The organism is Aureimonas sp. Leaf324 (assembly GCF_001423245.1).
GTDB lineage: Bacteria > Pseudomonadota > Alphaproteobacteria > Rhizobiales > Rhizobiaceae > Aureimonas.
Map to the genome: position 1 here is coordinate 391,056 of NZ_LMOH01000001.1, position 56,729 is coordinate 447,784.

A 56,729-nucleotide genomic window follows, 5' to 3' on the forward strand; every position below is an offset into this window, starting at 1 on the left:
GGAACCCGCCGCCCGTGATGTGGGCCAGCGCCTTGATGCCGTCGCCCTCGCGGATCGCAGCCAGCAGCGGCTTCACGTAGATACGCGTCGGAGCGATCAGGACCTCGGCGAGGCTGCGGCCCTCAGCTTCGAAGGGAGCCGGGGCGTCGTAGCGCGCGCCGGCCTTCTCCACCACGCGGCGGACGAGCGAATAGCCGTTGGAATGCACGCCGGACGATACGAGCCCGAGGATCACGTCGCCGGACGCGAGTTCGCCGCTCGGCAAGAGGCGTCCGCGCTCGGCGGCGCCCACCGCGAAGCCTGCCAGATCATAGTCCTTCTCGGCGTAGAGACCCGGCATTTCGGCCGTCTCGCCGCCGATCAACGCGCAGCCCGCCTGGCGGCAGCCCTCGGCAATGCCGGCGACGATCGCCTCGCCCTGCGCCGGGTCGAGCTTCCCGGTCGCGAAATAGTCGAGGAAGAACAGCGGTTCGGCGCCCTGAACCACGAGATCGTTGACGCACATCGCCACGAGGTCGATGCCGATCGTGTCGTGCAGGCCGGTGTCGATCGCGATCTTGAGCTTGGTGCCGACCCCGTCGTTGGCGGCCACCAGTACCGGATCGGTGAAGCCCGCAGCCTTCAGGTCGAACAGCCCGCCAAAACCGCCGATCTCGCCGTCGGCGCCGGGCCGGCGGGTCGATCGCACCAACGGCTTGATGCGTTGCACCAGTTCGTTGCCCGCGTCGATGTCGACGCCGGCTGCGGCATAGGTCAAACCGGTCTTGGGATCAGCGGTCATGGCAGGGCCCTCTTTGGGTCGCGAGTTCGCATGATCGGACTATGCGGGCAAGACGCGTGGGTCCTCGAATGTCGAGTTTTGAGCCGCCTAAGCCGCAAGAATCGATGGAAAGTCGTCGGGCTCGGGAAACGTCTCGAAACTGAACGCCGCCGGCGTGCGAACCCACGGCAGCTTTTCGGCGGTGCAGGTTTCCATGAACGGCTCGAGTGGCACCGAGGCGTCGAGCATCGGCGCGCGGACGTTGATAAAATCGTCCATGCCCTCGGGGCGGGTGAAGGCCCATGTGAGGCAGTACGCGCAGAAATCGTGCTTCGGCCCGCCGTGCAGGCCCCCAATGGCCGTCTCGCCGGCCAGGACGGCGAAGCTTACGGCCGGGAACAGGGCCGAGAGCGAGAAGGCGCTCGCCGTCATTTTCTGGCACCCAGTGCAGTGGCAGGCCATCGTTACGAGCGGCTTTCCTCGCACGGCGATCCGCAACCGGCCGCACCGGCAAACCCCGTTGGTTTCCATCCCGTCCGCGACTCCCTACTGCCTCATCGACCCTTGACCGGTTTCGGCGGGCCTGCCTATCTCGATTTCGTTCGCGCGCGCCCGAAATATCCCGCACGTGCGAACGGAGGAATGACATGGTCCGCGATCGTAGCCGACTTCTCAAGCGTCAGGTCCTGTTCTGGAGCCTCGCCGCGGTCGGGGTGGTCCTGTTTCTCTGGCTGTTCCGCGGCATCCTTCTGCCCTTCGTGCTGGGCATGGTGATGGCCTATTTCCTCGATCCGATCGCCGACTGGCTAGTGCGGCGGGGCATGTCGCGGCTGGCCGCCAGCATCGTCATTCTCGTCACGTTCGTGATCCTGATCGCCTTGGTCCTCCTCGTGCTCGTCCCGGTCATCGGCGGCCAGATCGCAGGCTTCGTCGCCCGACTGCCGCAGTATCTCGGTCGCCTCCAGGAACTGGCCGACGATCTACGGCAAGGGCCGCTCTCGCGTTTCATCGAGAACGACCAGCAGTCGGTGCAGCAGGATTTCCAGGCGCTGGTCCGTCAGCTCTCGGGCTTCGTGACGTCCTTCGTCTCGTCGCTGTGGACGTCCAGCCTTGCGGTCGTGAACTTCCTGTCGCTCTTCGTCGTCACGCCGGTCGTCGCCTTCTACCTCCTGCTCGACTGGGACCGGATGATCGACAAGACCGACGCGCTGGTGCCGCGCCAGCACGTCGCGACCGTGCGGCGCCTGGCGCGTGAGATCGATCGGTCGGTCGCGGGCTTCGTGCGCGGGCAGGGCAGCGTCTGCCTGATTCTCGGCACCTATTACGCGGTCGGCCTGACGCTCGTCGGGCTCAATTTCGGCCTTCTCATCGGCTTCTTCGCCGGCGTGATCTCGTTCGTCCCCTATGTCGGCTCGGCGGTCGGCCTTGTGATCGCGCTCGGCGTCGCACTGGTCCAGTTCTCGCCGGACTGGGTCTGGGTGGCGGCGGCCGCCGGCGTCTTCTTTTCCGGCCAGTTCATCGAGGGCAACATCCTCCAGCCGAAGCTCGTCGGCGCGTCCGTCGGGCTCCATCCGGTGTGGCTGATGTTCGCGCTGTTTGCCTTCGGCGCGATCTTCGGCTTCGTCGGGCTTCTGATCGCCGTGCCGGCGGCGGCGGCGGTCGGCGTGCTCGTCCGCTTCGCCCTGCAGAAGTATCTGGAAAGCGAGATGTATTTCGGCCGTGAGATCGTCGCGACGCCGCAGCCGATCCAGATCGAAGGCGACGGGCTCAACGCCGCCCTTCGCAGCCAGTTCGACCCGCGCGGCGGCAAGGCTGACTGAGCGGATGCGCAGGCCCCAGCAACTGCCGCTGGACCTTCCGGCGCGCTCGTCCATGGCGCGCGACGACCTGATGGTCGGGTCGGCCAACGCACTCGCAGTGGAGGCGATCGACCGCTGGCCCGACTGGCCGCATCCGGTCGTCTTGATCTCGGGACCGCCCGGTTCCGGCAAGACGCATCTTGCCTCGGCCTGGCGCGAGATGTCCGGCGCCACCGTCTGGCCGGATGACGCGTTCGATCCGGCGGCTTCGCGCCCTCCGTTCGCAGCCTTGGTCGAGGACATCGATCGCAAGAACCACGACGAACCGGCGCTGTTCGCCCTTTTGAATGCCGCGCGGCTCGGCGGCGGCACTGTCCTCCTGACCTCGCGTCTGCCGGCAGGCGCGCTCGACGTGAAGCTTCCCGATCTCCGCTCGCGTCTGCGGGCCGCGACTGCGGTCGAGTTGCGCGCGCCGGACGAATCTCTTCTCGTCGGGGTCATCATGAAAGTCGCCGCCGATCGTCAAATCGAGCTCGATCCGCGCGTCGTCGAATTCGCGCTGCCACGCATGGAGCGCTCATTCGAGGCGGCCTCCGACTTCGTGCGGCGGCTCGATCAGGCCTCGCTCGCCGGCAAGCTTCGGATCGGGCGCTCGCTGGCGCAGCGAATCCTCGAAGAAATGGCATTGGAAACGAATCGAGCGTCATGAAACAGTCGCGCGGCCCCGCTAAGCGACCGTGACCCCCGTGCGTTCCGAACCGACAGAGCATCCGATGAGCGAGACCAGCGCGACCGACCAGCCCAAGCCCAGCCGTCCGGCGACCCGCCGCAGGGGCCCGTCGCGCGATGCGGTTCGCGCCAAAGGCGGGGCGGAGGCTGTTGCGGATGCGGACATGGACGTCGAGGTCGAAAGCGACGAGCCGGAGCCGGATCAGCCCCTGATGGAGGCTGTCGGCATCCTGCCGGCCCCCGTGCCTCCGGTGCAGGTGCCGACGGTCGAGGAGCTTCCGGCCGACCGCTACGTGAACCGCGAGGTGTCCTGGCTGCAGTTCAATCGCCGGGTGCTGGAAGAGTCGCAGAACCTCAACCATCCGCTGCTGGAGCGCGTGCGCTTCCTGTCGATCTCGGCCGGCAACCTCGACGAGTTCTTCATGGTGCGCGTCGCCGGTCTCGCGGGGCAGGTGCGCGCGAGCCTTTCGGTCCGCAGCGACGACGGCCTCCTGCCGCAGGAGCAGCTGGACCGGGTTCTGACGGAGGTCGGTCAGCTGCAGGAGGAGCAGCAGGCCTCGCTCGCGGAGTTGGTGAAGGCGCTGCGCGCCGAGAACATCCTGATCGTCGGCGCGGGCGAGCTGAAGAAGGACGACCGCGTCTGGCTGGAGCGCCACTTCGACGAGGCGATCTTCCCGGTGCTGACGCCGCTGTCGGTTGATCCGGCGCACCCGTTCCCGTTCATCCCGAACCTCGGGTTCTCGATGGCGCTGTCGCTGATCCGCGAGCGCGATTCGCAGACCATGAACGCGCTTCTTCGCCTGCCGACGGCGCTTCAGCGCTTCGTCGAGATGCCACTGACGGAGGCCGGCGTTGCGCGATTCGTGCCGCTGGAAAGCGTCGTCGCGCTGTTCATTTCCAAGCTCTTCCCGGGATACCGGGTGCGCGGGCAGGGCACGTTCCGCATCATCCGCGACTCGGACATCGAGGTCGAGGAAGAGGCCGAAGACCTCGTCCGCACCTTCGAGAGCGCCCTCAAGCGCCGTCGCCGCGGATCGGTGATCCGGATCGAGTTCGACCACGTGATGCCGGAAGGGCTGCGCAACTTCGTCGCCAGCGAACTCAACGTATCCGAGTCGCGCGTCTCGATCATGGACGGCATGCTGGCGCTCGACGCGGTGTCCCAGATCGTCAAGCTGCCGCGGGACGACCTGAAGTTCTCGCCTTATATCCCGCGCTTCCCCGAACGGATTCGCGAACACAACGGCGATTGCTTCGCGGCCATCCGCGAGAAGGACATCGTCGTCCACCACCCCTACGAATCGTTCGACGTGGTCGTGCAGTTCCTGCGGCAGGCCGCGTTCGACCCGAACGTCGTCGCCATCAAACAGACGCTCTACCGGACCTCGAACGACTCACCGATCGTGCGCGCGCTGATCGACGCGGCGGAAGCCGGAAAGTCGGTCACGGCGCTGGTCGAGCTCAAGGCGCGCTTCGACGAGGAAGCCAACATCAAATGGGCGCGCGATCTCGAGCGTGCCGGCGTTCAGGTCGTCTTCGGCTTCATCGAGAAGAAGACCCACTCCAAGCTTTCGCTCGTCGTGCGCCGCGAGGAGGGGAAGATCGTGTCCTTCTGCCATATCGGCACGGGCAACTATCACCCGATCACGGCCAAGATCTATACGGACCTGTCCTACTTCACGGCCGATCCGGACATCGCGCACGACGTCTCGCTGATCTTCAACTACATCACCGGCTATGCCGAGCCGACGGATCTGCGCAAGATTGCCATCTCGCCGCTCACCTTGCGCAAGCGCATCCTGCAGATGATCGACGAGGAGATCGCGCACGAGAAGGCGGGGCGTCAGGGCCAGATCTGGTTCAAGATGAACTCGCTGGTCGATCCGCAGATCATCGACGCGCTCTACCGGGCAAGCCAGGCGGGGGTCGAGATCGATCTCGTGGTGCGCGGTATCTGCTGCCTGAAGCCCCGCGTGCCCGGCCTGTCGGACAATATCCGCGTGAAGTCGATCGTCGGCCGCTTCCTGGAGCACAGCCGCATCTTCTGCTTCGGCGCCGGCCATGGCTTGCCTTCGGAAAAGGCGATCGTCTACATGGGTTCCGCCGACATGATGCCCCGAAATCTGGATCGGCGGGTCGAAACGCTGGTGCCCATCACGACGCCCACCGTCCACAGCCAGGTCCTCTCGCAGATCATGCTGGCCAACATCCTGGACAACCAGCAGAGTTGGTCGGTTCTCTCCGATGGAACCTCGCGGCGGATCGCGCCGTCGGAGGGTGAGCAGCCGTTCAACGCCCAGCGCTATTTCATGACCAATCCAAGCCTGTCGGGACGCGGAAAGGCCCTGAAGACGAATGCTCCCAAGCTCATCGCGAGACAACGTGCGGAGCATTCCCGCTTCGACTGACGAAGCGGCCCACGGCCGGATGCCCGGGCGGGTGCCGGTCGCCGTGGTGGATATCGGCTCGAACTCGGTGCGCCTCGTGGTTTACGAGGGCAACAGCCGGGCGCCCACCATGCTCTTCAACGAGAAGGTGCTGAGCGGCCTCGGTCGCGGTCTCGCCGCGACCAACCGTCTCGACGACAAGGCCGTCGCCAGCGCCATCGCGGCGCTGACGCGCTTCCGGGCCCTATGCGACCAGTTCCGTGTCGGCGAGATCCATCCGATCGCGACCGCGGCGGCCCGCGAGGCGACCAACGGTCCCGACTTCGTGCGGGCGGCGGAAGCCGCGATCGGCTGCCCGATCACCATTCTTTCCGGCGCCGACGAGGCGAAGTACGCGGCCGAGGGCGTGATCGCCGGCTTCCACGCGCCGAACGGCATCACAGGCGACCTCGGCGGCGGCAGTCTCGAGATCGTCGATGTCGCGGACGGGCGGATCGGAAACGGCGTCACCATGCCGCTCGGCGGCCTTCGCCTGCAGGACATGTCGAGCGGCGACCTCGCGAAGGCCCGTCAGATCGCCGACAGCCACATGATCGCGACGGGCTTTGCGCCGATCGCCGCCGGCCGGCCGTTCTATGCCGTCGGCGGCACGTGGCGAAACCTGATGAAGCTCCACATGGAGCAGACCGGCTATCCGATCCACGTCATGCACGGCTACGCCGTGAAGGCGGCCGACCTCGGCGAGTTTCTGACCGCCGTCGTCAAGAACGACCCGGAGAAGCTGCCCGGCATTGCCGCGATCTCGCGCAACCGTCGCTCGCTGCTGGCCTTCGGCGCCGTTGCGTTGCAAGCGGTCATCCAGACGCTGAAGCCCTCCGAGATCATCATGTCCGCCTACGGCGTGCGCGAGGGCTACCTCCACGAGCGGTTGAGCGACGAGGAGAAAGCCAAGGATCCGCTGCTCGAAGCCGCCCATGAACTCTCGTTCCTGCGTTCGCGCTCGGCGCGCCACAACGAGGAACTGATCGACTGGTCGACCCGCACGTTCACCGCGCTCGGCATCGCCGAGTCCGTGGCGGAGCAGCGGCTTCGGAAAGCGGCCTGCCTCCTGACCGACATCGCCTGGCGCGCCCATCCGGATTATCGCGGGACGCAGGCTTACTCGCTCGTGCTCAATGCCGCGTTTCCAGCAGTCGACCACCCCGGTCGCGCCTACCTGAGCCTCGCCAACTACTATCGCTACGAGGGCGAGTTCGATCCCGTCGACGTTGAGCGCATGAGCAGCATCGTCGATGCCCGAATGATCCATCTGGCAAGGGTCTTCGCGGCGCTGGTTCGCGTCACCTATCTTCTCACCGCCGCCATGCCGGGCGTGATCGAGCGCCTGCGCTGGGCGCAGGATCCCCGCGGCGGTTTCACGCTGGTCGTTCCGAAAGACCTCGCCGGGCTGATCGGGGAGCGGCCGGAAGCGCGGCTGCAGGCTTTCGCTCGCGTCGTGGAGCGCACGTTGCGCATGGAGGCGCGCTGACGGATGCGGGAGCCGCTGGAGAGACGGCGGCCGGGTAGGGCGCCCGGCCGATCCCGTCAGAGCTTCACGACCTCTACCCGGCGGTTGCGGTAGACCAGCGCGGACTGGCCATCGAGAAGTTCCAGCGCGCGATCTCCGAACAGCTCGCGTCGCCAGCCTTCCAGAGCCGGCACATCAGCGTCGGCGCCGTTGACGGCCAGCTTTTCTAGATCGTCTCCTGAGGCGATCAAACGACCGGCGACGCCTCGTTCGTCCACAACGATCTTCAGGAGCACGCGCAGGAACTCGACCGCCGAGGCCGTACCTTCCGGCTGGTTCGGCGGGCGCGGGATCGCCGGAAGCTCGTTTTTCGGGATCGCCAGCGCCCGGCCGACAGCGGCGAGAATTTCACGGCCTGCGTTCGACCGCTCGAAACCCTTCGAAACGGTGCGCAGGCGGGACAAGGCCGTCTCGTCGCGCGGCTGCTGCTGGGCGATCTCGTAGACCGCGTCGTCCTTGAGGATGCGGGAACGCGGCTGGTCGCGCTGACGCGCCTCGCGTTCGCGCCACGCCGCCACCTCTTTCAAGACAGCCAGTTCGATCGGCTTCCTCACACGAAGCTTCAACCGCTTCCACGCGTCGTCCGGATGGATGTCGTAGGTCTTGGGATCCGTGAGAACCGACATCTCATCCGCCAGCCATGACTCGCGCTCCTCGACCGCCAACGCCGACTTGAGGAAGCGATAGGCGTCGCGCAGATAGGTCACGTCGGCCAGCGCGTATTCCAGCTGATCCTGCGACAGGGGCCGCCGGCGCCAGTCCGTGAACCGCGAGGTCTTGTCGATCCGCCCCTTCGACGTCCGGGCGACCAGCTGGTCGTAGGCGATCGACTCGCCGAAGCCGCAGACCATGGCGGCGACCTGCGTATCGAAGAGCGGGACGGGGATGAGGCCGCCGAGCTTGTGGATGATTTCGACGTCCTGCCTTGCGGCGTGAAAGACCTTGATCACCTTGTCGTCGGCCATCAGCGCGAAGAAGGGCGCGAGGTCGATGCCATCGGCCAGCGGATCGACAAGCACCGCAAGGTCGTCCGACGCCATCTGAATCAGGCAGAGTTCCGGCCAGAAGGTCGTCTCGCGGATGAATTCCGTATCGACCGTGACGAACTCAGCGCGGGACAGGGTGTTGCACGCGTCTTGCAGCGCGGCGGTCGTGGTGATCGGCTCCATCCCTCCCTTATAGGACGAGTTTCGGCTGCATGGCACGGGCCCCCGTCCGCCTGACCAGCTTTCCACCATTTTCGTTCAGCCGGAGCGCCCCGAAGGGAGCGGCGTCCCCAAGATTCTTGACAGGATGGCACCTGCATGCGCTTGTCCGCGCGAATTTCGGGTGGGGCGAGGCGTCCCGTTTCCAACCCAGACCCGCCGGATCAGCCGAGAGAAGACTGCCATGCATCGCTACCGTTCCCATACCTGCGCTCAGCTTCGCCCCGAGCATGTCGGGAACTCGGTACGCCTGTCGGGCTGGGCGCATCGCATTCGCGACCACGGCGGCCTGCTCTTCATCGACCTTCGCGATCACTACGGCCTGACGCAGATCGTGGTGGACCCCGAGTCGCCCGCATTCAAGACCGCCGAAACCGTGCGCGGCGAGTGGGTCATCCGCATCGACGGCGAGGTGAAGGCGCGTACGCCCGAAACCGTCAATGCCAAACTGCCGACGGGCGAGATCGAGGTCTTCGCGCGCGAGATCGAGGTGCTCGGCCCCGCCAAGGAACTGCCGCTGCCGGTCTTCGGCGAGCCGGAATACCCGGAGGACGTGCGGCTCCGCTACCGCTTCCTGGATCTGCGCCGCGAGACGCTTCACCGCAACATCATGCGCCGCACGCAGGTCGTCGCGTCGATGCGCCGGCGGATGAACGAGATCGGCTTCAACGAATTTCAGACGCCGATCCTGACGGCATCGAGCCCGGAGGGCGCGCGAGACTTCCTGGTGCCGTCGCGCCTCCACAACGGCATGTTCTACGCGTTGCCGCAGGCGCCGCAGCAGTACAAGCAGCTGCTGATGATGTCGGGCTTCGACCGCTATTTCCAGATCGCGCCGTGCTTCCGCGACGAGGACCCCCGCGCCGACCGGTTCTACGGCGAATTCTACCAGCTCGATCTGGAAATGAGCTTCGTCGAACAGGAAGACATCTTCCAGACGATGGAGCCGGTGATCCGCGGCATCTTCGAGGAGTTCGCGGACGGCAAGCCGGTCAGCCAGACGTTCCGCCGCATTCCCTATGCCGAGTCCATCCGTCGCTACGGCTCCGACAAGCCCGACCTGCGCAACCCGATCGAGATGCAGGCGGTGACCGAGCACTTCGCGGGCTCGGGCTTCAAGGTCTTCGCGGGCATGATCGCGTCCGACCCGGCCGTCGAGGTCTGGGCGATCCCGGCGAAGACTGGCGGCTCCAGAGCCTTCTGCGACCGCATGAACGCTTGGGCACAGGGCGAGGGGCAGCCCGGCCTCGGCTACATCTTCTGGCGCGAGGAAGACGGCAAGCTCGGCGGCGCCGGGCCGCTCGCCAAGAACATCGGCGAGGAGCGCACAGAGGCCGTTCGCACCCAGCTTGGTCTCGAGGCGGGCGACGCCTGCTTCTTCGTCGCCGGGCGCCCGGAGAAGTTCTACGCATTCGCGGGCTCGGCGCGCACGCGCGTCGGCGAGGAGCTGAACCTCGTCGATCGCGACCGGTTCGAGCTTGCCTGGATCATCGACTTTCCGTTCTACGAGTGGGACGAGGACAACAAGAAGGTCGACTTCGCCCACAACCCGTTCTCGATGCCGCAGGGCGGCATGGAGGCGTTGCAGGGCGGCGAGCCGCTGGCCATCAAGGCGTTCCAGTACGACATCGTCTGCAACGGGTTCGAGATCGCGTCCGGCGGCATCCGCAACCAGCTGCCCGAGGTGATGGTGAAGGCCTTCGAGATCGCGGGCTATAGCCAGGCCGACGTCGAGGAGCGCTTCGGCGGGCTCTACCGCGCGTTCCAGTACGGCGCGCCGCCGCATGGCGGCATGGCGGCGGGCGTCGACCGCATCGTCATGCTGCTCTGCGGCGCCAAGAACCTGCGCGAGATCGCGCTGTTCCCGATGAACCAGCAGGCGCACGACCTCCTGATGGGCGCGCCCGCGGAGGCGACCCCGGCGCAGCTGCGCGACCTCGGCATCCGCACGATCCCGCAGCCGCCGAAGGGCTGAGGTCGACTGGCTTTGCAGAAAACGAAAGGGCGCTGCGGCGCCCTTTTTTATAACCGCCCCACGAAGCCGTATTCGCCCGCAAGCTCCCACGGCCCGCCGCGATAGTGCCATAGAAGGAGCCCCGTGCCCTCCGCTTCGAACGGCGAGAATGCGGCTTTCAGGTCGGCACAGAGCGCCTTGGCGTCTCTCGCCGGAGCCTTGTTCTGGATCGTGACGTGCGGCGCGAAGCCCGCAGCATCCTGGCGTGTCAGGTCGCCCGCCCAGCGTTCGGCAAGCCGTGCACGCAGCGATTTCAGAGCGTCGCAGCGGATCTCGTAGGCCGATCCGTAGCCGAGGAAGCGGATGCCCTGCGCGATCAACTGCAACGGCGGCGTTTCTCCGGCCAGCGCGGCAAGATCGCGATGGATCGCCGGCAGCCGCTCGCCGGGAAGCTTGTGAAAGAGCGTCAGGTGTGCCGGCAGCATGTTGCGCGCCGGCGGGAAGTACCGCCGACGCATGGCGTCGAAACGCTCGAAGCTCGCCGCGTCGAAGCGCAGCGTCAGGATCAGCGGGTCGATGTCCACGCCGATCCCGCCGCGATCAATTGCCGGAGCGAACCGAGAGGTTAAGCACCTGCGGCAGCGTCTGCGGCGCTCCCATCGCGGCCCCGAGGATCTGCGTCGCCGGTACCGGTGCGGGCGGGGCGATCGAAATGCGGAGCGCCTTCGGGTTCTCGAGGAAGTCCTTCACCGCGCCGGTAACCTGCGCCTGGAAATCCGGGTTCTGGATGTAGGCCAACGCCAGCGGCAGAGAGCCGACGAGGCCGGACACCATCTGCTCGCGCGTCTGGTTGTTCTGCTTGGCGTAATAGTCGAGGAGGCGGTTGGTCAGCGAGTTGTCGGCGAAGGAGAGTTCGGCGGACTGCAGGTAGAGCTGCGAGATCAGCCCGATCACCGCCATCCCGCTGGCATCGTTCTGCCCGCCGCTTGCCTGCATCTGCTGGCTGAGCTGGCTCAGCGACTGGATGAAGCTCGGGGTGTAACCCGTGATCGTGTAGGCGAAATTCAGCGTCCCGGCATTGTCGACGACAATCTGCAGCGGGTCGAGAGTCAAGGCACCGGACTGCGGGTTCCACGAGCCGTTGCCCGTCACCGTTCCTGCGAGCTGCTGATACCCGAGGTCGGCCATCACGGCCGGGCCACCTTCTCCACCCGACGCCTGCGTATCGACGGTGAATCGCTGGACCCCGAACGTGCCGCTGTAGGCGGTGCCGTTGCCCCCGCCGGTGCGCAGTTCGACGCCGTCGATCCCGAGCACCTGACGGCCTTCATGCTCGGCCGTGACGTTCGCAACCGCCATGCGATCGAAGAACACCGGCGAGGCGGCGGCCGCGCCAGTCGCCGGGGGAATCTGCATGCCCTCGATCACGATGCCGGACGCGCGCGTCCGAGTCGGTCCCTCCGTGCGGTCGACGTCCGAGGGCGTGACGCGCTCGACCCGCCAGCCTTCGGGCGTCGAACCGGTGACGCCCTGGAAACGGAGATCGCCGAGCGGAAGCGGGCTGTCGCCGGGAGCGCCGCCGTGGACCTTCGCGCCCGACAGAACGACGTCGTTCCCATCGCTGGTGGCGCCCGTGTAATCCAGCACCACCTGCTGGCTGGCCATCACAGCCTTCAACCGATCCCCGAAAGCCTGAGCGTCCGCCGCCAGCGACGACGTCGTGCCCGCAAGGACGAAAGCGAGGCCCGCGAGAACACGGCGGGACGGGAGGACGCGCATGAAGACACCTTTCTGACGGTTGCGATACCGGTGGCCGCGTTGGCCGCACCGGACGAACCCGCGGGGAACGCCGCTAATATGGCTGCTCCAACCGTTTAGGAAAGAGACCGGAGCGCGGCGACTGGGTCACGATCGCGTTTTGTTCTTCTCTTGTTCCTTGTCATGCTTTCGGCTAAGGCCGGGATCATGGGCAAGCCAGTGGATACTCCGCCGAACGGCGGCGACATCGAACCGATCGATCTGAAGGCGGCGCTGGAAGAGCGATACCTCGCCTATGCCCTGTCCACCATCATGGGGCGAGCGCTGCCGGACGTGCGCGACGGGCTGAAGCCGGTGCATCGACGCATCGTGCACGCGATGCGCGTGCTGCGGCTCGATCCGGGTCAGGGCTACAAGAAATGTGCGCGCATCGTCGGCGACGTGATGGGCAAGTTCCATCCGCATGGCGATGCCTCGATCTACGATGCCCTCGTGCGTCTCGCCCAGGATTTCTCGATTCGCTACCCGCTGATCGACGGTCAGGGCAACTTCGGCAACGTCGACGGCGATAGCGCGGCGGCTATGCGCTACACCGAAGCGCGGATGACCGATGTCGCGACGCTGATCCTGCGCGGCATCGACGAGAACGCCGTCGATTTTCGTCCGACCTACAACGAGGAGGACCAGGAGCCGGTCGTCCTGCCGGGGGCGTTCCCCAATCTCCTGGCCAACGGTTCCTCGGGGATCGCCGTCGGCATGGCGACCTCGATCCCGCCCCACAATGCGGCGGAGATCTGCGACGCGGCGCTGAAGCTGATCGAGCAGCCGGATGCCGACGTCGATACGCTCCTGAAATTCGTGCAGGGTCCCGATTTCCCGACCGGTGGCATAGTGGTCGACGGTCGCGAGACGATCCGCGAGGCCTACGCCACGGGGCGCGGATCGTTTCGCGTTCGCGCGCGCTGGGAGAGGGAGGAGCAGGGGCGCGGCGGCTATGTCGTGGTCGTGACCGAGATCCCCTACCAGGTTCAGAAGTCGCGGCTGATCGAGAAGATCGCGGACCTCCTGACCGCCAAACGCCTGCCGCTGCTCGCCGATATCCGCGACGAATCGGCCGAGGACGTGCGCATCGTCCTGGAGCCGAAGGCCCGGACCGTGGATCCGGTGCTCCTGATGGAGTCGCTGTTCCGCCTGACCGATCTCGAATCGCGCATCCCGCTGAACATGAACGTCCTGTCGGGCGGCAAGGTCCCGAAGGTCCTGTCGCTCCGCGAGGTGCTGGTCGAGTGGCTGGCGCATCAGCGCGAGGTGCTGATCCGGCGCTCGCAGTATCGGCTCGACCAGATCGAGCGGCGGCTCGAGATCCTCGGCGGTTACATCATCGCCTTCCTCAACCTCGACGAGGTGATCCGCATCATCCGCGAGGAGGACGAGCCGAAGGCCGTCCTGATGTCGACGTTCCAGCTGTCGGACGTTCAGGCTGAGGCGATCCTCAACATGCGGCTGCGCTCGCTGCGCAAGCTCGAGGAATTCGAGCTGAAGCGCGAGTTCGATTCGCTGAGCGAAGAGCGCGACGCCAAGCAGGCGCTGCTTGGCTCGACCGAGCAGCAATGGTCGACGGTCGCGGGCGAGGTTCGCGAGGTTCGCGAGGCTTTCTCGAAGAAGACGAAACTCGGCAAGCGCCGCACGACCTTTGCCGACGCGCCCGAGCATTCGTCGGACGATATCGCCGTCGCCCTGATCGAGAAGGAGCCGGTGACGATCGTCCTGTCGCAGAAGGGCTTCCTTCGCGCGATGCGGGGGCATCTGACCGATCTCTCCGGTCTGACGTTCCGCGAAGGCGACGGCCTGAAATTCGCCTTTCCCGCTCTCACCACCGATAAGCTGGTGTTCCTGTCGACCAACGGCCGGGCGTTCACGCTGGGTGCAGACAAACTGCCGGGCGGCCGGGGGCATGGCGACCCCATTCGGTTGGCGATCGAACTCGAGGACGATCAGGATATCGCGATGGGCTTCGTGCCCGATCCGACGGCCAAGCGCCTCGTCGCGTCGAGCGATGGCAACGGCTTCATCGTGTCGGAAGCCGAACTCCTGTCGTCGACCCGCAAGGGCAAGCAGATCCTGAACGTCGCGGGTGCGGTGCGCCTCCTTCGTGCCGAGCGGATCAACGGCGGCGATGCCGTGGCAGCGGTCGGCGACAATCGCAAGATGCTCGTCTTCCCGCTCGCGCAGGTGCCGGAGATGGTCCGCGGCAAGGGCGTCCGGCTGCAGCGCTTCAAGGACGGCGGGCTGCTCGACATCAAGGTCTTCAAGCTGGCCGAGGGGCTGACCTGGACTGATCCGGCCGGCCGCGTCTTCACGCGGTCGGACGCGGAACTGATGGAGTGGCGCGGCGATCGGGCGCAGGCCGGTCGGCTGGTGCCGAAGGGCTTCCCGAAGAGCGGGCGGTTCGGCTAGGCGATCGTCGCACGGCTGGATCGAAAGGCGGCGAAGGGCCGCAAGACAAGTCTCATGCCTCGGTAGGGGCGTAGCGCTCCCAGCCCTTGGCCATCAGGTGTTCCTGGGGCTGGTAACGGATCTTGTATTGCATCTTTCGGGAACCTTCGACCCAGTAGCCCAAGTAGAGGTAGGGTAGGCCGAGTTCCTTGGTGCGGCGGATGTGATCGAGGATCATGAACGTGCCGAGGCTGCGGTCGACCTCGTCGGGCCGGTAGAACGAGTAGACCATCGACATGCCGTCGGCCATGACGTCGCTCAATGCGACCGCCATGAGGCCCTCGTCCGAACGCCCCGTGATCCGGTAGTCCGGCCCCTTGCGACGATACTGGATCAGCCGCGTGTCGACCTGGCTGTCCTCGATCATCATCGCGTAGTCCATCGCACTCATCTCGGCCATGCCGCCACTGGCGTGGCGAGCCTCGAGATAGCGACGAAACAGGGCGAACTGCTCGGACGTCGGCTCCGCCGTGGCCATGTGGCCGAAGAGGTCGGCGTTCGTCTGAAGCACGCGGCGCATCGACCGCGTCGGCTCGAACTCGTCGACGAGGATCCGGACCGAGATGCAGCCTCGGCACCGCTCGCAGGCCGGCCGGTAGGCGATGTTCTGGCTTCGACGGAACCCCCCTTGCGTCAGGAGGTCGAGAAGAGCGGGTGCCCGCGCGCCGGCGAGATGCGTGAACACCTTCCGCTCGAACTGCCCGTCGAGATAGGGGCAGGGTGACGGTGCCGTCAGGAAGAATTGCGGGCTCTGCGGATGAGCGGTCATGCGGTCGGCGCCTCGGGTTGCGCGCGAGCACCTTCCGCGCACACCAGTTCAATTTGATGGCCACGAGGCCGATTGGAAAGCTCTCCTGACGATCCCGGCCGAAAAAATCACGGTCGGTCGCTCTCGATCAGCGGCGTCGCACCACCACTGTCCCGAGGAGAAGATCCTGCACCAGCTGCTTGCGCGCGGTGAACAGGCCGACGAGGACGATGAAGCCCGAGGTCAGCGCTCCGGCGACCCAGAACAGCACCGAATGCGCGACGCCGAGACCCGGGTCGGTCGGGCGCCCGTCGAGACGCTCCAGCCGGATGCCGAAGAGGCGCATTCCGGGCGTCGCCTGCGATCGTCCGCCCAGGGTGAACGCGACGTAGGGGAGCGCCACCAGCGGAAAGAGCGCGCCGTACAGCATCCAGCCAAGGCCGAAGGTCAGCACGCCGAGAACGCCGATGATCAGCATGACCGGGATGCAGAGCAGAAGGACGATCGTATAGTCGACCAGAAAAGCCAGGATGCGGCGCGAACGCACGCCCTCGTAAGCGCGTGGCTCGTCGAGCCAGGTCGTCTGGGCGCCATTGAGAACCGTTGCATCGACCATCGCGTCGTCATCTCCTGTGCGGCCGGAAAACCCGGCTCGTCAGGACATGGTATCGCGGTCACGGCTCCGCAATCCCGGCTCAGCCCTTGTGGATCGCTTCCGCCACACGAGGCGCAAAGTAGGTGAGGATTCCGGAAGCCCCGGCGCGCTTGAACGAGCGCAGCGATTCGAACATCGCCTTGTCGCCGTCGATCCAGCCGTTCTGGGCCGCCGCCATGATCGTCGCGTACTCGCCGGACGTCTGATAGGCGAAGGTCGGCATGCGGAACTCGTCGACGAGACGGGCGAGGATGTCGAGATAGGGCAGGCCCGGCTTGACCATGATCATGTCCGCCCCTTCGGCGATGTCCTGCGCGGCCTCGCGAAGGGCTTCCAGCGCGTTGCCCATGTCCATCTGGTACGTGCGCTTGTCGCCCCGCAGGGCGCCCGCCGAGCCGACGGCATCGCGGAAGGGCCCGTAGAAGGCGGAGGCGTATTTCGCGGCATAGGACATGATCATCGTGTCGCCGAAGCCGTCGGCGTCGAGCGCTTCGCGGATGCAGGCGACGCGGCCATCCATCATGTCGGAGGGGCCGATGATGTCGCATCCCGCGCGCGCCTGCACCAGCGCCTGCCGACAGAGAAGATCCACCGTCTCGTCGTTGACGATCACGCCGTCGCGCACGATCCCGTCGTGCCCGTGGCTGGTATAGGGATCGAGCGCGACATCGCAGAGGATGCCGATCTCCGGCACGGCGTCCTTGATCGCTCGGGTGGCCCGGCACACGAGATTGCCCTCGTTCAGCGCTTCCGTGCCCATCTCGTCGCGCAGCGACGGGTCGGTGAAGGGGAACAGAGCGACGACCGGAATGCCGAGGTCGGCAGCCTGGCGCGCGGCCTCGACGCACCCGGCGACGGAGCGGCGTGACACGCCCGGCATCGAGGCCACGGGGTGAGCCTCGCCGTCGCCTTCCCGCACGAAGATCGGCCAGATCAGGTCGTCGACGCGCACGTCCGTCTCGCGGACGAGGCGCCGTGTCCAGTCGCTCTGGCGCAGGCGCCGCAGGCGCATGCCGCCGGTGGCCCGGTCGATCCGGTTGCTCGTCGCGGTGCGCTCGCCCATGATACGGTTCCCTGGTCTCGAATTGCGCAGAGCTATGCCCCCGGCGCCGGCCCTTGTTCAACCCCCGTCCATGCCGGCGCGCGACGGGCGCGATTGACGGCGGGGAGCTAGGTGCATAGCCTTTGTCCCTCGCGCGGCATCCTTTGAAGGTCCTGCGCGAGCTTCAGTCAGGACCCCGCATGACCCCTTCGATTACCGCGTTCGCGCCTTGCCGCACCGGCGCCCCGTTGCGGCATTCATGACGCTGGAGATTTTCGACCGGGACCGCGACGAGACAATCAACCGCACGCTGATCGTCTGGCTCTGCCGGATCGCGGGTCTCGCCATGTTCGGCATGGGCCTTGTCTACTGGATCCGTCTGATCGGCGTCTTCGACGGGCCGCTTTGGCGGTTCGATCTCATGCCGGTCTGGTGGCGCATCGCCTGTCCGTCTCTGGCGGTGCTCTATCCCGTGGCTGGCACCGGGCTCTGGCTGGCGGCTTCGTGGGGCGGCGTGATCTGGATTCTCGTCGCCGCCTGCGAGGGCGTGATGCGGCTGGGGTTCCCGCACCTTTTCGGAACCGACCCGCTGCTGCTGGGCGGCCACGCCTTCGGGCTGGCGCTCCTTGCGGCGCTTCGGATCGTCGGCGCGGTCGAGCGTCACCGGCGCCTGCGCGGCGACCGCTGAGACTGAAACGCGTTGCATTCGGTGCGCGATGTTCACCTCGCGTTCAGCACGAAAGCGCTCTGAATGTTTAAACCTCGCGTTAAGCCTGCGTTTTAAAACGAATTTTAGACGCAGCCCCTAAGTTGCAGGACAAGACGAGGTCATGAAGAACCTCGGGAAGCAACAGTGGGATCGATCATGAAGAATACGGTCGCCAAGCGCCCTGCAGAGCTTGTGAAGGAAGACAAGCCCGAGCTGAAGATGCTTTACCTGGAGACGCTGCAACTGGTGGAGCGTCTGCACCGCCGCCTGCTCGACGTCATCAAGGACGAATTCGACCGCGCCGGCCGGACCGACATCAACGCGGTTCAAGCGCTGCTCCTCTTTAACATCGGCGACTCGGTGCTGACGGCTGGCGAGCTGCGGACCCGCGGCTTCTATCTCGGCTCCAACGTCTCCTACAACCTGAAGAAGCTTGTCGAGCTCGGCTTCATCGATCACCAGCGCTCCCGCGTCGACCGCCGCGCCGTTCGCGTGTCGCTGACGAAGTCGGGCATCGAGGTCGCCGAGATCGTCGCCGAACTCTACGACCGCCATATCGGATCGATCGACAAGGTCGGCGGGCTCGACGAGGGCGAGTTCCAGAAGCTCAACAAGTCTTTGCAGCGCCTCGACCGGTTCTGGAACGATTCGATCATGTATCGCCTCTAGACCCATCCTTATCGGCTGATCGCGCGTCCTCCAGTGCGCGGTCCTCCCAAGCCCCGCGAGCGTCGTTCCGCTCGTGGGGCTTTTTGCAACACAGCATCCGAAAGTCGCGACGCGACCGGAACTTGGGGGCGTCCAGTCCCCCTTTTCGCCGCATTCCGATGGCCTTTCGACCCCTCACGCGACGGGCGCACGCGTCCACTCGCTTCCGTGATTGCCCGTTACGCTTTGGTTTACCAAGCCGCCCCTATGTTGCGGCGCAAGTGGGCAAGACTTGCCAAGGGGTTCGAGAATGACTGAGGGCGCAGACAACCGATCCATCCGCATGAGCCGCCGGCGTTTCGTGGCGGGTGCCGCGACCGTGCTGGGGGCAGGGGCCTTTGCCGGCGCCGCGCGCGCGCAATCGGCGCTGGAAGGCGTTCTGGCGGCACCGAACCGGGGCGGCTGGAACGATCAGTTCGACACGCGCCAGGCGAGCGTTCGCAACGTCGCGTCCAACCAGCCGGTCTTTTCGCAGAACACGCTGCAGGCGATGCAGCAGGCCGTCGGCCAGTATCAGCAGATCGCCATGGCCGGCGGCTGGCAGCGGGTGCCCGACAGCAGCAAGCTGGAACTCGGCGTCCAGAACGCGGCCGTTCCCTACCTGCGCGAGCGTCTCGTCGCCTCGGGTGATCTCGACCGTTCGGCGGGGGCTTCGCAGGCCTTCGATACCTATGTCGATGCCGCGGTGAAGCGCTTCCAGGCCCGCCACGGTCTGCCTGCGGACGGGTCGGTCGGCGAATACACGTTCAAGGCGCTCAACGTGCCAGCGGACGTGCGCCATGCGCAGCTGAACACCAACATCCAGCGGCTTTCGGCCATTCAGCTCGATCCCGGTCGCTTCGTGATGGTCAACATCCCCGCGGCCTCGATCGAGGCGGTGGAGAACGGCCGTGTCGTGCAGCGCCACACGGCGGTGGTCGGCAAGATCGACCGTCAGACGCCGATCCTCGATTCGAAGATCACCAATCTCAACCTCAACCCGTACTGGCACGCGCCGGCGTCGATCGTCCGCAAGGACATCATCCCGCTGATGCAGAAGGATCCGACCTATCTGCAGCGCAACGACATCATCATCTACGCGGCGGACGGCAGCGTCGTCCCGCCGGAGACGATCAACTGGCAGACGGACGAGGCGGTGAAGTACCTCTTTCGCCAGAACCCCGGCAAGATGAACGCGATGTCGTCGGTGAAGATCAACTTCCCGAACCCGTATTCGGTCTACATGCACGACACGCCGCAGCAGAGCGTCTTCTCGCAGCTGATGCGCTTCGAGTCGTCGGGCTGCGTGCGCGTTCAGAACGTCCGCGACCTGATCGTCTGGCTGGCTCGCGATACGCCCGGCTGGGACCGCGCCGCGATCGAGAAGACGATCGCCGCCCGCACGCGCCAGGACGTGAACTTCACGAACCCGGTGCCGCTGCACTTCACCTACCTGACGGCCTGGGCGACGGACCCGAACGTGGTTCAGTTCCGCGACGACATCTACGCCCGCGACGGAGCGGACCAGCTCGTCATGACCGACGCGCGTCCGACGGCCTATGCGCAGGGCGAGCAGGCCTACGCCGACCTGCCGTACTGATCGGCGCGAAGTGATGTCGAAAGGGCCCGGCGGCGACGCCGGGCCCTTTCCCGTTTCGTTCCCTTCGGTGGCGCCCCGGGCGGGAACGTGTTAAGGCGCCGCCCAATCGCGGCCCCGAGCGCCGCCGACGCGAGGAGAAACCGGTCATGTCGCATGCTCACGTTCTCGACACGACGACCGCTCACAGTGGCTTCTTCACCGATGGCATCGCCGCCGTCGACGCCGACCTCTTCGGCGCGATGCGCGACGAGCTGCACCGCCAGCAGCACGAGATCGAGCTGATCGCCTCCGAGAACATCGTCTCGCGCGCGGTTCTCGAAGCGCAGGGTTCGGTCCTCACCAACAAGTACGCCGAAGGCTATCCGGGCCGTCGCTACTACGGCGGCTGCGAGTTCGTGGACGTCGTCGAGCAGCTGGCGATCGACCGCGCCAAGGCGCTGTTCGGCTGCGGCTTCGCGAACGTCCAGCCCAACTCCGGCAGCCAGGCGAACCAGGGCGTTCTTCTCGCGCTGACGAAGCCCGGCGCGACGATCCTCGGCATGAGCCTCGATGCGGGCGGCCATCTGACGCATGGCGCCAAGCCCAACCTGTCGGGCCGCTGGTTCAACGCCGTGCAGTACGGCCTCGACCTGTCGACGGGCCTCATCGACTACGACGCCGTGGAGCGTCTGGCGCACGAGCACAAGCCGGAGATCATCGTCGCGGGCGGCTCGGCCTACTCGCGCATCATCGACTTCGCGCGCTTCCGTGCGATCGCCGATGCGGTCGGCGCCTATCTCTGGGTCGACATGGCGCACTTCGCCGGTCTCGTGGCCGGTGGTCAGCATCCGAGCCCGTTTCCGCACGCGCACGTCGCGACCTCGACGACGCACAAGACCCTGCGCGGCCCGCGCGGCGGCCTGATCCTCACCAACGACGAGGACATCGCCAAGAAGATCAACTCGGCGATCTTCCCGGGCCTGCAGGGCGGCCCGCTGATGCATGTCATCGCCGGCAAGGCCGTGGCCTTCGGCGAGGCGCTCCAGCCGGGCTACCGCTCCTACATCAAAGCGGTCGCCGACAACGCCAAGGTGCTGGCCGAGACGCTTCGCGAAGGCGGCCTCGACATCGTCTCGGATGGCACCGACACGCACCTGATGCTGGTGGACCTGCGCCCGAAGATGCTGACCGGCAAGGCGACGGAGATCGCACTCGGCCGCGCCGGCATCACCTGCAACAAGAACGGCGTGCCGAACGATCCGGAGAAGCCGGCGATCACCTCGGGCATCCGCGTCGGCACTCCGGCTGCGACGACCCGCGGTTTCGGCACGGAAGAGTTCCGTCAGGTCGGACGCCTGATCGTCGAAGTTCTCGACGGTCTGAAGTCCTCGAACTCCGACGAGGGCAACGCGGCCACCGAGGCGCGTGTCAAGGAGAAGGTGCTGGAACTCACCGGTCGCTTCCCGATCTACGCCAATCTCGGCTGATCCAGCTGCATGCGTTGCCCCTACTGCGGGTCGCCGGACAGCCAGGTGAAGGATTCGCGCCCCGCCGAGGACGGCGGGGCCATCCGCCGGCGCCGGATCTGCCCCGACTGCAGCGGGCGATTCACGACCTTCGAACGCGTGCAGCTTCGCGACCTCATGGTGGTCAAGAAGTCGGGACGCCGCGTTCCCTTCGAGCGCGACAAGCTCGCCCGATCCATCCACACCGCGCTGCGCAAGCGGCCGGTTGAGGAGGAGAGGGTGGAGCGGATGATCTCCGGCATCGTGCGCCAGCTGGAATCGACCGGCGAGTCCGACATTCCCTCCGAGGCCATCGGCCGTCTCGTGATGGAAGCCCTGCGCGGCTTCGACGACGTCGCCTTCGTTCGCTTCGCCTCGGTGTATCGCGACTTCCGCGAAGCGCGCGATTTCGAGTCGATCATCAGCGAACTGACTGCCGCGCCGGGAACCCAGACGGAAGACCGTGGCTGATCGAACTGACCGGCAGAGGACCGACGACGAGCGCTTCATGGCCGCCGCTCGGCGGCTCTCGCTGCGCCACTTCGGGCTGACGGCCGAGAACCCGTCGGTCGGCGCTTTGCTCGTGCAAGGGCACGGTGCCGATGCCCGCATCGTCGGCCGCGGCGTCACCGCATGGGGCGGACGTCCGCATGCAGAGCGTATGGCGCTGGCCGACGCGGGAGCGGAGGCGCGCGGATCGACCGCTTACGTGACGCTGGAGCCCTGCGCTCATCACGGGCGCACGAGTCCCTGCGCCGACGCCTTGGTCGAAGCCGGTGTCGCCCGCGTCGTGATCGGGGCGCCCGATCCCGATCCGCGGGTGAACGGGCGCGGCGTCGAGATCCTGCGCGCGGCGGGCATCGAGGTGCGATGCCTGAGCGGCGCGGGGATCGTGACCCGTCCGTTCGAGGGTTTCCTCCAGCGCCTGCGCTTCGGCCGTCCGTTCGTGACGCTGAAGATGGCGGTCTCGCGCGATGGGTTCGTTGGTCGGCTGGGGGCCGAGCGGATCGGCATCAGCGGGCGGATCGCCAACCGTCAGGTTCACCTTCTGCGGGCGAGGTCCGACGCGATCATGGTCGGCGTCGGCACGGCCGTGGCCGACGATCCGCTCCTCACCTGTCGTCTGCCGGGCCTTTCCGGGCGATCGCCCATCCGGATCGTCGTCGATCCCCAGCTTCGTCTGCCGCTCGACGCCCGATTGGTGCAGACGGCCCGATCCGTCCCGACGCTCATCGCGTCGACCCGAAACCCCGATGGTCCGGAAGCGGTGCCCTATCGTCGCGCCGGTTGCCGTCTGCTTCGTCTGTCCGGATACGATCGGGACGACCTGCGTCGTCTTCTCCACGCTATGCCGTCTGCGGGCGTGCAGACGCTGATGGTCGAAGGCGGTCCGGTGCTGGCCGCGGCGTTCCTTGATGCCGAACTCGTGGACCGGATCGTCGTCATCCGCTCGCCGCTCGAGATCGGTGCCGGCGGGGTGGCGGCGCCGGACGGCGTCCTCGACCCGAAGAATTTCCGTCTTGCCCGCCGCGAGCGGTTCGGCGACGACGACTGGAGCGAATGGGAAAGGATCGAGCCATGTTCACCGGAATCGTCTCCGACGTCGGACGCGTCGCCAGCGTCCAACCCTTGAGCGCCGGTCGTCGGTTTCGGATCGAGACCGTCTACGATCCGGCGACGATCCTGATCGGCGCCTCCATCGCCTGTTCCGGCGTCTGCCTGACCGTGACGCGACTGCCGGAGCCGAGCGCCGACGCGGCGTGGTTCGAGGTCGAGGCCTGGGAGGAGGCGTTGCGCCTGACCACCGCCGGGCAGTGGACGGACGGAAGCCGCATCAATCTCGAGCGGGCGCTGAAGCTCGGCGACGAACTCGGCGGGCATCTCGTGTCCGGCCATGTCGACGGACAGGCGCGCATCGTGTCGCGCAAGGACGAGGGCGAGGCCGTCCGCTTCACCCTCGAAGCGCCGCCGGAACTGTCGCGCTACATCGCCCCGAAGGGGTCGGTCTGCCTCGACGGGACCTCGCTCACCGTGAACGGCGTTTCGGGTCACCGCTTCGACGTTCTCCTGATCCGCCACTCGCTGGAGGTGACGACATGGGGCGAAAAGGGCGAGGGGGACCATGTGAACCTTGAGGTCGATCAGATTGCACGCTATGCGGAGCGTCTGTTCGGGCCCGGACAGGCCGAGTAATTCGGAAGGCCGACCGCGCCCACTTGTTCCCGTTCGTTGGCTTCGCATGACCCGGCGCTTCGCGCGTCGTTGAATCGCGTGCCGTCCCGTTTTGGAAAGCTGCCATGTCCGCTCCGCATCTGCTCATCATCGAGGCCCGGTTCTACGATCACATCGCGGACCATCAGCTGGCGGGGGCCAAGGCCCATCTCGATGCGGCAGGCGCCACCTACGACGTCGTCACCGTTCCCGGCGCGTTGGAAATCCCGGCGGTGGTGGGCTTCGCGCTGAGCGGCGCGGACGAGGGCGCGACCGAATACGACGGCTTCATCGCACTGGGTTGCGTGATCCGCGGCGAGACCTATCATTTCGACATCGTCGCCAACGAGTCCTGCCGGGCGCTGATGGACCTCTCGGTTCACGAAGGTCTGGCGATCGGCAACGGGATTCTGACGGTCGAGAACGAGGAACAGGCGCTGGAGCGGGCGATGCCGGATCGCAAGAACAAGGGCGGCGACGCCGCCGCGGCCGCGCTCGCCATGATCGCCATCCGCAAGCGTCTCGGAGCCTGACATGGCCGACGCAGCGCTCCGCAATTTCCGTCCCGCCAACAAGCGCGGTGCCGCCCGCCTCGCGGCTGTCCAGGCCCTCTATCAGATGGATGTCGGCGGGACCGGCCTTCTCGAGACGGTCGCCGAATACGAGGCGTTCCGGCTGGGCCAGGAGGTCGACGGCGACACCTATCGCGAGGCCGACGCCGCGTGGTTCCGCGACATCGTCTCGGGCGTCGTGCGCGGACAGACGTTCATCGACCCGCTCATCCACTCGTCGCTTACGACGGACTGGCCGCTGGCGCGGCTCGACACCACGCTTCGGGCGATCCTGCGCGCCGGCACCTACGAGGTCACAGCCCGCAAGGACGTGCCGGTCGCGGTGATCGTGAGCGAGTATGTCGATATCGCGAAGGCTTTCTACGAGGAAGACGAGTCGCGTCTCGTCAACGCGGTGCTCGATCGTGTCGCCCGGCGTTCGCGCGGCGAGGGCCGGGGACAGGATCCGAAGGAAGGGGACTGAGGTCCCTGTCTTCGACGAAGCGACACGCAAAGAAAAGGCCGGCTTCGCCGGCCTTTTTCGTGAGATCGATCAGCGTCCGGCCGAAACGCCGCCGGAGCGGCCCATCCCGCCCATCGTGTCGAGGATGTTGCCGGCGCCCGGACCGTCGTCGGACAGGATCGAGCCGAGGAAGCTGGAGTCGCGACCGCCGGTCGGCGTCGTGCGCGAGATGAAGTCGAACACCCTGCCGTCCTGCAGCCCGTAGTTCGCGATCTTACGCACGGTATTGTCGGGTCCGAAATAGACCGCCAGGATGCGCTGCTCGACGAGGCGCGGCTTCATGAAGGCTACGGGGCGCACGCGCTTCTGCGAGATGTAGTAGAACACCTCGTTGTCGAACGTCGCGGTGGTGGAGGGGGAGCCCAGCGCCAGCAGGACCTGGTCGCGGCTCGAGCCGACGGGAACCTGCGCCAGCGCCTGCTCGTCGACGATGTAACCCTGATTGTAGACTTCCGCCGTCTGGCAGCCTGCCAGAACGATCATGGCGCCGACGCTGGTCGCCAAGACCACGCGGCGCAACGGACGATGGATCTCGATCACGCGGATGCTACTCCTCCCGAGGGAATCGGTTTTGCGTTCCGTAGGTGCGGATTGGTCGGAAAGTGAGGCACCGACGCCGCCCTGAAGGTTGCGACTTGGTAAAGCAACCTGCCAACCGTTGCAATCCAGCCGCATGCGTGCGAACCGGGCATCCGAAACAGGGGAAAACGACGTGGGAATTCTGGCCCGTTTCCGACGGGATCGCCTCAACCGGCGGATCGTCGATCAGCTATGGGAACAGGTCGTCGCCGCCGCGCGCGATCCCGTCCGCTTCACCGAGGGGGGGCTGCCCGATACGCTGGAAGGGCGGTTCGAAGCCTTGTCGCTGGAGATGATCGCCGTCCTCAACCGGATATCGATCGAGCCGGACCTGAAGGCCCTGTCGCAGGATCTGGTCGACCGGTTCATGACCGACATCGACCACTCCATGCGCGAGATCGGCATCAGCTACCTCGCCGTGCCGAAGCGCATGCGTAAGTTCGCGGCCCGCTTCTACACACGCGTGCGCGATTGCCAGCCGGCGATGGCCGAGGGCGACGCCGCAAGTCTCGCCGACGCGCTGGCGCGGACGGTCCTGTCGGAAGCCGTCGGCGGCCGCCCTGATGCGGCCTCAGCCTTGGCGCACCATATGATCCAGCAACAGGCTCGCTACGCTGCTCTGACCAACGAGCAGATTCTGGCCGGGCGCCTCCTGGAACCGCCGAAGACGGAGACCGCATGAAGAAGGCCGATCCGAAGGCACCCTTGAGCCTCGTCGTCCATGTCGCCCGCCTCCCGCAGGCGGGAATGCCGCTGCACCTCGAACCGAACGCCGAGGAGCGTGCCGGGATCGCCGCGCGACTGGGCATTCTGGCTGTGAACGAGCTCGCGGCGGATCTTCTCGTTCGCCGGTGGAAGCGCGATGGTGTGATCGTCGAAGGCCGAATCAAGGGCGCCCTGGAGCAGGCCTGCGTCGTGACGCTCGATCCCGTCCGCGAGATCGTCGACGAGGCGGTCGATCTCATCTTCGTCCCGGAGACTTCGAAGCTCGCCCGCATCGAGCCGGAAAGCGACGGCGAGTTGCATCTCGACCCCGAGGGGGCCGACATCCCCGAAACCTTCCGCGGCGACACGATCGATCTCGGCCCCTTAATCGAAGAGCTTGTCGGCCTGTCGCTCGACCCCTATCCCAAGGCGCCCGGTGCCGAATTCTCCGAACTCGATACGGACCCCGACCCGTCCGGCGGCAAGGTCTCGCCCTTCGCCGCGCTCGGACGCCTGAAGCCGGCAGACGGCTGACGGCTGACGGCGTCGGCCAAGCCGATACGGGCATCGCATACTTCTGAAGGCAGGTACTCTTTGTTGTCGAAAAGCACCATTACGATCGCCCTCGACGCGATGGGCGGCGACCACGGTCCCGCCGTCGTCCTGGCCGGAGCGCAGACGGCGCTGGAGCGCCACCCCGACATGCGCTTCGTGCTGTTCGGGCAGGAAGAGGTCGTGCGCCCGGTGCTCGACGGTTTGCCGAAGCTCCGCCAGCGGTCGACCTTCCATCACTGCGACGTCTCGATCCGCATGGATGACAAGCCGTCGCAGGCTCTCCGGCAGGGTCGCTACAAGTCTTCCATGTGGAAGGCGATCGAGGCGGTGAAGACCGGCGAAGCGGATGTCGCGGTGTCGGCCGGCAACACGGGCGCTCTCATGGCGATGGCGAAGTTCTGCCTGCGCACCATGGCCAACATCGAGCGTCCCGCGATCGCCGCCATCTGGCCGACGCTTCGGGGCGAAAGCATCGTTCTCGATGTCGGCGCCACGATCGGAGCCGACTCGCAGCAGCTGATCGACTTCTCGGTGATGGGCGCGGCCATGTCGCGCGCCCTGTTCCAGATCGACCGCCCGACTGTCGGCCTCCTCAACATCGGCGTCGAGGAGGTGAAGGGTCAGGAGGATATCCGCGAAGCCGGTCGCCTGATGAAGGAGACGCCGATCGACGGGCTCGACTATCGCGGCTTCGTGGAGGGCACGGACCTCGGCAAGGGCACCGTCGACGTCGTGGTGACCGAAGGCTTCACCGGCAATATCGCGCTGAAGACCGCCGAGGGCACCGCTCGACAGATCGGCTCGTACCTTCGCGCCGCCATGACGCGGACCTGGATGGCCAAGCTCGGGTATCTCCTTGCCAAGAGTGCCTTCGACCGGCTGCGCGACAAGATGGACCCTCGCAAGGTCAACGGCGGCGTTTTCCTGGGGCTGAACGGCGTCGTCATCAAGAGCCACGGCGGCTCGGACGCTGAAGGCACGGCTGCGGCCATCGATGTCGCCTACGCCATGGCCGCCAACGGCCTGCTCGCCAAGATCGAGAGCGATCTCGGCCGGGTCTATGCGAACGAGGTTTCGGTGCCGCTCGAACCCGAGGCGGCCGGTTCGGAAGAGGTCGCGCCATGACCATGTTTCGCTCGGTCGTCCGCGGCACCGGCTCCGCGCTGCCCCGTCAGGTCGTGACCAACCAGGATCTCGAGGCGCGCGTCGAGACCAGCGACGAGTGGATCCAGCAGCGGACGGGCATCAAGCAGCGCTACATCGCGGGAGAGGGTGAGACCACGGTCTCGCTCGGCGAGGCAGCGGCGCGCAGGGCGCTCGAGGCGGCGGGCCTCGTGCCCGACGATATCGACCTCGTGATCCTGGCGACAGCCACCCCCGACAACACGTTCCCGGCGTCGTCGACGCAGGTGCAGCGCCGGCTCGGCATTACCAAGGGGTTCGCGTTCGACATACAGGCCGTCTGCAGCGGCTTCGTCTACGCGATGACCACGGCCGACCTCTATCTGAAGGCCGGCATGGCACGCCGGGCGCTCGTGATCGGGGCGGAAACGTTCAGCCGGATCGTCGACTGGTCGGATCGAACCACGTGCGTTCTCTTTGGCGACGGTGCGGGCGCGATCGTCCTCGAGCGTGAAGAGGGAGAGGTCAGCGACCCCGGCGTGCTGATCGCGCGCCTCCGGGCGGATGGGTCTCACGGCGACAAGCTGTTCGTGGATGGGGGTCCGTCGTCCACGGGCACGATCGGCCATCTGCGGATGGAGGGTCGCGAGGTCTTCAAGCATGCGGTCGGCATGATCACCGACGTCGTCGAGGATTCGCTTCAGGCACTGTCGCTTTCGGCGGCCGAGATCGACTGGTTCGTGCCGCATCAGGCGAACCGACGCATCATCGAGGCGTCGGCGAAAAAGCTCGGCATCCCCATCGAAAAGGTCGTGATCACGGTCGACCGACACGGCAACACGTCGGCGGCTTCGATTCCGCTGGCGATCGACGTCGCGGTGCGCGACGGGCGAATTTCGGCAGGCGACATCGTGCTTCTCGAGGCGATGGGCGGCGGCTTCACCTGGGGCGCCGTCGTCGTCCGCTGGTGACGGGCGCGCTTGATTCACCCTTCCTTTTCGGTATTTTCCGAGGCCTAGCCGAAGCGCGTCGTCGCTCGGGGCGGGGGTTCCGGTTCGGTTTCAGCAGGGGTTTTGCATGGGAGACAGGACGGTGACGCGGGCCGATCTCGCCGAGGCGGTTTTCCGCAAGATCGGTCTTTCCCGATCCGAGTCGGCCTATCTGGTCGAGTCGATCCTGGAGGAGATCTGCACCACGATCGCTCGCGGGGAGGCGGTCAAGATTTCCTCCTTCGGCTCGTTTCTGGTTCGAGCCAAGAACGAGCGGGTCGGACGCAATCCCAAGACCGGCGAAGAGGTGCCGATCTCGCCGCGCCGGGTCGCCGTCTTCAAGCCGTCGAACGTGATGAAGGACCGGATCCTCGAGGCGCACGAAGCGCGCGGTCCGAGCGAAGAGCCAGCTCTGAAGGCCGCGGAATGAAGGCCGTCGGGCGTTGAGCGGCGAGAAGAGCGCGGACGCGTTCCGCACCATCAGCGAGGCGGCGGAGGAGCTCGATCTGCCGCCCCATGTCCTGCGTTTCTGGGAAACGCGGTTTCCGCAGATCAAGCCGATGAAGCGCGGTGGCGGGCGGCGATACTATCGTCCCGACGACGTCGAGTTGCTCAAAGGCATCCGGTATCTCCTGTATGTCCGCGGCTTCACGATCCGGGGCGTCCAGCGCATCCTGAAGGAAAGCGGGCATCGCGCCGTGATGGCGATCGGCGCCGGTGACCTGTCGGGGCTCGAACGCCTTCAATCCGGCAAGGGCCAGCGGGTGGAACCCGAAGCTGAGATCGAGACGGTCGACGAGTTGCCGGACGACGACGCCGATCTGCCGGTTCCCGAGCAGCGGCGCGGGCCCTTGTCGAATCTTCTGCGGCGCGATCGGGACGGGGCGTCCCAATCCGGCGGGAACGCCTTGTCCCGCGACGGTGTCGATCGTCTCAACGGCGTGATCCTCGAACTCCTGGAGCTGAAGCGGTTGCTCGATCAGGTTCGCTAAGTAGCCGGCAAGCGCGTTGGCGCTTGCATCCGCGTCGCGCATTGATTAGGGAAGCTCGTGTCGGAGCGTAGCGCAGCCTGGTAGCGCACCTGAATGGGGTTCAGGGGGTCGGAGGTTCGAATCCTCTCGCTCCGACCACTTCCCAAAAGATCGATCACTGCCCGAAGGTTCGTATCGTCAAGCGACTCGGACCTGGTTCCGTCCGCTTGTCTTGGCAAGATAGAGCGCCTTGTCCGCGCGATCCACGGCGGCCGCGATATCAGCACCGCCCAGCGCGACCGCCACGCCGGCGCTGACCGAAATTCCGATCTGGATGCCGTTCCAGTCGATCGGCCTGACGCCGATCGATCGTCGCAGTCGCTCGGCGAACACGGCGGTCTCTGCGCGTTCCGCGCCGGGAAGGACCATCACGAACTCCTCGCCACCCACGCGCGCGATATGGGCACCGGTCGGAAGGAGGACTTCCGTTCGCCGAACGAAGCTTTCGAGGACGTGGTCACCTGCCGTATGACCGTGTCCGTCGTTGACCCGCTTGAAGTGGTCGAGATCCACGACGATGACGCCGGCAGACCCGATGATCTGCTGCGTCTGCGCGACGAGGCCCGCGCGGTTCAGAACCTGGGTGAGCGGGTCCCGCAGGGCCTGCCGTGCCAGGGCGACGATCGCCCGGTCCGCTTCCAGCGCGAGGATCGCGGTCGTGAGCAGAATCGACGACACATGATCGACGACGAAGATGAGGACGATCGGCACCTCCTGCGGCAGGATCGTCTGCGGCACGAGCGGCAGGCACAGGGCGGCCGAAATGGCGAGGAGGGACAGGCCGATGACCTTGCGGATCGGTGACCGTCCGCGCGACGTCGACAGGACGTAGATGGCCATCGCGGCCTCGTGGGCCGCGTAGGCGATGGTGCTGCCGGTGTTGACGCTTTCCTCGTCGAAGCCGACCAGACCGAGGAGCACGTGGGTTGCGACGGGCACGATGGCGATCACCATCATGAACGTCGTCAACGCGCTGCGCTGATCGAAGAGGCGCAGGCCCACCCAGAAAAGCATGCCTGCGGCGGACCATCCGAGCGGTGACCAGACGCTGCCGTAGCGCCCGAAATCGACGAAGCCGATCGACATGCCGGCGCAGATCAGAAAGCTGCTGCCGAAGAGAAGATGATGGGTCCGCTCGCGATGCAGGAGCCAGCAGCTGACGAACACAACGCCGCATGTCAGGAAGACGACGAAGTCCGTGAACTGCAGGGTCGGGATCGAGAGGCTCATGGATGTCGGCCCGTTGCGGTTTGCCTACACTGAACGTGCGGGAATGAAGGGTTCCCTCCCGACGACGGTCTATTCGCCGACAGCGTCAACCAGAGCTTCCAATCACCGCGCGCGAGCTAATCGCCCTCATGAGCATCGGCGCGAAAGCGAAGCACGAACGCATTGACTTCGCGCCCCCGGCCCGAAATGATCATTGCCGACAATATCCATTCCAGATCCCGGAAGATTGCCATGTCGGACGTGCTCGACGTCTCGCCCACCATCCGTCTCAATGCGGACGACAACGTCGTCGTGGCCCGTCGGACCATCGCACCGGGCGAGCGAGTGGGCGTCGGAAACGTCGTCGCCCGCGCGGAAATCCCGAGCGGGCACAAGGTCGCCGTCCAGGCGGTCGAACAGGGCGGCCGGGTCCTGAAGTATGGGCAAGTGATCGGCTACGCGACCGCCCCGATCGTGCCGGGCGACCACGTGCACCTCCAGAACCTCGGGATGCTGGACAGTGAGGTGCATCACGAGTTTGCCGCCGATGCGCGGCCGACGCCGCTCCTGCCTGAAGGCGAACGACGGACGTTCATGGGATATGCCCGTGCCGATGGTCAGGCGGGCACCCGCAACTACATCGGCATCGTGTCCTCGGTGAACTGCTCGGCGACGGTGTCGCGCGCCATCGCCGACCACTTCAACCGCAAGGGCGGCCTCGACGGCTTCCCGAACGTCGATGGCGTCGTGGCGCTGACGCATGGGCAGGGCTGCGCGCTAAACCTGAAGACCGAGGGATACACGTATCTCGCGCGCACCTTGAGCGGCTATGCGCGCAATCCGAACTTCGGCGGCATCCTGATGATCGGTCTCGGCTGCGAGACCAACCAGATCTCCTTCATCACCGAGAAGTACGGGCTGGAGGAGGGGCCGCTGATGCGGACCATGACGATCCAGCAGCTGGGCGGCACGCGCAAGACGGTCGAGGAAGCGAGCGCGATCATCAACGAGATGCTGCCGGTCATCAACGCCCCCGAACGCACCGAGCAGCCCATGTACAAGCTGAAGCTCGCGCTGGAATGCGGCGGGTCCGACGGTTATTCCGGCATTTCGGCCAACCCCGCCCTCGGCTACGCGTCAGACCTTCTGGTCCGGCACGGCGGGACGGCTTGCCTTGCCGAGACGCCCGAAATCTATGGCGCCGAGCATCTTCTGACGCGCCGCGCGGCGACGCCGGCCGTGGCGCAGAAGCTGATGGATCGCATCGCATGGTGGCGCGAATACACCGCGCGGCACGGCGCCGAACTCAACAACAACCCCTCGCACGGCAACAAGGCGGGTGGCCTTACGACGATCCTCGAGAAGTCGCTGGGCGCCGTGGCGAAGGGCGGCTCGATGCCGCTGGAGGCGGTCTACGAATACGCCGAGCCGATCGACCGGACGGGTTTCGTCTTCATGGATACGCCGGGATACGATCCCGTCGCGGTGACCGGGCAGATCGCAGGCGGCTGCAACATGCTCGTCTTCACCACGGGCCGCGGCTCGGTCTCGGGCTGGAAACCGGTTCCGACCATCAAGGTGGCCACGAACAACGCCATGTACGAGCACATGAGCGACGACATGGACATCAACTGCGGCGGCATCGTCACCGGCGAGGAGACGATCGAGGAATCGGGCACGCGCATGTTCGAGACCATCCTCGCCGTGGCATCCGGCAAGCGGACGCAGAGCGAAATCTACGACTACGGTGACAACGAGTTCGTGCCCTGGCAGCTCGGCGCGATCACCTGACGCCCGTGAAGCCGGGCGAAACGGGCGCCCGGCGCCCGACCTACGAACGGATCGCCGAGATTCTTCGCGCGGCGCTGGAGGCGGATCGCGTCCCGCCGGGCACGGTTCTGTCCGAGGTGCCGCTGGCGCGCCTGTTCGGCGCCGGGCGTTCGCCGGTGCGTCAGGCTCTCGGTCGACTGGAGGCGGACGGGCTCGTCAGCCGATTCGACGGCCGCGGCTTTCTCGTTGGGCATGAGACGCCGAGCCGCGCCGAGGTCACCCCGGCCATGCTCGGGTTGTGCGCGGGAACTCTCGACCTCGTTCACGCACGCCCTGCCGACGCCCTCTATTACGGCGTCGAGCGCGAACTGATTCTCCGCTCGCTTCGCGGCGCTGCGCGCGTCAACGAGCTGGCTCTCTCCCGCCATCTTCGAATGGGGCGCACGGTTGCTCACGACATTCTGGTGCGCGCACAAGCGTCGGGCATCCTGGAAAAGGGCGAGAACTCTCGCTGGGTGATCCGCGCCCTGGGAGCCGAGAGGATCGAGCAGTTCTACGAGTTGCGGCTGATCCTGGAACCTGTCGCCATCGCCCAGGCCGCCGGGCGCATACCCGACGCAATGCTGGCGGAGGTCGAGGCGCGACACCGCGATGCGGCGAACGCATGGACCGCATCGGAAGCGGCTGTCCTCGATCAGCTCGAGACCGATCTACATGTGACGTGCCTCGGCTTTGCCGCCAACACGGAAATCACCGAGGCGTTGCGGCGAAGCCGCACGGTGCTTTTGTCCGGCAAGCACGTCCAGCGGGCCCTTGGGCCGGCAGCGACGGTCGATCGCTTCGTCGACGAGCATCTGTCGGTCATCGAATGTCTGCGCCGGGGCGATGGGGCCGCGGCCGCAATCGAGATGCGCCGCCATCTCGTCTTGGCGCGGGATAAGGCGCTCGATCGTCTTCGCGCTTATCAGACGATGCCGGAAGCCGCCGGTCAGGCCAGCTACTTCGAAGGTTGATCGCCGGTCCATTCGGCGATGACCGTCTCGGTCAGGACCGTCTCGATCTGCTGCCCATAGCGCCGACGATAGACCGCGAGCATGGCGTCGTGCATTTCATCCGACGAGGAGCAGAGGGCATCGATGACCACGATCACACGGTAACCCCGGTCTACGCCGCCCAGCACCGTGCCAAGCACGCAGACATCGGTCTCGCCGCCCGTGACGATCAACGTGTCGATACCCCGCTCGCGAAGCCGCCGATCGAGATCCGGCTCGCACCAAGGTGAATAGGCAGACTTGTCGACGATTTCCGCCGGCGGCTGGAACCGCGCGAGCGCAGGAAGAAGGTCGACCATGTCGGCGCCCATCCGCTCCAGCGTCATGGATTGCCAACTCTCATAATATCGTCGCCAAGTGCCTTCTCCCTGTCCCGGCCTCTCCGCCGGTATGAAGCGGGTGAAGATGGTCCGGTCCGGCGCCGCCTCGCAGAGCGCCACGACCCGCGGCAGGACACGTTCCATCCACGGCGTGCGCCAGTCCGTGTCCTCCGCGAACATGCGCTGCATGTCGACGCAAAGGTGCACGCAGTTCCGCCCCAGCGGGCCGTGGCGAAGCGTGAGATCGTCGGTCATGGTTCGGTCCCCTCTCCGGAGAAGGACGCAAGCCGCAACCCTGCAGTTCCCTGCGAAACCGGGAGGTGGCTAAGGGGCGACGGCCTCTGGAACGCGGCCGGCGAATCGGACTTAACCTCTGTGCCAAGGCCGACACGCATTGGTCGCACCTGAATATCGGAGCTAACCCGTGGCCCTGTCGCTGACCCCACCCGAAGAGCGCGCCCGGCGCTTCGCGTCGCTCCACACGCATGGCTTCGTCCGCGTCGCGGTCTCGACGCCGCGCGTTCATGTTGCGGATCCGACGGCGAATGCCGAGGCGATCCTCGCGCAGGCTCGAAGAGCAGCCGGGGAGGGCGTCGACCTTCTCGTCTATCCCGAGCTTTCCCTCTCCGCTTACGCGATCGACGACCTTCATCTGCAGGACGCCTTGCTCGATCGCGTCGAGGAGGCGCTGGCACGCATCCGCGATGAGAGCACGGACCTGCCGTGCGTCCTCTTGGTCGGAGCGCCGATCCGCCGGAACGGGCGGCTCTACAACTGCGCGATCGCCATCTCAAGGGGGCGCATTCTCGGCGTCGTGCCGAAGATCTTTCTGCCGAATTATCGCGAGTACTACGAGAAGCGTTGGTTCGCGTCCGGTCACGGCATCGTCGGCGAGGACCTCCTGATCGCAGGCGACGTGGTGCCGTTCGGAACGGATCTCCTGTTCGAAGCCGAAGATCTCCGCGACTTCGTTTTCCACATCGAGATCTGCGAGGACTACTGGGCTCCGAACCCGCCCTCGATCCGGGGCGCGCTGGCGGGAGCGCTGCTCCTCTGCAATCTCTCGGCGTCACCGATCGTGGTGGGCAAATCAGCCGATCGGCACGTGCTGACGGCCGCGCACGCCATGCGCTGCATGGCGGCCTACATGTATTCGGCGGCTGGCGCAGGGGAGAGCACCAACGACCTGTCCTGGGACGGTCAGGCCGTGATCTACGAAATGGGCGACCTTCTCGTCGAATCGGAGCGTTTCGCCCGCGAGCCGCAACTGACGGTCGCGGACGTCGATCTTCAGCGCTTGCGGCTCGAGCGCATGCGCACGCCGACGTTCAACGATGCGGCGGCGTTCGAAGGGCATCCCGAACAGGAATTTCGACGCATCCGCTTCGAGCACCGGCCGAGCTTCCAAGACCTCGGCCTTCGACGTGCGCTGCGCCGCTTCCCCTATGTGCCGAACGCGCAGGATCGGCTCGACGCGGACTGCTACGAGGCGTTCAACATTCAGGTTCACGGGCTGGTAAAGCGCTTCGAGTCCACGCCCGGTGACCGGATGGTGATCGGCGTGTCTGGCGGCCTCGATTCGACCCATGCGCTGATCGTGGCCGCCAAGGCCTGCGACTGGCTCGGGCTGCCGCGCACGACAATTCTCGGCTTCACCATGCCGGGGTTTGCGACGGGCGACGACACGAAAGCCAACGCATGGACGCTGATGCGTGCGCTCGGCATCGAAGCCGCTGAAATCGACATCAAGCCGACCGCCCGGCAAATGCTCGGCGACATGGGTCATGCGTTCTCGAAAGGCGAGCCGGTTTACGACATCACCTTCGAGAACGTGCAGGCGGGCCTTCGCACCGATTTCCTGTTTCGTCTCGCCAATCAGCGCAACGGCTTCGTGATCGGGACGGGCGACCTGTCGGAGCTCGCACTCGGCTGGTGCACCTACGGTGTCGGCGACCAGATGAGCCACTACAACGTCAATTCCGGGGTGCCGAAGACGCTGATCCAGTACCTGATCCGCTGGACGGTCGCGACCGGGCAGTTCGACGAGGCGACGGGCCGGGTGCTGACGGCGATCCTCTCGACCGAGATTTCGCCCGAACTCGTGCCGGCCGATGCGTCCGGCGCGATCCAGAGCACGCAGGCCAAGATCGGCCCCTACGAGCTCAACGACTTCTTCCTCTTCCACACCATGCGCTACGGCCAGCCGCCCGCCAAGGTCGCATTCCTGGCCTGGCATGCGTGGCGCGACGCGGCCGCCGGGCGCTGGCCGGCGAATTTTCCAGCAGGCGCGCGGAATCACTACGATCTCGCCACGATCCGGCATTGGTTGGAGCGGTTCCTCGTCCGATTCTTCCAGACCGCCCAGTTCAAGCGGACGGCGATGCCCAACGGCCCGAAGGTCTCGGCCGGCGGCAGCCTTTCGCCCCGCGGCGACTGGCGCGCGCCGTCCGATGCGGTGCCGCATGCCTGGACGGCGGATCTTGCGGCGATTCCGACCGAGGAGCCCGTCTGGAAGCCTTGAACGTGGAAAGGGCCGGTTCGAACCCGGCCCGTCGTGTCGTCGGCGCGTCATGGTCGTTTGGAAATGGTGGGCGATACTGGGATTGAACCAGTGACCCCTGCAGTGTGAATGCAGTGCTCTCCCGCTGAGCTAATCGCCCGTCGCGCCGGGCGTTGCCGGCTGCGAACGAGACTGCCTATAGTCGCCCGCACCGGGCTCGTCAATCCGCTAGCGACGAGACGTCAGCGGATCAGCCGTTCGACCAGTGCGACGTCGATCTCGTCGAAATGCGAGACCACCGCCGTCGCCTTCTCGCGCGCCGTCCGGTCGGCGTCGTAGCCGAAACCGAGGAGGATGGACGGAAGGCCGAGGCGCTTGGCGGCTTCGATGTCGGTGTCCGTGTCGCCGATCATCACCGCACGGTCGACCCGTCCGCCCGCCAGGGCGATCGTGCCGGACAGGTGGACCGGGTCGGGCTTGCGGCCGATGAACGTATCGGCGCCGCAGATCGCGGCGAACCGATCGGCAAGACCGAGTTCGCGCAGGAGCCTGATCGCGAGCGCCTCGGTCTTGTTGGTGCAGACCGCCAGCGTCGCGCCAACATCGGCCATGCGCTGCAGTGTATCGCGAGCGCCGGGATAGAGGGTCGACGCGACGGCGATGTGATCGCCGTAGTAGGCGAGGAAGCGCGCGGTCTGTTCGACGAGTTCGAGATCGCCGAGGCGGCGCTCGGCGCGTCGGTAGGCGGCCGTCAGCATCGCCTTGGCCCCATGGCCCGCATCCGGTCGCACGCTGTCGAGCGAGGTTTCCGGGAGACCGACGGACACGAGGCAATGGTTGAGCGCACCGGCGAGGTCGGGCGCCGTGTCGACCAGCGTTCCGTCGAGATCGAACACGACGGTCGCCCCCTGAAGTGGCCGCTCGCGCAGCGCCGGGCACCGGTCTGGCAGGGAAACGACAGCCGGGCGGGCGAGGGGAACGGAATGGGCGACACTCATCGGTGCGGACTTTGGGGACCTTCGGTTTCGGGTCAAGCAAGGCGAGGGTGCAGAACGGCATTGAGGCCGCGAAAGCGCCGGTTTGCCGCCCCGCTGGAACATTCGGGTCACAGATTAAGCCGCCATTCACCAACAAAGAGTTGCACATGCCGGGTCGGGTTCGGCTTTGCCATGCCGGTCTGATCGGCTAAGGCCGACCGAAACATTTCATGCGAGAGGCAGCCATGGACGCGGCATCGTTGAAGGAAAGGGTCGGGCAGGCGGCGGCGGCCGAAGTCGAGACCGGCATGCGCCTCGGCATCGGCACGGGCTCGACGGCAGAAGCCTTCGTGCGCGCGCTTGCGGTTCGCGTGAGTGAAGGCGTCCGGATCGTCGGCGTGCCCACCTCCGAGCGGACCGCGGCCTTGTGCCGCGACCTCGGCGTGCCGCTGGCGACGCTGGAGGAGGTGCCCGAACTCGACCTCACTATCGACGGCGCCGACGAAATGGACGGCCAGCTTCGCCTCGTGAAAGGCGGCGGTGGTGCGCTCCTTCGCGAGAAGATCGTCGCGGCCGCCTCCGCGCGCATGCTGGTGATCGCCGACGCCTCGAAGAGGGTGGAGACGCTCGGCGCCTTCCCGTTGCCGATCGAAGTCAACGGCTTCGGCATCGTCGCCTCGCTGATCGCCATCGAGAAGGCAGGCCATCTCCTGGGACTGAGCGGCGACCTGTCCTTGCGCAAGATCGGCGAGAGCCCCTTCGTCACCGACGGCGGACACCTGATCGTGGACGCATCTTTTGGCCGTATTCCCGATCCAGAAGCGCTTTCGGCCGCCCTTCATGCGATTCCGGGCGTGGTTGAGCATGGGCTGTTCCTGGGGCTGGCAAGCGCGGCACTCCTGGCGGGACCGGACGGGATCGAACACGTCGCGCCGCGCTGACGAGCCTTCGCGAACGCTCGCCGGGGCTTGCGGCGCAATTCAGAGTTTGGCACTTGGGCCGCAATAGCCCCATCGAGATCAATGGAGTGGGAACTTGAAGCTTCCTAGCGAAACACTGCGTCGCGGACTGTGCGTGTCCGTCGCGCTGCTCGGCCTGTCCGTGGCTCCGGCCTTCGCGCAGGACGCCAGCCCGTCGCACATCGCGGCGGCGCGTCAGGCCGTGGACGCTCTCGACACCACCGAGCAGTTCGACCAGATCCTCCTGAACGCGGCGACGCAGATCAAGGCGGAGCTGATCGTCAACAATCCGAACCTCCAGTCCGAGATCTCGAACATGGTCGACGACGAGGCGCTAAAGCTCGCCCCGCGTCGCGGCGACCTGGAGAACGAGATCGCCCGCATCTACGCCAAGCTCTTCACCGAGCAGGAGCTGCGCGAGATCGCGGAGTTCTACCAGGGCGAAGCCGGCAAAAAGCTCCTGGCGCAGGGTCCCACCGCCTCGCGCGAGATGATGTCGGCAGCCGACGTCTGGGCGAGCGGCATCGTGCGCGATCTGCGCAACGCCTCCATCAACGGTGCGGCCAAGCTCGCCCCGCCGGCGCAGGCCACCTCGACGCAGTGACGGCTCCGATCGAGGCTCTATAATCGAATGCAAGGGGCGGCCTCGAGCCGCCCTTTTCCATGAAGGCAGGAGTGGTCATGGCATCGGGCGCTTACGATTTCGATCTCTTCGTGATCGGTGGGGGGTCGGGCGGCGTCCGGGCCGCGCGCAAGACCGCGGCGCTCGGCCACAAGGTGGCGATCGCCGAGGAATACCGCTTTGGCGGCACCTGCGTCATCCGTGGCTGCGTTCCCAAGAAGCTGATGGTCTACGCCTCGCACTTCGCTGAGGATTTCGAGGACGCCAAGGGCTTTGGCTGGACTGTCGGCGAGCCGAGCTTCGACTGGGCCGAACTCATCGCCGCCAAGGACCGCGAGATCGAGCGTCTCGAGGCCATCTATGCCCGCAATGTCGAGAACGCCGGCGCCGAAATTCTGAAGTCCCGCGCGGTGCTCGAAGGTCCGCATGAAATTCGGCTTCTGGCGACCGACAAGGTCGTCACCGCCGAACGCATCGTGCTGGCTGCAGGTGGTCGCGCCAACCCGTTCACCGATCTGCCCGGCGCCGAGCACTGCATCACGTCGAACGAGGCGTTCCACCTCAAGCGCCTGCCGCAGAAGATCGTGATTCTCGGCGGTGGCTACATCGCGATCGAATTCGCCCACATCTTCAACGGGCTCGGCTCCGAGGTCACGCTCATCTACCGCGGCAAGAAGATCCTGCAGGGATTCGACGAGGACCTGCGCGACGCGCTGCAGGCGTCGATGGTGGCCAAGGGCATCCGCGTCCTGACCGAGGACACGATCGTCCAGGTCGACCAGAAGGCGGACGGCCGCTTCCAGGCGCACCTGAAGGGCGGCGCGCTGCTCGATGCGGACGAGGTGATGCTGGCGGTGGGGCGTATGCCGAACACGCTCGATCTCGGCTGCGAGAAGGCAGGCGTCGAGCTCGACGAGAAGGGTGCGGTCAGGGTCGACGACTATTCGAAGACGACGGCAGACAACATCTGGGCGCTCGGCGACATCACCAACCGCGTCCAGCTGACGCCCGTGGCGATCCATGAGGCCATGTGCTTCGTGGATACGGTCTATCGCGACCGGCCGACCAAGCCCGACCTCGACGACATTCCGACTGCTGTCTTCTCGCAGCCCGAGATCGGTACCGTCGGCTTGACCGAAGCGGAAGCCGCCAAGGCGTTCGACGAGGTAGAAGTCTACCGTACGACGTTCCGCCCAATGCGCAACACGGTGTCGGGTCGGCAGGATCGGACGCTCATGAAACTCCTCGTGGATGCAGCGTCGCGCCGGGTCGTCGGGGCGCATCTCTTCGGTCCGGATTCGGCAGAGACGGTGCAGATCCTCGGCGTCTGCGTGAAAGGGCGTCTGACCAAGGATGTCTTCGATCGGACGATGGCTCTGCATCCGAGCGCCGCCGAGGAACTGGTAACGCTCTACGAGCCGAGCTATCGGCTTCGCAACGGGCAGCGTGTCGATGGCTGAGTTGCCGCTCGGCGGCTCCGTGCATCCTGACGATCCGGACCTCGCGGCGCTGGCCGCGGAGGGGCGGATCGTCGCCTACTTCGGTTACGGCTCGCTGGTGAACCGGGCGACCCTACGCACGAAATTTCTCGGCATCCGCCGGGCCAGCGTAATGGGCTGGCGGCGCTTCTGGATGCCGCGTCAGGTGCCCGACGCGGCGCTTCTGTCCGTTCGTCCCGCCGACGGCTTCGAGACGCAGGGCGTCGTCGTCTACGATCTCGCCGACCACCTGCCGGCCGTCGACGAGCGCGAGGCCGGTTATATCAGACGGGTCGTGATGCCCGGCCACGTCACGATCGAGAGCGCCCCGGCGACCGACGTTCCGCTTTTCATCTACGAGGCTTCGCCCGCCATGCCGGGTGCGGCCGACGTCGGCGCCTTCATCCTGCAGTCCTATCTCGACGCCGTGCTGCAAGGGTTTCTGTCGCTATACGGCGAAGCAGGCGTCCGGCGTTTCGTTGCCGAGACGGACGGATTCGAAACCACGGTTCTCGGCGATCGCGCCGCGCCGCGCTATCCGCGCTCGGTCGATCTCGCGCGCCGGGAAGCCGAGCTCTTCGACCGTTTGGTGATCGAGCGCGGTGCACGGATCGTCGGCCCCGGTTGAACGCTCGGCGTCAACCCTTTGGTGACAAACGGCCGGGTTCGTGTCAGTAAGCCGCCACCGATCGCTCCGGGCACCCCCGTGTCTGTGAGCCATTCTGCCCGAACGAGAAACAGGAACCGGGCGCACGATCGGCTGAGGAGATGTCATGGCCAAGGATTGGACCCCGTCGAGCTGGCGCGCAAAGCCCATCGAGCAGGTGCCGGCGTATCCCGACCTCGCGGCGCTAACCGAGACCGAGAAGCGTCTGGCCTCCTTTCCGCCGCTCGTCTTTGCAGGTGAGGCCCGCAAGCTGAAGAAGGCGCTGGCCGAGGTCGCCGAAGGGCGCTCCTTCCTGCTGCAGGGCGGCGACTGCGCCGAAAGCTTTGCCGAGCACGGCGCGGACAACATCCGCGACTTCTTCCGCGCGTTCCTCCAGATGGCGGTCGTCCTGACGTTTGCGGCGTCCTCGCCTGTGGTGAAGGTCGGCCGCATCGCCGGCCAGTTCGCCAAGCCCCGCTCGTCCGGCAACGAGACGAAGAACGGCGTGACGCTGCCGTCCTACCGGGGCGACATCATCAACGGCATCGAGTTCGAGGAAGGCCAGCGCATCCCCGCGCCGGAGCGCCAGGAGATGGCGTACCGCCAGTCGGCGGCGACGCTCAACCTCCTGCGCGCCTTCGCGCAGGGCGGCTACGCCAACCTCGACAATGTCCATCAGTGGATGCTCGGCTTCGTGTCCGGCAGCCCGCAGGCGGAGCGCTACGGCCAGCTTGCGGACCGCATCTCCGAGACCATGAACTTCATGCGGGCGATCGGCATCAATTCCGAGAGCCATCCGTCGCTGCGCGAGACCGACTTCTTCACCAGCCACGAAGCGCTGCTTCTCGGCTACGAGGAGGCGCTGACGCGCGTCGATTCGACGAGCGGCGAGTGGTACGCGACCTCGGGGCACATGATCTGGATCGGCGACCGCACGCGCCAGCCGGGCAACGCCCATGTCGAGTACTGCCGCGGCATCAAGAATCCAATCGGCCTGAAGTGCGGCCCGTCGCTCTCGGCGGACGAACTCATCCGCCTGATCGACATCCTGAACCCGCAGAACGAGGCCGGGCGCCTGACGCTGATCACGCGCTTCGGCCATGACAAGGTCGGCGAGCATCTGCCGCGCCTGATCCGTGCCGTGCAGAAGGAGGGCCGCAAGGTCGTCTGGTCGTGCGATCCGATGCACGGCAACACGATCACGGTGAACGACTACAAGACGCGGCCGTTCGATCGCATCCTGTCGGAGGTCGAGGCCTTCTTCGACGTGCACCGCGCCGAAGGAACGCATGCCGGCGGCATCCATATCGAGATGACCGGCAAGGACGTGACCGAATGCACCGGCGGCGCGCGGCCGGTTCTCGCCGAGGATCTGTCGGATCGCTATCACACGCACTGCGATCCTCGCCTGAACGCCAACCAGGCGCTCGAGCTCGCCTTCCTGACCGCCGAACGGATCAAGAAGGAGCAGGAGGCCTACAGGCCGCCGCAGGTTGTCGGCTTCTGAAGCGACACCGAAAGCTAAAACTACGCAATAGGCCGGGCGCGAGAGCGTCCGGCCTTTTGCGTTCCAGGCGAAGCGTCCGGGTCAGTCCTTCGACTTGCGGTCCCTGCGCGCGGACACATGCGAGGCGACCGGCTTCAGGCCGTCGCCATCCTCGTCGTCTCGGCCGCGCGACAGGATCCTGTCCCGGATCACGGAGCCGCCCTGTTGCCAGGCGAAGAAGAGCGCCAAGAGGGCGAAGAGCACGGCCAGCCCGATCATGACACCGTGTTCCATCTGCTCCAGCCACTGAAACACCGACGTGATGGAGTAGCCGAAGACGTAGCCGATCGTCGTGAACAGGCCGGCCCAGATGCCGGCGCCGATGAAGTTCAGCAGGAGAAAGCGGGGAACCGTGATCGACGACAGCCCGAGGGCGATCAACCCGGGCATCCGCAGCCCGTAGACGTACCGGTTGACGATCACGAAGTAGGCCTGGAAGCGATCCACGAGACGGAGCGCCTTGGCGAACTTCGGCTTCTTCTTCCAGCGCACGACCCAGCGGCTGTCCGAGAAGTAGCGCGAGAACAGGAACACAGCGAGGTCGCCGCAGAACGATCCGACGAAGGCGAGGGCGGCCATCAGTTCGATCGGGTATGACCCGCGATAGGCGAGGAAACCGCCGATGATGGCGAAGACCTCACCTTCGAAGAACGTCCCGGCGAAGACGATGCCGGGACCGAACCGGTCGATCAGAGAGAGGATTTCGTACACACGGTCTCCGCAGGCGTCATCGTCGTGCGAGGCTTCTCCCTCGCGTCCTATGTCGGGCGGAATGCGCGATTTGCAATTGCGAGGCAAGCGTCGGAGGCGCATCTCTCCGTTGCGTGAGGCGTTGTGACGTGCTGTCGCTGGCGTCCGTTGCCCGTCTTCGACACCTCGTAGGCATCATTCTGGGTTATGGGCTGACAAGGACGAGGAAGCGCCGCGATGGAAACACCAGCTCCCACCGATCTCCTGGCGGCCGCCTTTGCGGTCGGCGTCCTGTTTCTCGCCCGATTCGCGCTGGCGCTGCGTCGCATCCGAAGCGAACTCGGCGATCGCTGGCCGCGCGAGCCGCAGGCCTGGCGGGGCGTGACGCGTCCGCAGGCGTTCGGCGAAGCGATGGAGCCCAACCGGCGTCATGCCGTGCGGCAACTCGGCGTCGGGCTGTTCTGCCTGGCGCTCGCAGCGATTCTCGGGCTTTGGCTCGCGGGCGCCGCGCTCTTCGGGTGGCCGGTTCCGTTCGCGTCCGCATGATTGCAACGGGAGCGCCCGCCGTCTATCGCGGAGGGCATGACCGTCTTCGTCCGTTTCGCCCCGTCGCCTACCGGCTATCTTCACATCGGCAATCTGCGTCCGGCGCTGTTCAATTGGCTGTTCGCCCAGCGTCACGGCGGCCGCTTCCTCCTGCGCTATGACGACACCGACCGCGATCGCTCGAAGGCGGGATACGCCGAGGCCATCGCCGAGGATCTGGCTTGGATCGGCATTCGGCCGGATGCGGTGGCGCGGCAGTCCGACCGGATTTCGCACTACGACGCGGCCGCCGATCTCCTGCGCGACAGCGGCGTGCTCTACCCCTGCTACGAGACGGCCGACGAACTGGAACGGATGCGCAAGCGCCGCATGGGGCGCGGCCAGCCACCGGTCTACGGTCGCGAGGCCATGCGGCTGAGCGCCGAGGACCGAGCACGCCTGGAAGCCGACGGGGCCAGGCCCCACTGGCGCTTCCGGCTGCCGAATTTCGTCGACGACCCGCTCCAGCCCGTGCGGACCGAGGTGCACTGGGACGACGTCGTGCGCGGCCGACAGACCGTCGACCTCGCGTCGTTGTCCGATCCGGTGCTGATCCGCGAGGACGGCACCTACCTCTATACGTTCTGCTCCGTCGTGGACGACGGCGAGATGGGGATCACCCATGTCCTGCGCGGGGACGACCACGTGACCAACACGGGCGTTCAGATCGCGATTCTCGAGGCGCTGGGGCACGCGATCCCGGCCTTCGGGCACTTCAATCTCCTGACGACGATCGACGGGGAGGGCCTCTCCAAGCGCACGGGCGCGCTATCGCTCCGCTCGCTGAGGGAGGATGGGCTGGAGCCGATGGCCGTCGCATCGCTTGCGGTGCTGACCGGCCTGTCGGGCTCGATCGAGGCGATGCCCGATCTCAAGGCACTCGAAGCGCGTCTCGACTTCGACCATGTTTCGGCATCGAGCTCGAAGTTCGACCCGGCCGAACTCGAGCGCCTGAATGCCGAACTCGTCCACGCCATGCCTTACGAGGTGGCCGCCGACCGGCTCCGTGCACTCGGCGTCTCGGATGACGCTGCCGAAGCGTTCTGGGCAGCCGTTCGCCGCAACTGCGGCCGGGTGCGCGACGCCCCAACGTGGCGAGACATCGTGTTCGGGAGGTCCGTGGAAGCGCCGACGTGGTCAGAGGACGATCTCGCGTTCGTGCGGCAGGCCTTCGATCTCCTGCCCGACGGTCCATGGGATTCCGGGACGTGGAGGATGTGGACGGAGCGCGTGAAGGCGGCGACCGGCCGCAAGGGTCGCGCCCTGTTCATGCCGCTGCGCCTGGCACTGACCGGGCTGGAACACGGGCCAGAGCTGGCCGACCTCCTGCCGTTGATCGGCGCTGAGCGGGCAGTCAGCCGACGCCCCTGACGGGCACCGGCTGACGAAAGCTTCAGCCCTTCGCTTCCTCGTCGCGCTGCAGCGCTTCCGCGACGGCGATCGCTGCCATGTTGACGACGCCCCGCGATGTGACGGACGGCGTCAGGATGTGGGCCGGCTTGGCGGTGCCGAGGAGGATCGGCCCGACATGAAGCGCGTCGGTCATGGTCTTCACGACGTTCATCGTGATGTTGGCCGCGTCAAGCGTCGGGAACAGCAGGAGATTGGCGTCCTCGGTCAGGGTCGAGTTCGGCATCACGCGCTGACGCAACTCGCGCGAGAGCGCCGTGTCGCCGTGCATCTCGCCGTCGATCTCGAGTTCCGGCATCTGCTCGCGAACGAGAGCCAGTGCGGCCCGCAGCTTCCGGGCGTCGGCCGTGTCGGCGGTCCCGAAGTTCGAGTGCGACAGGAGCGCCGCTCGCGGCTTGATGCGGAAGTGCTCGATCATCCGCGCCGAAAGCTGCGCGATCTCGGCAAGGTTTTCGGCCGTCGGGCTGTCCTGCACGTAGGTGTCGGCGAAGAAGGTCGTCGCGTTCTGCGAGATCAGGAGGCTCAGCCCCGACAGGCGGCCGACGCCCGGTGCCACGCCGATGATCTGCCGGATATCGCGGATCTGCCGCGAGAAGCGACCGGCAAGACCGCAGATCAGGATGTCGGCGTCGCCGCGCGAGACCGAGACCGCGCCGATCACCGTCGTGTTGGTGCGCACCAGCGCGCGCGCCGTGTCCGGGTTCACGCCCCGGCGGCCGACCTTCGAGAAGTAGTGATCGACATAGTCGCGGTAGCGTGGATCGTCCTCGGGGTTCACGACCTCGAAGTCCTGGTGCGGCCGGATGCGCAGTCCGAACCGCTGGAGCCGCGTTTCGATGACGCTCGGGCGCCCGATCAGGATCGGCCGGCAGACCTTGTCCTCGAGCAGCACCTGCGCCGCGCGCAGCACGCGCTCGTCCTCGCCGTCGGAGAAGATCACCCGCTTTTCGGAATTGCGGGCGAAGGCGAAGATCGGCTTCATCACGAGGCCGGAGCGGTAGACGAAGCGGTTGAGGCGATCGAGATAGGCGTCCCAGTCGGCGATCGGACGCAGCGCGACGCCGGTCGTCTCGGCCGCGCGAGCCACGGCCGGGGCGATTTTCAGGATCAGGCGGGGGTCGAAGGGCGAGGGGATCAGGTATTCCGGGCCGAAGACCGGGGTCTCGGAGCCGTACGCCTTGGCCGCCACCTCCGACACTTCCTCGCGCGCCAGCGCCGCGATCGCGTCGACCGCGGCGATCTTCATCTCCTCGTTGATCGAGGTCGCGCCGCAGTCCAGCGCACCGCGGAAGATGTAGGGGAAGCAGAGGACGTTGTTGACCTGGTTCGGAAAGTCCGAACGCCCGGTGCAGATCATCGCGTCCTTGCGGACGGCCCGCGCGAGGTCGGGCATGATTTCCGGCGTCGGATTGGCCAGCGCCATGATCAGCGGCTTCTCGGCCATCGATTCGAGAAGCTCCGGCTTGAGGACGCCGCCCGCCGACAGGCCAAGGAAGATGTCGGCACCCGCGATGACGTCGGCGAGCGTCCGCGCCTCGGTGTTCTTCGCATAGACCGCCATCCAGCGATCCATGCCCTTTTCGCGGCCTTCGTAGACGACGCCTTCCTTGTCCGTGCAGGTGATGTTCTCGACCTTCGCGCCGAGCGAGACGAGGAGGTTGAGGCAGGCGAGCGCGGCCGCTCCCGCGCCGGATGTGACGATGCGCACGTCCTCAATTCGCTTGCCCGCCAGAAGCAGCGCATTGCGCACCGCCGCCGAGACGATGATCGCCGTGCCGTGCTGGTCGTCGTGGAAGACGGGGATGCCCATCTTGGCACGAAGCTGCTCCTCGACCTCGAAGCACTCCGGTGCCTTGATGTCCTCGAGGTTGATGCCGCCGAAGGTCGGCTCCAGCGCCGAGACCACGTCGACCATGCGATCGATGCTGGTCGCGTCGATCTCGATGTCGAAGACGTCGATGTCGGCGAACTTCTTGAAGAGGACGGCCTTGCCCTCCATCACCGGCTTGGAGGCGAGGGGGCCGATATTGCCGAGGCCCAGAACCGCCGAACCGTTGGACACCACAGCCACGAGATTGGAACGGCTGGTGTAGTCCGCCGCCACCGACGGATCGTCCGCGATCGCGAGACACGGCGCCGCCACGCCGGGCGAGTAGGCCAGCGCCAGATCGCGCTGGTTGCCGAGCGGCTTGGTGGCGTGGACGCCGAGCTTACCGGGCTTGGGATGGCGGTGGTAGAAGAGCGCCTGCTCGTCCAGATCCCGCTTGGCGGATGTGTTTCTGGTTTCGTCGGCGCTCGACATGCTTGGCTCTCCGGTCGTTCGAATCGCGCCGACGCGCTGAGGCATGTCGGCAACGATGGGCTTCGATCGACTAATGCCAGCCGGACAGGTGGTAAACAACCTTCGACCCGACGCCGCGCCGTCACATGGATGCAATGCAAACCGGCGATTTTGATCGTACTGGCAATCGAAGGGGCCGAAGCCCATGACGCCGACGAGTCAGCTGGGAACGCACCGGCACTTCCGCACCCTCTTCATCTCCGACGTCCACCTCGGATCTAAAGCGGCGCAGGCCGAGCAGCTTCTCGCCTTCCTCGCGGTCCACGACGCGGAGAAGATCTATCTCGTCGGTGACATCGTCGACGGCTGGCGGTTGAAGCGCGCGTGGCACTGGCCGCAATCGCACAACGACGTCGTGCAGGCGTTCCTGCGCAAGGCGCGCAAGGGCACGCAGATCGTCTACATCCCAGGCAACCACGACGAGTTCCTGCGCGGCTTTCCCGGCCAGCACTTCGGCGGCATCGAGGTGCGCCTCACCGACGTCCACGAGACGGCGGACGGTCGCAAGCTCCTCGTCATGCATGGCGATGAGTTCGATGTCGTGGTCCGCAACGCGCGGCTCATCGCCTATCTCGGCGACTGGGCCTACGATGCGGCGATCGCGACCAACCTCGTGTTCAACCGGTTCCGCCGCCGCTTCGGATTCGGCTACTGGTCGTTCTCCTCGTGGGCCAAGCTGAAAGTGAAGAACGCCGTGTCCTTCATCGGCGCCTTCGAGACGCTCCTTGCGGCGGAAGCCGATCGCATGGGCTGCGAGGGCGTCGTCTGCGGGCACATCCATCACCCGCAGATCGCCGAGCGTTCGGGCATCCTCTACGTCAACAGCGGCGACTGGGTCGAAAGCTGCTCGGCGATCGCCGAGCGGAACGACGGAACGCTGGAACTCCTGACCTGGACCGGCGCGCAGGTGCCGGCACCCCAGATCGTGGAGACGCCCCTGTTGGAAGATGCCCGCGCGCTCGAGCCCGCGCGCGCCGCCTGACGCGCGCCTAGCCCCAGAGCGCGGCTCCCGGAACGCCGACGGTCGAGCCCTCGTAAGTGAGGCCATGCGGCCGGTCCTCGGCCAGAAGCAGCGGCCCGTCGAGATCGCAGAGTTCGGCGTCCTGCGCGAGGAGGACGGCAGGCGCCATGCCGAGCGACGAGCCGACCATGCAGCCGGCCATCACGCCGAACCCGAGCCGCCGCGCCTCCGCGAGGAACCGCAGCCCCTCGGTCAGGCCTCCGGTCTTGTCGAGCTTCAGGTTGACGTAGTCGTAGCGCCCGACGAGCGCGGCGAGATCGTCGCTTCCGTGCACCGACTCGTCGGCGCACACCGGCACGGGACGCGGCATCCGCCCGAGCATCTCGTCCTGACCGGCCGGCAGCGGCTGCTCCACGACGAACGCTCCGATCGAGGCGGCGACGAGCATCTGGTCGCGGATCGTTTCGGGGCGCCATCCTTCGTTCGCATCGATGATGAGTCGCGCCGCCGGCGCCGCCGCGCGGACGGCGCGCATACGCTCGGCGTCGCCCTCCGGCCCGCCGACCTTCACCTTCAGGACCGTCCGGCCTGCGACGGCGGCCGCGGCCTTGTGCATCTCCTCCGCCGTGTCGAGCGAGATGGTGAACGCCGTGTCGATCGCGTGCGGCGACTCGATCCCCAGGAGGCGGGCGACGCTGGATCCGGCAAACTTGGCCTCGAGGTCCCAAAGCGCACAGTCCACCGCGTTGCGAGCCGCGCCCGCGGGCAGGAGCGACGGAAGCGCCCCGCGATCCGACCCCGCTTCCAGTTCCTCGCGCACGCCCTCGATCGCGGCGCATACGGTTTCGACGCTTTCACCGTAGCGCGCATAGGGAACGCACTCGCCGCGGCCGCGAATGCCGCCGGCCTCGATCGTGCAGGTGACCACCACGGCCTCCGTCTTGGAGCCTCGAGCGATGGTGAAACGCCGCGCCAGCGGGAAGCGGTCCACTGTGACCGAAAGACGACGCATCGGCATATTTCCTTCGCAAAACTTAACGGGCATTGCATCGCACACGACGCAAGCTAACTCTGGCTGCACGACCTTGAGCCGGCCCGAGCGGTGTTCCGGCCTTTCCCTATACCGTCATCCCACGACCTGAGCGATTGCATGCTGGATACTCCGCACCCCGAAGGGGCACCGAAGAAGGAAGGTCGCCCCGACGGCGCCTCGCCTTCGCTCGAGGCGGAGAAGGGCAAGGGCGGCGTGGTGCTGCATTTCGCCGGCGACTGGCTGGCCCGCACGATCGGGCACGTCGAGAGCGTCGTCGACGAGACGCGCAAGGCCGACCTCGGCAAGTCCGTTACCTTCGACCTCTCGGCGGTCGGTCGCCTCGACACATCGGGTGCGCTCCTGATGGAGCGGCTGCAGCGGGCCCTCGCCGAAAAAGGCGCGGAGGTTCGCTCCGAAGGACTTGGAGACGCCGAGACGAAGCTGTTCGGCGCCGTTCGCAAGGCCATGGATACGCCGCGCCCGGAGACCAAGGCCAAACAGACCTCGGCCGTCGCGGACTTCTTCGCGGCGATCGGCGCCAATGTCTTCGCCGTCGGCCGCGAGACGATGATGGGTCTCAACATCGTCGGCGCGTCGCTCTACGGCGCCGGTCGACGCATCACCGGCAAACAGAGCTGGCGGCCCGCCGCCATCGTCAGCCAGATGGACCGCATGGGCGTTCGCGCCGTGCCCATCATCGCGCTGATGAGCTTCCTGATCGGCGCCGTGATCGCGCAGCAGGGCGCCTTCCAGCTTCGCAACTTCGGCGCCGAAATCTTCGTCGTCGACCTGGTCGGCATCCTGCAGCTGCGCGAGATCGGTGTGCTTCTGACCGCAATCATGATTGCCGGTCGCTCGGGCAGCGCCATCACCGCCGAGATCGGCTCGATGCGCATGCGCGAAGAGGTCGACGCGTTGCAGGTCATCGGCCTGAACCCGATCGGCGTCCTCGTTTTTCCGCGACTCGTGGCGCTGACGATCGTCCTGCCGCTGCTCGCCTTCATCGCCGATATCGCCGGCCTCCTCGGCGCCATCGTCGTCACCTGGATCTATTCCGGCATCACGCCCGATGCCTTCATCACGCGCATGCGCAGCGCGATCGACATCGGCACCGTCTTCGCCGGCCTGATCAAGGCGCCGTTCATGGCGATCGTGATCGGCGTCGTCGCTTCGCTCGAAGGTCTCAAGGTCGGCGGCAGCGCCGAAAGCCTCGGCCGTCACGTCACGGCTTCGGTCGTGAAATCCATCTTCCTGGTCATCCTCCTGGATGCCGTATTCGCGATATTCTATGCCGCCATCGGATACTGACACCACGCCTCGCAACCGGGACGACGACGTCATCATCCGCGCCAAGGATGTGACGGTCCGCTTCGGATCGAAGACGATCCTCGACGGCCTGTCGCTCGACGTCCGCCGTGGCGAGATTCTGGGCTTCGTGGGCGCATCGGGCACCGGCAAGTCCGTGCTCCTGCGCACCATTCTCGGTCTCAACGCCAAGCAGTCGGGCACGATCGAGGTGTTCGGCGTCGACTACGAGCGCGCCGACGAAGCCGCGCGCCTGAGTGTCGAGCAGCGCTGGGGTGTTCTGTTCCAGCAGGGTGCCCTGTTCTCGTCGCTAACGGTGCTGGAGAATATCCAGGTCCCGATGCGCGAGTATCTCGATATCTCGCCCAAGCTCATGGACGAGCTGGCACGGCTGAAGATCGATCTCGTCGGCCTCGCGGCCGATGCCGCCGACAAATATCCGTCCGAGCTTTCCGGCGGCATGATCAAGCGTGCGGCTCTGGCCCGCGCTCTCGCGCTCGACCCCGACATCGTCTTTCTCGACGAGCCGACGTCGGGCCTCGATCCGATCGGTGCCGCCGATTTCGACGAGCTCATCATGACCTTGCGCGACACGCTCGGGCTGACGGTCTACATGGTGACGCACGACCTCGACAGCCTGTTCCAGGCCTGCGATCGCATCGCGGTGCTCGGCAAGAAGAAGGTCCTCGTGGAAGGGCCGCTCCAGACCATGCTGGATTTCGACGACGACTGGGTGAAGTCGTACTTCCACGGAAAGCGGGCACGATACGTCGTGCCCAAGGACGAGAATCCGTACTTCAGCGGGAACGAGTGATGGAAACCAGAGCCAACTACATCCTCGTCGGTGTGTTCACCGTCGCGGTGCTCCTGGCAAGCTTCGGCTTCGTCTACTGGTCCGCGAACGTCTCCGACCGGGATTCGCGCGTTCCGCTGCTTGTGCGCATCGAGGGCTCCGTGTCCGGTCTCAGCCAGGGCAGCCAGGTCCTGTTCAACGGCCTGGCCGTCGGTTCGGTCACGAACCTGCGCATCGATCCGAACAATCCGCGCGTCGTGATCGCAACCACGCAGATCGACCGCGAAACCCCGGTGACCACTTCGACCACCGCCACGATCGGCTTTCAGGGCCTGACCGGCATCGGGTTCATCGGCCTGACGGGCGGCAACGTCAACGACCGCAACATCATCCAGTCGGCGCTGGAGCAGGGGGCGACACCCGTCATCACGGCCAATCCGTCCGACGTCACCGACATTCTTGCCACCGCCCGCGACATCGCCGACCGCGCCAACAGCATTCTCGGCCAATTCGAGGAGATCGTGCAGGCGATCGGCCCGGCGGTGCGCACGACGGCCGACAACGTGGCGCAGACCTCGACCAACGTCCGCACGTTCACCGACAGCCTCGCCGCCAACGCCGACCAGATCGACGACTTCCTCGCGAGCCTCGCCGACCTGTCGCGCAGCGCCAACAACGTCGCCGTTCAGCTCCCCGACCTCATGAACCGCGCGAGCACCTTCATCGGCGCTCTCGACGTCGCAGCCGTGAACCAGTCGATCCAGAACGTCGCGGCCATCTCGCAATCGCTGCGCGACCAGACCGGCAACGTCACGCGCGCGATCGAGTCCGTGTCCTCGGCTGTCGCCGGCTTCGGCTCCGTGGGCGACACGATCACCCAGAATCTGCCGAGCGTTCAGACCTTCCTGCAGCGGCTCGGCCCGATCTCCGAAACCGCCACGAGCGTAGCGACGCGCCTCGACTCCACGCTCGCCGACGTCTCCCAGATCACCGCCGCCGTGAACCCGGATCAGGTCCGCTCGACCATCAACAGCGTGTCCGGCTTCACCGACGCACTGAACGCACAGTCCGGCCGCGTCGGCTCCGTCGTCGCCGGCGCCGACACGATGCTTCAGACGCTGAACGGCGCGCTGGAGGGCCTGAACGGAACACGTGCGCGGATCGATACGCTCCTCTCGGCGGTCAGCGCATCGACCATCAACCAGGCCGTCAACGACGTCTCGTCCGCGACCAACAACATCGCGGCGGCGGCCGACTCCGTGCGCGGCGTTGCCGACAACATCAACTCGCGTCGCCAGGACATCAACGACATCATCACGAATGTCGAAGATACGAGCGCGTCGTTGAAGGTGGCGTCCACGCAGGTCCAGACGTTGATCAACTCGGTGAACGGCCTCGTCAACAGCCCGGACGGCAAGGGGCTGACGGCTGAGGCGCGCGCGACGCTTCAGAGCATCCGGACGACGGCGGAGACGATCCAGCGGTCGGTCGGCCCGATCGCGGCGAACCTCCAGAACTTCACCGGCCAAGGGCTGCAGGACGCCCGAAACCTCATCCGCGAGACGACGCAAGCCGTTTCGCGCATCGAGCGGGCGATCCTCGACCTCGCGAACAACCCGAGCCGCGTCATCTATGGTGGCGACGGCGCCGGCGAGGTTCGCCAGTTCGACGGTCGCGTCCGCCGCTAGGAACAAGGTGCCGGCAGGCCGCGCGGCTTGTCGGCTAACATGCTGCGCGAGGCGTCCGACCGGTACGCATCGCCTCTTTCAAACCCGCGGGAAGCGAGCCAGCTTCGGCTTTCCGCCTGTACGCGTCGAGGATGAACATGGCACGATCCGCAACGGCAAGATGGTCCGGCCTCATGGTGGCAGCGGTCGCGCTTTCGGCCTGTGCGTCCCTGAAGACGCCGCCGGCGACCTTCGAGCTTTCGCCGCCGGGGCCGGCATCGGTCGGGTCGGCGTCGACCCGCTCGCAGATCCTCCTGCCCGAACCCACCGCGACGCAGACGCTCGATAGCCAGCGCATCGTCGTCAAGCCGACGCCGCAGACCATCGAGAATCTGGCGGACAGTCAGTGGAGCGACAGGCTTCCGCGCCTCGTCCAGTTGCGTCTCCTCCAGGCTTTCCAGAACACGGGTCGCATCGGAGCGGCGGGTGTGCCGGGGCAGGGCCTTGCGATCGACTATCAGGTCGTGACCGAACTGCGCCGCTTCGAGATCGCCTTCGAACCCGGCGCCACGGCCGTGGTCGAAATTTCCGTCAAGGCGCTGAACGATCGCACGGGCGTCGTGCGCGGCACCCGCATCTTCCGGGCCAACGTGCCGGTCGCCAACGGCCAGCCTTCGGGCTACGTCACAGCGCTCGATCAGGCGTTCGGACAGGTCGCGGATGAGATCGTCACCTGGATGATCCGCCTCGTCTGAACGAGACCGGTCAGCGATCGAAGGCAAAGACCCGCTTCGGCGGGTTTTTTGTTGCCGCCAAACAACGTAGGCCGCGGTCGGGACGGAGGGGTGTCAAGGCGATCGAGAACCGAGGCTTACCGTTCGCCGACGTCGATCCTTGTATCGCGACTGCCAGTCGCCTTCTGGCGAAACCCGCCGGCAACCAGGGCCCGACGCGGGTCAGGAGGCCGATGCCAGCCAGCCCAACGTTTGCGCACCAAAACCGCCGTTCACTTTCCTCGGGGCTGGGACAGTGTCGACCAACCGTCAGGCCACCGGAAACGGCGGGTTTTGCAACGGTTGTAGGGTGCGAAGGCGACATACCCGATGCCGAACCAGCGCGGCTCGCTGTGCCTGGCATTCAGGAAAATCAGAGCACCCGCGTCACGCTTATGAGGCCGGAGTTCCATTCAGACGCCGTGGCTCGGGACAAGGGGAAAGCGACATCTCGGGAGCCTGACTTCGTCTAGCTTGGGCCAGGATCGAAAGCGACGTGCACCCCGGCAATCCATCCCGAAGCATCCGCACACGTCGGTTCAGACGACCGCGCTCATAGCAAAAGGGCGGGGCCTGACGGCCCCGCCCTTCCAAAACTCGACTTGAGCCGCGAACCTCTCAGTCGAAGCGTCCCGAAGCGTGCGCGAGCATCGTGTAGACCTTGCCCGTGTCCGACGTCAGGTACGACTTGCTGCGCGTGTTGTCGGGATCGCGCCGCGAAGCGTCCTGGAGCAGCGACTCGAAGTCCGCGATGTAGCGATCCACGGCATGCCGGAAGTCGGCGTCCCGCTGATACTTGCGGCGGATTTCGTCGAACGTCTGCTGACCCTTCATCGTGTAGAGACGACGGGTGAAGACGTTGCGCTCGCCGTTGCGATAGCGATCCCACAGCTCCACCGACACGTTGTGATCGATGGCGCGGGCGATATCGACCGAGAGCGAGTTCAGCGAGTCCACGACGTGAGCCTGGCTGCGCTCCGTGCGCGTGGCTTCGGGCGAAGCCGCCGATGCCGGAGACTCTACGGTCTCGGCGGCATCGTCCTCGTCCTGCGAGGCGCGACGCAGGAGGTCGGACACCCATCCGCCGTCACCGTCACTCGTCGTCTGGCGAGCAGCCGGGACCACGGACGCCGCTGCGACCGGCGCCTGTGCGGGAGCCGCCGGTCGCAGCGGCGAGAACTCGCCGGTCCGGGCAGGCTGAACGGGCGTGACGGGGGCCTGCGGCGCCAGCATCCGCGACGCGTCGGCATGGCCACGCACGTCGTAGGCAAGGTTTCCGCCAACCGCGGGCGGGGCGGCCCGGCGTTCCAGCTCGGCACCGGAGGTGGCGCGGGTCCCGCGATCCTCGGTGGAGGGCTTGCGAACGTCGAGGGCGCGGCCGGATGTCGAGACGATGTCGCTCAGTTCGCGCAGGGCGCGGATCTGGTCGGAGACGGCCCGCCGCATGGCACGCGTGCTCTCACGGGTCTCTTCCGGCAGTTCGAACACACCGCGGCGGATTTCCGTCCGTGCCGTCTCCAACTCGCGGCGCATGTCCCCGGCAGCCCGGCGCATTTCAGTCGTCGCGCCCGCGAACTTCTCGGACGCCTCTTCGATCACCGAACGCATAGCCTCGCGGATCTGCTCGGCGGCCGCCTGCGAACGACGCTCGGTCTCCTCCAACTGCTGCTCGGCCTCGCCGAGGCTCGAGCCGAGCTCGCCGTTGACGGTCGCCGCCACGGCGCGAGCCCGCGCCTCGGCATCGGAGAACAGGCGATCCACGACACCCTCGAACGAGTTGAGGGTGGTCGAGATGTCGCGCGAGCGGTCCGCCAGCGTGCCGGCGAGAAGGGTGAGGCCCTCGTGCCGCTCTTCCAGCGTCGCCTGCAGGTTGGTCTGCGTCTCATCGAGAAGGCGCGCGGCATCGGACAGCAGGCGTCCGTGCTCGGCGAACTTCTCGGTCATGCCGCCGATCTGCATGAAGGCGGTCGATGTGACGCCGTCCATGCGGGCGATCGACTGTTCGAGGCGGTCCGACGACGAGGTGATCTCGTCCTCGACGCGTAGCGCCTCGGTGCGAAAGCGATCCCGCGTGTCGATGAGCGAAGTCTCCACACGACCGATCGAGCCGCTGGCATCCTCCAGCATCGTGCGCAACGTCTCGTTGCTGTTGTCCAGCCGGTCGAGAAGCTGAGTGATATCCTGACCGAGCTGACCCTGGATGCCCGACACGCGGGTTGCCGCTTCCTCGGACCGAAGGTCGAGGG

At 66.4% G+C, this 56,729-nt stretch carries 52 protein-coding genes and 2 tRNA genes (2 of these 54 cut by a window edge); 37 read left to right on the forward strand and 17 right to left on the reverse strand.

Translation table 11 applies throughout. The annotated features are described in order from the left end of the window. Both purM and ASF65_RS01890 read right to left on the reverse strand, forming a co-directional pair. A protein-coding gene (purM, locus tag ASF65_RS01885; RefSeq protein ID WP_055884285.1) for a phosphoribosylformylglycinamidine cyclo-ligase crosses the window boundary here: on the reverse strand, positions 1-781 show its 5' portion. Its footprint begins 293 nt before the window's first position; only the first 781 of its 1,074 coding nucleotides appear in the window; it begins with the start codon at positions 779-781; the stop codon falls past the left edge of the window. 87 nt (positions 782-868) lie between these two features. Next, positions 869-1,291, reverse strand: a complete 423-nt coding sequence (locus ASF65_RS01890; protein ID WP_055884287.1) for a GFA family protein — start codon at positions 1,289-1,291, stop codon at positions 869-871. A gap of 116 nt (positions 1,292-1,407) precedes the next feature. On the opposite strand from ASF65_RS01890, the gene ASF65_RS01895 reads away from it, so the two are divergent. The 4 genes from ASF65_RS01895 to ppx all read left to right on the forward strand — a co-directional run bounded on the left by ASF65_RS01895 (position 1,408) and on the right by ppx (position 7,203). Next, positions 1,408-2,580, forward strand: a complete 1,173-nt coding sequence (locus tag ASF65_RS01895; RefSeq protein ID WP_055884290.1) for an AI-2E family transporter — start codon at positions 1,408-1,410, stop codon at positions 2,578-2,580. Between the two features lie 268 nt (positions 2,581-2,848). Further along, positions 2,849-3,268 (forward strand): DnaA/Hda family protein, encoded by a 420-nt coding sequence (locus ASF65_RS21955; RefSeq protein ID WP_244486525.1) that lies wholly within the window; start codon positions 2,849-2,851, stop codon positions 3,266-3,268. Positions 3,269-3,332: 64 nt separating this feature from the next. Then, a complete protein-coding gene (locus ASF65_RS01905) occupies positions 3,333-5,696 on the forward strand; it encodes an RNA degradosome polyphosphate kinase (RefSeq protein WP_055884295.1) in 2,364 nt (787 codons plus the stop codon). A gap of 19 nt (positions 5,697-5,715) precedes the next feature. After that, positions 5,716-7,203 carry an exopolyphosphatase gene (gene ppx / locus ASF65_RS01910; protein ID WP_156369121.1) on the forward strand — a complete coding sequence of 496 codons (1,488 nt, stop codon included), beginning with the start codon at positions 5,716-5,718 and terminating at the stop codon, positions 7,201-7,203. Between the two features lie 56 nt (positions 7,204-7,259). Here ppx and rnd read toward each other — a convergent pair whose 3' ends face one another. Continuing rightward, complete coding sequence (gene rnd, locus ASF65_RS01915) at positions 7,260-8,411, reverse strand: ribonuclease D (protein WP_055884300.1); 1,152 nt, start codon at positions 8,409-8,411, stop codon at positions 7,260-7,262. Between the two features lie 220 nt (positions 8,412-8,631). On the opposite strand from rnd, the gene aspS reads away from it, so the two are divergent. Further along, positions 8,632-10,422, forward strand: coding sequence for an aspartate--tRNA ligase (gene aspS / locus ASF65_RS01920; RefSeq protein ID WP_055884303.1), 1,791 nt, complete (start codon positions 8,632-8,634; stop codon positions 10,420-10,422). 47 nt (positions 10,423-10,469) lie between these two features. Here aspS and ASF65_RS01925 read toward each other — a convergent pair whose 3' ends face one another. Both ASF65_RS01925 and ASF65_RS01930 read right to left on the reverse strand, forming a co-directional pair. Next, complete coding sequence (locus ASF65_RS01925; RefSeq protein ID WP_055884307.1) at positions 10,470-10,985, reverse strand: 2'-5' RNA ligase family protein; 516 nt, start codon at positions 10,983-10,985, stop codon at positions 10,470-10,472. Between the two features lie 16 nt (positions 10,986-11,001). Next, on the reverse strand, positions 11,002-12,180 hold the full coding sequence (locus ASF65_RS01930; protein ID WP_055884310.1) for a hypothetical protein: 1,179 nt from the start codon (positions 12,178-12,180) through the stop codon (positions 11,002-11,004). Between the two features lie 186 nt (positions 12,181-12,366). On the opposite strand from ASF65_RS01930, the gene parC reads away from it, so the two are divergent. Beyond that, the gene (gene parC, locus ASF65_RS01935) at positions 12,367-14,616 is read left to right on the forward strand and encodes a DNA topoisomerase IV subunit A (RefSeq protein ID WP_055885009.1); all 2,250 of its coding nucleotides are present in this window, start codon (positions 12,367-12,369) and stop codon (positions 14,614-14,616) included. 52 nt (positions 14,617-14,668) lie between these two features. On the opposite strand, the gene ASF65_RS01940 is transcribed toward parC, so the two are convergent. The 3 genes from ASF65_RS01940 to hemB form a co-directional block, all read right to left on the reverse strand. After that, the gene (locus tag ASF65_RS01940; RefSeq protein WP_055884313.1) at positions 14,669-15,424 is read right to left on the reverse strand and encodes an arginyltransferase; all 756 of its coding nucleotides are present in this window, start codon (positions 15,422-15,424) and stop codon (positions 14,669-14,671) included. Positions 15,425-15,551: 127 nt separating this feature from the next. After that, the gene (locus tag ASF65_RS01945) at positions 15,552-16,019 is read right to left on the reverse strand and encodes an RDD family protein (protein ID WP_055884316.1); all 468 of its coding nucleotides are present in this window, start codon (positions 16,017-16,019) and stop codon (positions 15,552-15,554) included. 79 nt (positions 16,020-16,098) lie between these two features. Beyond that, complete coding sequence (hemB, locus tag ASF65_RS01950) at positions 16,099-17,121, reverse strand: porphobilinogen synthase (RefSeq protein ID WP_082505107.1); 1,023 nt, start codon at positions 17,119-17,121, stop codon at positions 16,099-16,101. 238 nt (positions 17,122-17,359) lie between these two features. Between hemB and ASF65_RS01955 the strand changes: the two genes are divergently transcribed. The 9 genes from ASF65_RS01955 to nusB all read left to right on the forward strand — a co-directional run bounded on the left by ASF65_RS01955 (position 17,360) and on the right by nusB (position 24,826). Next, positions 17,360-17,788, forward strand: a complete 429-nt coding sequence (locus tag ASF65_RS01955) for a DUF6163 family protein (RefSeq protein WP_055885012.1) — start codon at positions 17,360-17,362, stop codon at positions 17,786-17,788. 177 nt (positions 17,789-17,965) lie between these two features. Further along, entirely contained in the window at positions 17,966-18,478 is a 513-nt protein-coding gene (locus ASF65_RS01960) for a MarR family winged helix-turn-helix transcriptional regulator (RefSeq protein WP_055885014.1), read from the forward strand. Positions 18,479-18,767: 289 nt separating this feature from the next. Continuing rightward, positions 18,768-20,096 (forward strand): L,D-transpeptidase family protein, encoded by a 1,329-nt coding sequence (locus tag ASF65_RS01965; RefSeq protein WP_055884322.1) that lies wholly within the window; start codon positions 18,768-18,770, stop codon positions 20,094-20,096. 146 nt (positions 20,097-20,242) lie between these two features. Then, positions 20,243-21,562, forward strand: a complete 1,320-nt coding sequence (glyA, locus tag ASF65_RS01970; RefSeq protein ID WP_055884325.1) for a serine hydroxymethyltransferase — start codon at positions 20,243-20,245, stop codon at positions 21,560-21,562. Positions 21,563-21,571: 9 nt separating this feature from the next. Continuing rightward, positions 21,572-22,051 (forward strand): transcriptional regulator NrdR, encoded by a 480-nt coding sequence (gene nrdR / locus ASF65_RS01975; RefSeq protein ID WP_055884328.1) that lies wholly within the window; start codon positions 21,572-21,574, stop codon positions 22,049-22,051. After that, positions 22,044-23,213 carry a bifunctional diaminohydroxyphosphoribosylaminopyrimidine deaminase/5-amino-6-(5-phosphoribosylamino)uracil reductase RibD gene (gene ribD, locus ASF65_RS01980; protein ID WP_280137606.1) on the forward strand — a complete coding sequence of 390 codons (1,170 nt, stop codon included), beginning with the start codon at positions 22,044-22,046 and terminating at the stop codon, positions 23,211-23,213. Before nrdR ends, ribD begins: the two co-directional genes overlap by 8 nt. Beyond that, entirely contained in the window at positions 23,159-23,773 is a 615-nt protein-coding gene (locus ASF65_RS01985) for a riboflavin synthase (protein WP_055884334.1), read from the forward strand. Before ribD ends, ASF65_RS01985 begins: the two co-directional genes overlap by 55 nt. A 104-nt stretch (positions 23,774-23,877) precedes the next feature. Then, complete coding sequence (locus tag ASF65_RS01990) at positions 23,878-24,324, forward strand: 6,7-dimethyl-8-ribityllumazine synthase (protein WP_055884337.1); 447 nt, start codon at positions 23,878-23,880, stop codon at positions 24,322-24,324. A 1-nt stretch (position 24,325) separates the two neighbouring features. Then, a complete protein-coding gene (gene nusB / locus ASF65_RS01995; RefSeq protein ID WP_055884341.1) occupies positions 24,326-24,826 on the forward strand; it encodes a transcription antitermination factor NusB in 501 nt (166 codons plus the stop codon). 69 nt (positions 24,827-24,895) lie between these two features. Here nusB and ASF65_RS02000 read toward each other — a convergent pair whose 3' ends face one another. Beyond that, positions 24,896-25,348, reverse strand: a complete 453-nt coding sequence (locus tag ASF65_RS02000) for an outer membrane protein assembly factor BamE (RefSeq protein WP_200939993.1) — start codon at positions 25,346-25,348, stop codon at positions 24,896-24,898. A 229-nt stretch (positions 25,349-25,577) separates the two neighbouring features. On the opposite strand from ASF65_RS02000, the gene ASF65_RS02005 reads away from it, so the two are divergent. The 7 genes from ASF65_RS02005 (at position 25,578) to ASF65_RS02035 (ending at position 29,945) form a co-directional block, all read left to right on the forward strand. Next, complete coding sequence (locus ASF65_RS02005) at positions 25,578-26,126, forward strand: ubiquinol-cytochrome C chaperone family protein (RefSeq protein ID WP_055884343.1); 549 nt, start codon at positions 25,578-25,580, stop codon at positions 26,124-26,126. Then, complete coding sequence (locus ASF65_RS02010; RefSeq protein WP_055884347.1) at positions 26,123-26,683, forward strand: DUF177 domain-containing protein; 561 nt, start codon at positions 26,123-26,125, stop codon at positions 26,681-26,683. Before ASF65_RS02005 ends, ASF65_RS02010 begins: the two co-directional genes overlap by 4 nt. Before the next feature lie 60 nt (positions 26,684-26,743). Continuing rightward, positions 26,744-27,829, forward strand: a complete 1,086-nt coding sequence (gene plsX, locus ASF65_RS02015; protein WP_082505110.1) for a phosphate acyltransferase PlsX — start codon at positions 26,744-26,746, stop codon at positions 27,827-27,829. Between the two features lie 2 nt (positions 27,830-27,831). Next, positions 27,832-28,797, forward strand: coding sequence for a beta-ketoacyl-ACP synthase III (locus ASF65_RS02020; RefSeq protein WP_055885021.1), 966 nt, complete (start codon positions 27,832-27,834; stop codon positions 28,795-28,797). Between the two features lie 106 nt (positions 28,798-28,903). After that, positions 28,904-29,245: an integration host factor subunit alpha gene (locus tag ASF65_RS02025; protein ID WP_055884353.1), complete on the forward strand. Its 342-nt coding sequence runs from the start codon at positions 28,904-28,906 to the stop codon at positions 29,243-29,245. A gap of 13 nt (positions 29,246-29,258) precedes the next feature. Further along, complete coding sequence (locus tag ASF65_RS02030; RefSeq protein ID WP_055884356.1) at positions 29,259-29,807, forward strand: MerR family transcriptional regulator; 549 nt, start codon at positions 29,259-29,261, stop codon at positions 29,805-29,807. Between the two features lie 61 nt (positions 29,808-29,868). Then, positions 29,869-29,945: transfer RNA gene (locus ASF65_RS02035), tRNA-Pro, on the forward strand. Between the two features lie 39 nt (positions 29,946-29,984). On the opposite strand, the gene ASF65_RS02040 is transcribed toward ASF65_RS02035, so the two are convergent. Beyond that, positions 29,985-31,076, reverse strand: a complete 1,092-nt coding sequence (locus tag ASF65_RS02040; RefSeq protein WP_055884358.1) for a GGDEF domain-containing protein — start codon at positions 31,074-31,076, stop codon at positions 29,985-29,987. Positions 31,077-31,307: 231 nt separating this feature from the next. Here ASF65_RS02040 and ASF65_RS02045 point away from each other — a divergent pair, with 231 nt between their 5' ends. Further along, complete coding sequence (locus tag ASF65_RS02045; protein WP_055885024.1) at positions 31,308-32,846, forward strand: altronate dehydratase family protein; 1,539 nt, start codon at positions 31,308-31,310, stop codon at positions 32,844-32,846. Positions 32,847-32,851: 5 nt separating this feature from the next. After that, complete coding sequence (locus ASF65_RS02050; protein ID WP_055884361.1) at positions 32,852-33,838, forward strand: GntR family transcriptional regulator; 987 nt, start codon at positions 32,852-32,854, stop codon at positions 33,836-33,838. On the opposite strand, the gene ASF65_RS02055 is transcribed toward ASF65_RS02050, so the two are convergent. Continuing rightward, complete coding sequence (locus tag ASF65_RS02055) at positions 33,823-34,452, reverse strand: isochorismatase family cysteine hydrolase (protein WP_055884364.1); 630 nt, start codon at positions 34,450-34,452, stop codon at positions 33,823-33,825. The two genes, ASF65_RS02050 and ASF65_RS02055, sit on opposite strands and share 16 nt — an antisense overlap. Before the next feature lie 169 nt (positions 34,453-34,621). On the opposite strand from ASF65_RS02055, the gene ASF65_RS02060 reads away from it, so the two are divergent. After that, positions 34,622-36,718 carry an NAD(+) synthase gene (locus tag ASF65_RS02060; RefSeq protein ID WP_244486526.1) on the forward strand — a complete coding sequence of 699 codons (2,097 nt, stop codon included), beginning with the start codon at positions 34,622-34,624 and terminating at the stop codon, positions 36,716-36,718. 64 nt (positions 36,719-36,782) lie between these two features. Here the strand turns inward: ASF65_RS02060 and ASF65_RS02065 are convergent. Further along, a tRNA-Val gene (locus ASF65_RS02065) sits at positions 36,783-36,857 on the reverse strand. 82 nt (positions 36,858-36,939) lie between these two features. Beyond that, positions 36,940-37,695: an HAD-IA family hydrolase gene (locus ASF65_RS02070; RefSeq protein ID WP_082505111.1), complete on the reverse strand. Its 756-nt coding sequence runs from the start codon at positions 37,693-37,695 to the stop codon at positions 36,940-36,942. 224 nt (positions 37,696-37,919) lie between these two features. On the opposite strand from ASF65_RS02070, the gene rpiA reads away from it, so the two are divergent. The 5 genes from rpiA to ASF65_RS02095 all read left to right on the forward strand — a co-directional run bounded on the left by rpiA (position 37,920) and on the right by ASF65_RS02095 (position 42,886). After that, positions 37,920-38,615, forward strand: a complete 696-nt coding sequence (gene rpiA / locus ASF65_RS02075; RefSeq protein ID WP_055884371.1) for a ribose-5-phosphate isomerase RpiA — start codon at positions 37,920-37,922, stop codon at positions 38,613-38,615. 133 nt (positions 38,616-38,748) lie between these two features. Next, positions 38,749-39,237 carry a DUF2059 domain-containing protein gene (locus tag ASF65_RS02080; protein WP_244486527.1) on the forward strand — a complete coding sequence of 163 codons (489 nt, stop codon included), beginning with the start codon at positions 38,749-38,751 and terminating at the stop codon, positions 39,235-39,237. A gap of 77 nt (positions 39,238-39,314) precedes the next feature. Continuing rightward, on the forward strand, positions 39,315-40,715 hold the full coding sequence (gor, locus tag ASF65_RS02085) for a glutathione-disulfide reductase (protein WP_055884377.1): 1,401 nt from the start codon (positions 39,315-39,317) through the stop codon (positions 40,713-40,715). Next, positions 40,708-41,361, forward strand: a complete 654-nt coding sequence (locus tag ASF65_RS02090) for a gamma-glutamylcyclotransferase family protein (protein ID WP_055884379.1) — start codon at positions 40,708-40,710, stop codon at positions 41,359-41,361. The genes gor and ASF65_RS02090 overlap by 8 nt, the downstream gene beginning before the upstream one ends. Positions 41,362-41,506: 145 nt before the next feature. Beyond that, positions 41,507-42,886, forward strand: coding sequence for a 3-deoxy-7-phosphoheptulonate synthase class II (locus ASF65_RS02095; protein ID WP_055884381.1), 1,380 nt, complete (start codon positions 41,507-41,509; stop codon positions 42,884-42,886). Between the two features lie 81 nt (positions 42,887-42,967). Here ASF65_RS02095 and ASF65_RS02100 read toward each other — a convergent pair whose 3' ends face one another. Beyond that, positions 42,968-43,636, reverse strand: a complete 669-nt coding sequence (locus tag ASF65_RS02100; RefSeq protein WP_055884384.1) for a DedA family protein — start codon at positions 43,634-43,636, stop codon at positions 42,968-42,970. A 216-nt stretch (positions 43,637-43,852) separates the two neighbouring features. Here ASF65_RS02100 and ASF65_RS02105 point away from each other — a divergent pair, with 216 nt between their 5' ends. Together ASF65_RS02105 and gltX are read left to right on the forward strand one after the other, a co-directional pair. Then, the gene (locus ASF65_RS02105; RefSeq protein ID WP_055884387.1) at positions 43,853-44,161 is read left to right on the forward strand and encodes a hypothetical protein; all 309 of its coding nucleotides are present in this window, start codon (positions 43,853-43,855) and stop codon (positions 44,159-44,161) included. Positions 44,162-44,197: 36 nt separating this feature from the next. Beyond that, positions 44,198-45,571, forward strand: a complete 1,374-nt coding sequence (gene gltX, locus ASF65_RS02110) for a glutamate--tRNA ligase (protein ID WP_055884390.1) — start codon at positions 44,198-44,200, stop codon at positions 45,569-45,571. Between the two features lie 22 nt (positions 45,572-45,593). Here gltX and ASF65_RS02115 read toward each other — a convergent pair whose 3' ends face one another. Continuing rightward, on the reverse strand, positions 45,594-47,912 hold the full coding sequence (locus ASF65_RS02115; RefSeq protein ID WP_055884394.1) for an NADP-dependent malic enzyme: 2,319 nt from the start codon (positions 47,910-47,912) through the stop codon (positions 45,594-45,596). A gap of 184 nt (positions 47,913-48,096) precedes the next feature. On the opposite strand from ASF65_RS02115, the gene ASF65_RS02120 reads away from it, so the two are divergent. Next, on the forward strand, positions 48,097-48,933 hold the full coding sequence (locus tag ASF65_RS02120) for a UDP-2,3-diacylglucosamine diphosphatase (RefSeq protein WP_055884396.1): 837 nt from the start codon (positions 48,097-48,099) through the stop codon (positions 48,931-48,933). 7 nt (positions 48,934-48,940) lie between these two features. On the opposite strand, the gene dgcA is transcribed toward ASF65_RS02120, so the two are convergent. After that, the gene (dgcA, locus tag ASF65_RS02125) at positions 48,941-49,930 is read right to left on the reverse strand and encodes an N-acetyl-D-Glu racemase DgcA (RefSeq protein ID WP_055884399.1); all 990 of its coding nucleotides are present in this window, start codon (positions 49,928-49,930) and stop codon (positions 48,941-48,943) included. 132 nt (positions 49,931-50,062) lie between these two features. On the opposite strand from dgcA, the gene ASF65_RS02130 reads away from it, so the two are divergent. The 4 genes from ASF65_RS02130 to ASF65_RS02145 all read left to right on the forward strand — a co-directional run bounded on the left by ASF65_RS02130 (position 50,063) and on the right by ASF65_RS02145 (position 54,465). Continuing rightward, complete coding sequence (locus ASF65_RS02130; protein WP_055884404.1) at positions 50,063-51,253, forward strand: ABC transporter permease; 1,191 nt, start codon at positions 50,063-50,065, stop codon at positions 51,251-51,253. Continuing rightward, positions 51,234-52,064 carry an ABC transporter ATP-binding protein gene (locus tag ASF65_RS02135; RefSeq protein ID WP_055884406.1) on the forward strand — a complete coding sequence of 277 codons (831 nt, stop codon included), beginning with the start codon at positions 51,234-51,236 and terminating at the stop codon, positions 52,062-52,064. Before ASF65_RS02130 ends, ASF65_RS02135 begins: the two co-directional genes overlap by 20 nt. Further along, a complete protein-coding gene (locus tag ASF65_RS02140) occupies positions 52,064-53,731 on the forward strand; it encodes an MlaD family protein (protein ID WP_055884409.1) in 1,668 nt (555 codons plus the stop codon). Before ASF65_RS02135 ends, ASF65_RS02140 begins: the two co-directional genes overlap by 1 nt. A gap of 137 nt (positions 53,732-53,868) precedes the next feature. Next, positions 53,869-54,465: an ABC-type transport auxiliary lipoprotein family protein gene (locus ASF65_RS02145; RefSeq protein WP_055884411.1), complete on the forward strand. Its 597-nt coding sequence runs from the start codon at positions 53,869-53,871 to the stop codon at positions 54,463-54,465. A 636-nt stretch (positions 54,466-55,101) separates the two neighbouring features. On the opposite strand, the gene ASF65_RS02150 is transcribed toward ASF65_RS02145, so the two are convergent. Further along, positions 55,102-56,729, reverse strand: the final stretch of a protein-coding gene (locus tag ASF65_RS02150; RefSeq protein WP_055884413.1) for a hypothetical protein. It continues 5,401 nt past the right edge of the window; the window shows 1,628 of its 7,029 coding nt (coding positions 5,402-7,029); the start codon falls outside the window, past its right edge — the gene reads right to left on this strand; its stop codon occupies positions 55,102-55,104.

Excerpts from the sequence above, each read along its gene's own strand:
- ASF65_RS02115 (WP_055884394.1), bottom strand. The coding sequence starts at position 47,912 with ATGTCGAGCGCCGACGAAACCAGAAACACATCCGCCAAGCGGGATCTG.
- ASF65_RS01945 (WP_055884316.1), bottom strand. The coding sequence starts at position 16,019 with ATGGTCGATGCAACGGTTCTCAATGGCGCCCAGACGACCTGGCTCGAC.
- ASF65_RS01990 (WP_055884337.1), top strand. The coding sequence starts at position 23,878 with ATGTCCGCTCCGCATCTGCTCATCATCGAGGCCCGGTTCTACGATCAC.
- ppx (WP_156369121.1), top strand. The coding sequence starts at position 5,716 with ATGCCCGGGCGGGTGCCGGTCGCCGTGGTGGATATCGGCTCGAACTCG.
- ASF65_RS01960 (WP_055885014.1), top strand. The coding sequence starts at position 17,966 with ATGAAGAATACGGTCGCCAAGCGCCCTGCAGAGCTTGTGAAGGAAGAC.
- ASF65_RS02070 (WP_082505111.1), bottom strand. The coding sequence starts at position 37,695 with ATGAGTGTCGCCCATTCCGTTCCCCTCGCCCGCCCGGCTGTCGTTTCC.
- ASF65_RS02055 (WP_055884364.1), bottom strand. The coding sequence starts at position 34,452 with ATGACCGACGATCTCACGCTTCGCCACGGCCCGCTGGGGCGGAACTGC.
- ASF65_RS01965 (WP_055884322.1), top strand. The coding sequence starts at position 18,768 with ATGACTGAGGGCGCAGACAACCGATCCATCCGCATGAGCCGCCGGCGT.
- ASF65_RS02045 (WP_055885024.1), top strand. The coding sequence starts at position 31,308 with ATGTCGGACGTGCTCGACGTCTCGCCCACCATCCGTCTCAATGCGGAC.
- ASF65_RS02130 (WP_055884404.1), top strand. The coding sequence starts at position 50,063 with ATGCTGGATACTCCGCACCCCGAAGGGGCACCGAAGAAGGAAGGTCGC.
- ASF65_RS01930 (WP_055884310.1), bottom strand. The coding sequence starts at position 12,180 with ATGCGCGTCCTCCCGTCCCGCCGTGTTCTCGCGGGCCTCGCTTTCGTC.
- ASF65_RS02010 (WP_055884347.1), top strand. The coding sequence starts at position 26,123 with ATGAAGAAGGCCGATCCGAAGGCACCCTTGAGCCTCGTCGTCCATGTC.
- ASF65_RS01940 (WP_055884313.1), bottom strand. The coding sequence starts at position 15,424 with ATGACCGCTCATCCGCAGAGCCCGCAATTCTTCCTGACGGCACCGTCA.
- ASF65_RS02140 (WP_055884409.1), top strand. The coding sequence starts at position 52,064 with ATGGAAACCAGAGCCAACTACATCCTCGTCGGTGTGTTCACCGTCGCG.
- ASF65_RS02040 (WP_055884358.1), bottom strand. The coding sequence starts at position 31,076 with ATGAGCCTCTCGATCCCGACCCTGCAGTTCACGGACTTCGTCGTCTTC.
- aspS (WP_055884303.1), top strand. The coding sequence starts at position 8,632 with ATGCATCGCTACCGTTCCCATACCTGCGCTCAGCTTCGCCCCGAGCAT.
- ASF65_RS02025 (WP_055884353.1), top strand. The coding sequence starts at position 28,904 with ATGGGAGACAGGACGGTGACGCGGGCCGATCTCGCCGAGGCGGTTTTC.
- hemB (WP_082505107.1), bottom strand. The coding sequence starts at position 17,121 with ATGGGCGAGCGCACCGCGACGAGCAACCGGATCGACCGGGCCACCGGC.
- rnd (WP_055884300.1), bottom strand. The coding sequence starts at position 8,411 with ATGGAGCCGATCACCACGACCGCCGCGCTGCAAGACGCGTGCAACACC.
- ASF65_RS02135 (WP_055884406.1), top strand. The coding sequence starts at position 51,234 with ATGCCGCCATCGGATACTGACACCACGCCTCGCAACCGGGACGACGAC.
- nusB (WP_055884341.1), top strand. The coding sequence starts at position 24,326 with ATGGCCGACGCAGCGCTCCGCAATTTCCGTCCCGCCAACAAGCGCGGT.
- ASF65_RS02095 (WP_055884381.1), top strand. The coding sequence starts at position 41,507 with ATGGCCAAGGATTGGACCCCGTCGAGCTGGCGCGCAAAGCCCATCGAG.
- ASF65_RS02090 (WP_055884379.1), top strand. The coding sequence starts at position 40,708 with ATGGCTGAGTTGCCGCTCGGCGGCTCCGTGCATCCTGACGATCCGGAC.
- gor (WP_055884377.1), top strand. The coding sequence starts at position 39,315 with ATGGCATCGGGCGCTTACGATTTCGATCTCTTCGTGATCGGTGGGGGG.
- ASF65_RS02120 (WP_055884396.1), top strand. The coding sequence starts at position 48,097 with ATGACGCCGACGAGTCAGCTGGGAACGCACCGGCACTTCCGCACCCTC.
- ASF65_RS02105 (WP_055884387.1), top strand. The coding sequence starts at position 43,853 with ATGGAAACACCAGCTCCCACCGATCTCCTGGCGGCCGCCTTTGCGGTC.
- rpiA (WP_055884371.1), top strand. The coding sequence starts at position 37,920 with ATGGACGCGGCATCGTTGAAGGAAAGGGTCGGGCAGGCGGCGGCGGCC.
- ASF65_RS02020 (WP_055885021.1), top strand. The coding sequence starts at position 27,832 with ATGTTTCGCTCGGTCGTCCGCGGCACCGGCTCCGCGCTGCCCCGTCAG.
- nrdR (WP_055884328.1), top strand. The coding sequence starts at position 21,572 with ATGCGTTGCCCCTACTGCGGGTCGCCGGACAGCCAGGTGAAGGATTCG.
- parC (WP_055885009.1), top strand. The coding sequence starts at position 12,367 with ATGGGCAAGCCAGTGGATACTCCGCCGAACGGCGGCGACATCGAACCG.
- ASF65_RS01955 (WP_055885012.1), top strand. The coding sequence starts at position 17,360 with ATGACGCTGGAGATTTTCGACCGGGACCGCGACGAGACAATCAACCGC.
- glyA (WP_055884325.1), top strand. The coding sequence starts at position 20,243 with ATGTCGCATGCTCACGTTCTCGACACGACGACCGCTCACAGTGGCTTC.
- gltX (WP_055884390.1), top strand. The coding sequence starts at position 44,198 with ATGACCGTCTTCGTCCGTTTCGCCCCGTCGCCTACCGGCTATCTTCAC.
- ASF65_RS01895 (WP_055884290.1), top strand. The coding sequence starts at position 1,408 with ATGGTCCGCGATCGTAGCCGACTTCTCAAGCGTCAGGTCCTGTTCTGG.
- dgcA (WP_055884399.1), bottom strand. The coding sequence starts at position 49,930 with ATGCCGATGCGTCGTCTTTCGGTCACAGTGGACCGCTTCCCGCTGGCG.
- ASF65_RS01985 (WP_055884334.1), top strand. The coding sequence starts at position 23,159 with ATGTTCACCGGAATCGTCTCCGACGTCGGACGCGTCGCCAGCGTCCAA.
- ASF65_RS01905 (WP_055884295.1), top strand. The coding sequence starts at position 3,333 with ATGAGCGAGACCAGCGCGACCGACCAGCCCAAGCCCAGCCGTCCGGCG.
- ASF65_RS01890 (WP_055884287.1), bottom strand. The coding sequence starts at position 1,291 with ATGGAAACCAACGGGGTTTGCCGGTGCGGCCGGTTGCGGATCGCCGTG.
- ASF65_RS02000 (WP_200939993.1), bottom strand. The coding sequence starts at position 25,348 with ATGATCGTTCTGGCAGGCTGCCAGACGGCGGAAGTCTACAATCAGGGT.
- ASF65_RS02145 (WP_055884411.1), top strand. The coding sequence starts at position 53,869 with ATGGCACGATCCGCAACGGCAAGATGGTCCGGCCTCATGGTGGCAGCG.